The organism is Ornithinimicrobium cavernae, from assembly GCF_003121625.1.
GTDB lineage: Bacteria > Actinomycetota > Actinomycetes > Actinomycetales > Dermatophilaceae > Ornithinicoccus > Ornithinicoccus cavernae.
Window position 1 is genome coordinate 1 of the sequence record NZ_QDDJ01000021.1, and the last position, 56,608, is coordinate 56,608.

A 56,608-nucleotide genomic window follows, 5' to 3' on the forward strand; every position below is an offset into this window, starting at 1 on the left:
CTCGCCGCCGCCGATGACGACCCCTGGGACACCGAGCAACAGTTCACCAGCTGGGACCAGATCACCCTCACCCACACCCCCCAGAACGGGCGCCGCACCTACCACCCCGACCCCCACACCACCCGCGCCGAACACGACCGCCACCACGCGTCCAGCACGACCGACGACACCGACAGCACCGACAGCGTGTCCAGCGGCCCGGACAACCACGACAGCGACAGCAACGGCACCGGCGGCCCGACCGCCACACCCAACAGCGACCTCCCGACCACCCCCTGGACACAAGACCCCGACGCCCCACCACCGTTCTAAGGAAGTAGCCCTAAGCAGGGCGTTGCACACTCGTCCCGGGAGACGTTCAGTGCCTCCGTCGAGGAGAGCTCGGGGCAACGGGCGTCCTTCTTGCTAGACCCCCAGGTAGGCCTGGACCACACGGTCATCAGCCAGCAGTTCGGCGGCCGGCCCCTGATGAGCGATCTCGCCGCTAGACAGCACATAGCCATGATCTGCCGCCTGGAGGGCGCGGCGAGCATTCTGCTCGATGAGGACAACTGTGGTCCCGGAGGCGCGGATCTCCTGGATGACCCGGAAGACCTCGTCGACGATCTTCGGCGCGAGACCCATCGATGGCTCATCGAGCAGGATCAGTCGGGGGCGCGCGACCAGTGCCCGGCCGATAGCCAGCATCTGCTGCTCTCCCCCAGACAGCGCTCCCGCGGGCAGGTCCCGGCGTTCCGCGAGGACCGGGAACCGGTCATACACCTCCGCGATCGCCGCCGTGTCGCCCGAGTGCCAGGTGCCGAGCTGCAGGTTCTCGTGGATCGTCAGTGTTCCCAGCACCTGTCGTCCCTCGGGGACCTGGACCAATCCTTGGCCGACCAGCTTGTGAGCAGGCACGCGGGTGATGTCGCGGCCCTCGAAGAGGATCGTGCCGGACCTGGGCCGCACAATGCCGGAGACCGCGTTGATGATGGAGGACTTCCCCGCGCCGTTCGCTCCGACCAGAGTGATGAGCGCCCCGGCACCCGCCTCGAACGAGACGCCACGGACGGCTTCGACGCGCCCATACGTCACCACAAGGTCCCGGACCACGAGGATCGCCTCAGACCCGTCAGCCGCAGAGCGGCTGTCATCAGTCGGAGTGGCTGCAGACGGGTGGGACGTGGACTTGGTCCCGGCAGCGTCCCGCTCAGGCATGGGCGACTCGGTCCCGGCAGCGCCCCGCTCAGGCATCGGCGACTCGGTCTCGGCGGGCTCGCTCACGATGCGTCCTCCGGCTCGGCGCTGCCGAGGTAGGCCTCGACGACAGCGGGGTTGTTGGCGATCTCATCAGGCGTACCGGTCGCAATGACCTCGCCGAAGTTGAGCACGACAATGCGGCTACAGGTCTTCATCACCATGCCGACGTTGTGCTCGATGAGAAGGATGGTGAGGCCGTCCTGGGCGAGCGACCCGATCAGCGCGGAGAGAGCGTCCGCCTCCACGTGGTTCATACCCGCGGCGGGCTCGTCCAGGATCAGCAGTGACGGGTCGGACGCGAGGGCGCGTGCGATCTCCAGCCGTCGCTGGTCGCCGTAGGAGAGAGCAGACGCAGCAGTGCTCTCCTTCCCGGCCAGCCCCACGCGCTCAAGACAGCGAGCGGCGTGCAGCACCAGTCGACGCTCGTCGCGGCGGGCCGACGGCAGCCACAGCAATCGCCGCAGGAAGGTTGGCTTGCCGACAAGGTGGCCACCGACCATGACGTTCTCCAGGGCGGAGAGGCGGGCGAAGAGCTTGGAGTGCTGGAACGTCCGGCTCACACCCGCGGCCGCGACCTTGTGGACCGCTGCCTTTCCCGGTCGCAGGCCGAGCACCTCGGCGGTCCCGGAGGTGGGCTTGCTCAGGCCACTGATCATGTTGACCAGCGTGGTCTTGCCGGCACCGTTGGGCCCGATCAGACCGATCACCTCACCGCCGGTGATGTGGAGGTCGATGTCCTTGTTGGCATGGACACCGCCGTAGTCCTTGCCGAGGCCGACCAGGTCGACCACCGTCTCGCCCTGCGCGGGATGGATCCGTTGCGCGAGTCCACCGAGCGCCCCCTCGGGATCCGCGTCGATCGCAGTGCCGGACACCAGTCGCAGCGTCCGTCGCGGCAAGAGGCTCGCCAGGCCACCGGGCAGGAACAGGATGACGAGCAGCATCAGCAGGCCCGCAAGGAAGGGGCGGATCCATCCGGCCTCGATGCCGATGGCCCGTTGGACCTCGGGGATCATCTCGAGGAAGACGCTGCCCAACAACGGGCCGAAGAAAGTCGTCGAACCTCCGACCACGGCCGTGACCAGGCCGTCGATCGCCTTGGTGAAACCGAAGTCCTCTGGTGCGAGCAGGCGGACGTAGTAGGCCCACAGGACACCGTAGAGGCCAGCGATCGCGCCGGCGGAGACGAAGGCCGACAGCCGGTGCCCACCGACGTCGATCCCCATGGCTCGGGCGGCGAGCTCGTCCTCGCGGATCGCCTCCAGGGCCCGACCGTAGCGGGAAGGTGCCTGACGCCAGAACCAGTAGGCCACCAGTGCGAGGATCACCCACGCCATCCACGGCTCGACCACCTTGGGCACCGACATGCCCTGGGCGCCGCCGGTCCACCCCATGTTGATGATCAGGATGCGGACCGCCTCGGCGAATGCGAGCGTCGCTATCGCCAGGAAGACGCCGCGCAGGCGCATCGTCGGCAGACCGAGGATCACCGCCGTCAGCGCGCCTACGCTCATCCCGATGACGATCGCGATCAGCAGGGCCGGCAGGTCACCGACGTCCTTGGGTGAGGGTGCCAGCGTTGCCGCGGTGAAGGCCGCCAGGGAGGCGAAGCCCGCCTGACCGAGGCTCAGCTGTCCGGCCACCAGGACGGCGTAGAAGGAGTAGGCGAAGATCGCGCCGAGGGCGATGAAGACGAAGGTGGACTCAGTGAACACTCAGACCTCCCGCACCTTCCGTGCTCCGAAGAGTCCCTGCGGGCGGACCAGCAGGATCAGGAAGAGGAGACCGAAGGCCACCAGGTCACGCCAGCTCGACGAGAGGTACTGCACCGCGAACACCTCCGCCAGGCCCAGCAGCAGACCGCCGACCAGCGCGCCGGGGAGCGACCCCATGCCGCCGACGATGATGACCGCAAGTCCCTTCAGCTCGATCGCGCTGCCCATACCGAGCTGGGCACTGTTGACGTTCATCGCGAAGAGCGCACCGGCCACGGCACCGAGGGCAGAGGAGATCGCGAAGGTCGTCATGGTGACCCGGTCCACGTTGATGCCCAGGACCCGTGCCGCCGTCGGGTTCTCGGCGATGGCACGCATGCCACGGCCGAGCCTGGATCGGGCCACGAGCAGGGCCAGCGCGACCATCAGCACCACCGAGATCACAAGGATCGCCACCTGCAACAAGGTGACCTGCGCACCGAAGATAGTGAACGTGGTGCTCGGGAACGAGTCGGCCGGGAACCGACGTGTGTTGGGCCCGTAGCGCCACTGGAGCAGCGCGATGAACATGCCGGCCAGCGCGATCGAGGAGATCAACCCCGCGAAGTGGGCGTCGGGTCTGTTCTTCAGGGGCCGGAACGCGACCCGTTCGATGATGATGCCTAACAGTCCGCCGACCACGAAGACGATCGGCAGGGTGAGCCAGATCGACAGCCCCGCGACCTCGACCAGCTCGATCCCGACGAAGGCGGACACGGCGAACACCGCGGGGTGCGCCAGGTTCAGCCGGTCCAGCACGCCGAAGACCAGCGTGAAGCCGATCGCGAACAGCGCGTAGATGGACCCGATGAACAGTCCGTTGAGCAGTTGCTGCATGGGTGTCCGCCTCCGTCAGGGGTCAGGGGTAGGGAGCGGGTGGATCAGTTCAGGACGGTGAACTTGCCGTCCTTGACGACCTGGACGACAGCCGGGTGCTCGGCGTCGCGGTTCTCGTTGATGCTGATGGTGCCGAGCACGGACGGCACCTCCGAGATGTTGCCGAGACCGGCCTTGATCGCGTCACGCTCTGCGGAGCACTGCTCGCGCACCGCGTGGTCGATCAGCATCATGCCGGTGTAGGCCTGCGCGGCGAACTGGTCGGGCTGCGAGCCGAACTCGGTCTCGTAGGCCTCCAGGAAGGCGGCGTTCTCCGGGTTGTCGGAGGCGGAGTTCCAGGCTGCACCCACGACGACACCCTCGGAGGCCTCGCCGGCGTCGGTCATCAGCTGGGGGTTGTTGAACCCGTTGCCACCGATGATGGGCACCTCGATGCCGAGCTCGCGGGCCTGGGTGACCAGCGGGATGGCCGCCTCGATGAGGCCGGAGACGAAGATGGCGTCCGGCTCGGCGTTCTTGGCCTCGGTGAGCAGGGCACGGAAGTCCGTGTCCGCCTTGGAGAAGGTGAGCGTCTCCAGGACGGTGACGCCCTCCTCCTCGAGGGACGAGGCCATGACCTCGTAGCCGGACTCCGTGAACGCGTCGTCGTTGGAGTACATGACGATGACGTTCTCGAGACCATAGGTCTCGACGGACGTAGCCACGGTCTGCGGGATGACCTGACCCTCGGTGAGGGAGTCGCGGAAGATGTAGTCACCCTGCTCGGTGATGCCGGCCGCGGTGTTGGAGATGGCGAGCACAGGAACGCCCTCATCCTGGGCGATCGGCTGTGCCTGGAAGGCCGTGTTGGACAGAGTGGGGCCGATGATGACGCTGGTGCCATCGCCCGCGAAGGTCTCGAAGAGGGAGATTCCCTGCTTGGGGTCGGTCTGGTCGTCCTCGACGGTCAGGGCGTAGGTGACGCCCTCCTTCTCGTTGAGATGCTCCGCGGCAAGCTTGAGCCCGTTCTGCTGGGACTCCCCGTAGGAGGCAGCGGCACCGGTGAGCGAGAGGGCAGCGCCGACCGGCACCTCGGCCTCGATGACGCAGTCGTCTCCCGTGCCCTCGCCCACGAGGGCGGCATCGGAACCGCCACCATCATCGGAGCCACAGGCGGTCAGGGCCAGTGCGAGGGCCCCGGCCGCGGCGGTGAGTGTGAACAGATTGGTGCGCATTGGTACTTCCTCCAGGGGTTAGGCGTCGGTGGGTGGTCTGTCGTGGACGTGGTGAGACGTCAGAGGCACGGTCAGGCGTAGTGGGCGGGAGCAGGCGGGCCGGCGGGGTGGAGCACGGCACGGTCGGGCGTGAGCTGGTCCAGCGAGGTGACGCCGAGCAGGCGCATGGTCCGCTGGAACTGCGTCGTGAGTATGTCGAGGGCCCGGGCGACGCCTGCCTCACCGCCGGCCATCAGACCGTAGAGGTAGGCGCGGCCCACCATGACGGCGTCGGCACCGTTGGCGACGGCCGCGACGATGTCGCCGCCGTGCATCACCCCGGTGTCGAGCAGAACAGGGACGCGGCCACCCACGGCGGCTGCGATCCCTGGAAGCACCTCGAGCGGCGTCACCGAACGGTCCAGCTGACGGCCGCCGTGGTTGGACACGATCAGCCCGTCGACCCCCAGGTCCACGAACTCCTTGGCGTCCTCGACGTTCTGGATGCCCTTGAGCACGATGGCCCCGGGCCAGTTGTCCCTGAGCCACACCAGGTCGCGGGTGTTCAGGGTCGGGTCGAACATCCGGTTGATGAGCTGCTCGACCGTGCCACCCGTGCCCCGCAGGGAGGCGAACTCCAACGGCGCCGTGGTCAGCAGGTTCGCCCACCAGCGTGGGTGAAGAGCCATGTCCGTCAGCGTCCGTGGAGTGAGCTGCGGCGGGATCGTCATGCCATTGCGCACGTCGCGCAGCCGCTCGCCGCCCACGCAGGTGTCGACGGTCAGGACCAGGGTCGAGTAGCCCGCGTCCCGGGCCCGCCCCATGAGCGCCAGAGAGGCTTCCCGGTCCTGCCAGAGGTAGAGCTGGAACCAGCGCTGCACGTCGGGGACGTCTGTCGCCAGGTCCTCGACCGAGACCGTGCCCATCGTGGACAGCGTGTAAGGGATCCCAGCTGCGGCCGCCGCGCGCCCCACGGCTCGCTCCCCCTCGTGCTGCATCATCCGCGTGAAGCCGGTGGGCGCCAGGATGAGCGGGATCGGACTGGTCACGTCCAGGATGCTCACGGCGGTCTGGATCTGCGACACGTCGCGCAACACGCGCGGCCGGAACTCCACCCGCCCGAACGCCTCCCGGGCGCGGGTCAGGCTGACCTCGCTCTCCGCGGCACCATCGACATAGTCAAAGGCCGAGTTGGGCGTCCGGCGGCGGGCGAGGTGTCGGAGGTCCTCGATCGTGTTGGCTCGCTCCAGGGCGCGTCGGGTGCGCTGCAGGGTGGGTCGCTCCACCCTGACCAGTGGTCGGAGCTCCTCGATCCTGGGGAGTCGCCGCTGAACCCGTGCCATCTGGGCGTCCTGCACTTCCTTTTTGCCTGCATATCCATGCAGAAACGTGAATAGTTCCTCGGGGATCTTAGCCCTCGGCCTTACCAGAACCTTGCCAACCCGGCGCTCTGTGGCCGGATCGTGACCCGGGACTCAGAGCAGCACGGTCGCAAAGGTGCCGGTCTGGACGAACCCGACGTGGCGGTAGGTGGCGAGCGCGGGGGCGTTGTAGTCGTTGACATAGAGCGTCACGGTGGGCGCCACGTGCCGGAGCACATGGTCAACCACAGCGGCCATCGCCGGCACAGCGACACCGCGCCCCCGCCACCGGGGATGCACCCACACCCCCTGGATCTGGGCGACGTCCAGCGCGACACTGCCGATGTCCGCCTTGAAGATCACCTGGCCGTCCTCGATCCGGACCAGCGACCTGCCGTCCCGGACCAGTGCCCCGACGGACAGGCGGTAGGCCCGGTCCGAGCCGCGGTAGGGCGGGTAGCCGATCTCCTCGGTGAACATCGCAGCGGCCGCGGGGACCACCAGGTCGACCTCCTCGATGGTGGCGGGCCGCACCGCGTGATCCAGCGGGACGCCGACCAGAGCAGGAGGCGTGGTGGTCGTCAGGACGGGCTGGTTGTGGCGCACCTCTCGCGCGGGGCCCCACTGGGGGGCGAGCCTCTCCCAGAGCGGCAGCACCTGGTCGACCGGACCGAACAGCGAGGAGGCCCAGGCCCGTCGCTTGACGACCTTGGCCGCAAGGGGCTCGACCATGTCCTCGTCCACCTCGACGGGCACCACGTTCGCGGACGTCCAGCACAGCCCCGCCCGGCCGTCGCGCTCGTAGCCGAGCACTGAGTTGCGGCCACCGCCGAGGCCGCCCTCCAGGATCCGGGCGGCGACGAAGACGTTCGTCACGGGGTCACGACCGCAGATCTCCAGGGCACGGGTCGCGTCCGACAACCCCAGCCCACGCACCGGGGCCGGCATGCGCAGCATCCTCACAGGGTACCGACTCACGGACCGGAGAGCCGCAGGTGGAGTGTCGGTGGTAGCGCGCCGGGGACGGGACGACCACCGACGGAGCCGTCCGTGGTCACCACCGGAGGCAGGACGACCACCGGCGGAGCCGTCCGTGGTCACGCACCGGAGGCAGGGCGACCCGACAAGGAGCAGTTCGCGGTTGCGCAGTGGGGTCGGGGAGGGCGAGGATCGGTGCAGACGGTCACCGCAACGCAGGGAGAAGCCAGTGCAGCCACGCCCCTTGACCATGGAGAGCAGGCAGGCCGCTCTGGCCGCGCTCGCCGACAGCGGCCGGGACGGGGCCGAGATCGATGTCCTCGTCATCGGCGGCGGGGTGACCGGTGCCGGCACGGCACTGGACGCGGTGACCCGCGGGCTGTCGACGGTCGTCGTCGAGGCCCAGGACTGGGCCTCGGGCACGTCCTCCCGCTCGACGAAGCTGGTCCACGGCGGCCTGCGCTACCTGCAGATGCTCGACTTCAAGCTGGTGCACGAGGCGCTCACCGAGCGTGGTCTGCTGCTGAGCAGGATCGCACCGCACCTGGTCAAGCCGATGGCCTTCCTGATCCCGTTGGAGCACCGAATCTGGCAGCGCGCGTACTACGGCGCCGGAGTCACCCTCTACGACCTGCTGGCCAACCTCATGCCGGGCCGGCGCGCGCTGCCCATCCACCAGCACACCACCCGCAAGGGGATGCTGAAGCAGTTCCCGGACCTGAAGCACGACACGGCCATCGGCGCCGTGAAGTACTGGGACGCAACGGTCGACGACGCACGCCTCGTGGCCACCCTGATCCGCACGGCCACCACCTACGGCGCCCACGCTGCCAGCCGGACCCAGGTCACCAAGCTCACCAAGGACGAGGCAGGGCGGGTCAACGGTGCGGTCCTGCGGGACCTGGAGACGGGTGAGCAGATCACGGCACGGGCCCGCCACGTCATCAACGCCACAGGAGTCTGGACCGAGGACACCGAGACGCTGGCCGACACCAGCGGCGGCCTGCGGGTGCTGGCCTCCAAGGGCATCCACCTCGTGATCCCGCGCGAGCGCATCAAGGGCACCTCCGGCCTGTTCCTCCAGACCGAGAAGTCCGTGCTCTTCTTCATCCCCTGGTCGCGCTACTGGATCCTCGGCACCACCGACACGCCCTGGGAACTCGACCCGCAGCACCCAGTCCCCACCAGCACGGACATCGACTACGTCCTCGAGCACGCCAACGAGGTGCTCACCACCCAGCTCACGCGCGATGACGTCATCGGCTCCTACGCCGGGCTCCGCCCGCTCCTGCAACCGGGCACGAAGGAGGGCACCAACTCGGCCAAGGTGAGCCGCGAACACACCGTGGCCAGCCCCGCGCCCGGCCTGACCATCATCGCCGGCGGCAAGCTCACGACCTACCGGGTCATGGCCAAGGACGCCGTCGACTTCGCCCTCGGCGGGCACGCCATCCAGACCCCGAGCATCACCCACGAGATCCCGCTCGTCGGGGCCGAGGGAGAGAAGGCCGTGCGCCGGCAGGCTGCCCACTGGCGCCAGGAGTTCGGTTGGTCGGAGCAGATCGTCGACCACCTCCTGCACCGCTACGGGTCGCTACTGACCGAGCTGGTGGACCTGATCCGCCAGGACCCCTCCCTCGGTCGCCCCCTCGAAGGTGCCCCCGCCTACCTCCGGGCGGAGATCGCCTACGCGGCCAGCCACGAGGGTGCCCTCCACCTGGAGGACATCATGTACCTGCGCACCCGCCTCAACTACGAGTACGCCGACCGCGGTCTCGCCGCCGTCGAGGAGATCGCGACACTGGCCGGCAACGTCCTCGGCTGGGACGAGGCCCGGCGCGAGCGCGAGATCGCTTCCTACCGCGCCCAGGCCGCGGCCGAGGAGCAGGCGGCCCTCGAGCCCGACGACACCTCCGCCGAGCGAGTCAGGGAACGAGCGCCCGACCTGACCCCGATGCTCCCCCTGGGCACGGAAGGGACCTGATCACCACAGCGTGCGCCTACGGCACGACATGACCCGCTTCTGCCACGCTTGCCCTCGCACATCCACTCAATGACGAGAATGGAGAACCCGCATGGGAGACATCTTCCTCTACGAGATCATGGGCACCGCCATGCTGACCCTCTTGGGTTGCGGCGTGGTCGCCAACGTCATCCTCCCCAAGAACAAGGGCTTCAACGGCGGCTGGCTGCTCATCAACTTCGGCTGGGGCCTCGCGGTCTTCGCGGGTGTCTACGTCGCCGCCAAGACCGGCGCCCACCTCAACCCTGCCGTGACGCTGGGACTCGCGGCGAGCGGGGCCGACTTCTACGACCCCGGCAAGGCCATCCCGGTCAACTTCGGCAACACCATCGCCTACTTCGCCGCCGAGATGATCGGCGCGTTCCTTGGGGCTGTGCTCGCGTGGGCCGCCCACAAGCAGCACTTCGACGAGGACGCTGAGCCGGCCACCAAGCTGGCCGTCTTCTCCACCGGGCCGCAGATCCGCAACCCGCTGTGGAACACCGTGACCGAGGTGCTGGGCACCTTCGTCCTGATCTTCGTCATCCTCATGTTCGCCGGCAGCCCCTCGGGCCTGGGTCCGCTGGCGGTGGCACTCCTGGTGGTCTCCATCGGCGCCAGCCTCGGTGGCCCCACCGGCTACGCGATCAACCCGGCCCGTGACCTGGGGCCCCGCATCGCCCACGCCCTCCTGCCCATCCCGGGCAAGGGCAGCAGCGACTGGAGCTACTCCTGGGTGCCGGTCGTCGGTCCCCTCCTCGGAGGTGCGCTCGGCGGGCTGCTGTTCCTGGGGATCAGCTGATCCCGTCCCCGTGACGTGCCGGGTGCCCACCACCCGTGGTGAGCACCCGGCATACGCACTCCCCCTCCCATCCCGTACACAACGAAGTGAAGGAGCTCAGCAATGGCTGACTACGTACTCGCGATCGACCAGGGCACGACGAGCACCCGGGCGATCGTGTTCACCAAGTCCGGCGAGATCCACTCGGTCGGTCAGAAGGAGCACGAGCAGATCTTCCCGAAGGCGGGGTGGGTCGAGCACAACCCGGCGGAGATCTGGGACAACACCCGCGAGGTCATCGGTCAGGCCCTCGGCAAGGCCAACCTGGCCAACAGTGACCTGGCCGCGATCGGCATCACGAACCAGCGCGAGACCGCCGTCGTATGGGACAAGAACACCGGCGAGGCCGTCTACAACGCGATCGTCTGGCAGGACACACGCACCGACAAGATCGTCGCCGAGCTGGGCGGACAGGAGGGCGCGGACAAGTACAAGGCCGTCTGCGGCCTCCCGCTGGCGACGTACTTCTCCGGCCCGAAGGTCAAGTGGATCCTGGACAACGTCGAGGGTGCCCGCGAGAAGGCCGAGGCCGGTGACCTGATCTTCGGCAACACCGACTGCTGGACCCTGTGGAACCTCACCGGCGGGCCGAACGGCGGGGTGCACGTCACGGACGTGACCAACGCCTCGCGCACGATGCTCATGGACCTGAAGACCCTCAGCTGGGACGAGAGCATCGCCTCGGACATGGGCATCCCTATGTCGATGCTGCCCGAGATCCGGTCCTCCTCCGAGGTCTACGGCGAGAGCGACAAGCTCGGGGTGCCCATCGCCGGCATCCTCGGTGACCAGCAGGCCGCGACCTTCGGTCAGGCCTGCTTCGAGAAGGGCATGTCGAAGAACACCTACGGCACCGGCAACTTCATGCTGCTCAACACCGGCACCGAGATCGTCCCCTCGGAGAACGGTCTGCTCACCACGGTCTGCTACAAGATCGGTGACCAGGACCCGATCTATGCGCTGGAGGGCTCGATCGCCGTCACCGGCTCACTGGTGCAGTGGCTGCGGGACAACCTCGGGCTCATCAAGGAGGCGCCCGAGGTCGAGGACCTGGCCAAGGAGGTCGATGACAACGGTGGCTGCTACATCGTGCCCGCCTTCTCCGGTCTCTTCGCTCCCTACTGGAAGGACGATGCACGCGGCGCGATCGTCGGTCTGACCCGCTACGTCAACAAGCACCACATCGCGAGGGCCTCGCTGGAGGCCACGGCGTTCCAGACCCGTGAGGTCCTGGACGCGATGAACGCCGACTCCGGCGTCGACCTGTCCGAGCTGCGGGTGGACGGCGGCATGATCGCCAACGAGACCCTGATGCAGTTCCAGGCCGACATCCTCGGCGTGGACGTCGTGCGGCCCAAGGTCGCCGAGACCACGGCGCTCGGCGCGGCCTACGCAGCCGGCATCGCGGTCGGCTTCTGGAAGGGCGAGCAGGACGTCATCGACAACTGGGCCGAGGGCAACCGCTGGTCCCCGAAGATGCCCGACGCCGAGCGCGACCGGCTCTACCGTCAGTGGAAGAAGGCCGTCACCAAGACCTTCGACTGGATGGACGAGGACGCCGAGGCCGCCGAGGAGCACGCCGAGGAGGCCGGGACGGCCTGATCCCGCCAGGGAGGCCCACCACCGCGCCGAGCCCGGCCCGCACTGCGGGACCGGGCTCGGTCACGTCCGTCACCGTCTCAGGGCAGCTCGAGCCACTGCGGGTCCTCCGGGTCCGGATCGATGAGCACCGGCCGCTGGAGATCGGTGTTGTCCAGGATCCAGGTGGGCGGGTGCAGCCGCGCCTGCTGCAGGTAGAGCTTCTGACCGCCCACATAGCGGGCGTTCGCCTCGTGGGCCGGGTCGTCGGAGCCCGCCGGGCGGTTCGGGAACCGGGCGTTCCCGCGCGGCACCGAGACCCGCAGTGGCACCAGCACCATCAGCGTGGCATCCCACTCCCCCGCGAGCTCGGGGCGCCGCAGGAAGATCCCGTCCACCAGCAGCAGCGCATCGGCCGAGGCCTCCACGGGGTCGGGCGCCACCGCACGGTCGGTCGTGACGTCGTGCACGGCCGGGACATACTCCCGACCGGCCCGGAAGGGGCGCAGCACCTTGGCGCGGAAGGCCTCGTAGTCGTAGCTGTCCCGGTAGAAGGTCTCCGGGCCGCTGCCGCGCGCGTGCCGCCGGGCCCGCGGATGGTGGAAGCCGTCGATCGAGACGCTGCGCACCTCGCGTCCTGCCACGTGGGGCGCGAGCGCGACCAGCTCGGCGGCCAGCCGGCTCTTGCCTGCACCGTCCACCCCGTCGATCGCGATCACGGCCCGCTCGCCCGGCCGGACCGCGACCAGCATCGCGAGCAGGTCGACCAGGACGAGCTGCCGGACGGGCAGGAACCCGGGCCCGGTCACGTGCCGCACACCCACCCGGTCATGGCGTGGTCCGCACCAGACCGTATGCCGTGGGGCCGGTTCCGTCGGGACCGGAACCTCATCTGCAGGGTCGGGTGACCAGTCACCCGACGGTGACCCAGGGAGGGCCGACGGGCTCGCCGTCGACGGGCTCGCCCATCTCCTCGGCGATCCGCATCGCCTCCTCGATCAGCGTCTCGACGATCTGGCTCTCCGGCACTGTCTTGATGACCTCGCCCTTGACGAAGATCTGCCCCTTGCCGTTGCCCGAGGCGACCCCGAGGTCGGCCTCGCGCGCCTCACCGGGGCCGTTGACGACACAGCCCATGACGGCGACGCGCAGCGGCACCTCCAGGCCCTCCAGTCCGGCGGTGACCTCGTCGGCCAGGGTATAGACGTCGACCTGGGCGCGGCCGCACGAGGGACAGGAGACGATCTCCAGCTTGCGCGGCCGCAGGTTGAGGCTCTGCAGGATCTGGTTGCCGACCTTGACCTCCTCCACAGGGGGCGCGGAGAGGGACACCCGGATGGTGTCGCCGATGCCCTTGGAGAGCAGGGCGCCGAAAGCCGTGGCGGACTTGATGGTGCCCTGGAACGCGGGCCCGGCCTCCGTCACGCCCAGGTGCAGCGGCCAGTCCCCCCGCTCGGCGAGCAGCTCGTAGGCGCGCACCATCACCACCGGGTCGTTGTGCTTGACGGAGATCTTGAAGTCGTGGAAGTCGTGCTCCTCGAAGAGCGAGGCCTCCCAGACCGCGGACTCCACCAGGGCCTCCGCCGTGGCCTTGCCGTACTTCTGCAGGAGGCGCGGGTCCAGGGAACCGGCGTTGACGCCGATGCGGAGGGAGACCCCCGCATCCTTGGCCGCCCGCGCGATCTCCTTGACCTGGTCGTCGAACTTGCGGATGTTGCCCGGGTTGACCCGGACCGCGGCGCAGCCGGCGTCGATCGCGGCGAAGACGTAACGCGGCTGGAAGTGGATGTCGGCGATGACCGGGATCTGCGACTTGCGGGCGATGGCCGGCAGGGCATCGGCGTCGTCCTGGCTCGGGACGGCCACGCGGACGATGTCGCACCCGGTGGCGGTCAGCTCGGCGATCTGCTGCAGCGTGGCATTGATGTCGGTCGTCGGCGTGGTCGTCATCGACTGCACCGAGATCGGCGCGTCACCGCCGACCTCGACCTTGCCCACGCGGATCTTGCGGGTCGCGCGCCGCGGAGCGAGGACCGGTGGCGGAGCGGCGGGCATGCCGAGGGCGATGGGGGTGCCTGCAGTCATGGGTTCAGTATCTCCTTGCTCGGCCGGGAATCATCATCCGGCGAGCCGGACGGGGTTGACGAGGTCGGCATAGACCAGCAGCACGGTCATGCCGACCAGGACGAGGGCGACGGTGTAGGCGATCGGCAGGGCCTTGGCGATGTCGACCGGTGCCGGCTCGGGCAGGCCGCGCACGCGGGCCCACGCCTTCTTGACGCCCTCCCAGAGGGCGCCGGCGATGTGCCCGCCGTCCAGCGGCAGCAGCGGGACGAGGTTGAACACGAACAGCGCGATGTTGAGGGACGCGAGGAGGGAGAGCAGCATGACGGCCTTGCCCTCGACCGAGTCGGTGAGCGCTCCGAGCGAGCCGTCGGTGACCTCACCGGCGACGCGTCCCACCCCGACCACGGACATCGGGCTCTCGACGTCCCGCTCCTGGTTGCCGAAGGCGGCCTGGTAGACGCCGACCAGCTTCTCCGGAAGCTTCAGGAAGATCCTGGCCGTGTCCAGGACGGCACCACCGACGAAGGCGGGGGCCTCGGTGACCGGCCGCGCGGCATACTCGATCGAGCCACTGGCACCGAAGTAGCGGCGCGGCTCCATGACCGGCTCACCCGCCTCGTCCAGCTGCAGGGTGCCGTCGGCGTTGTAGACCGGTCGGTCCCGCTCGACCAGGGTGGCCGGGATCTGGATCGTCTCCCCCGCCCGCTCGACGACGAAGAGCGCCTGCTCGCCGGAATTCTGGATCTCATAGCTGGCCTCGGCCCAGGAGTCGACCGGCACCCCGTTGATGTGGGTGATGCGGTCACCGACCTCCAGGTCGGAGGCCAGCGCCGGCGAGGGAGGCTCACCGGTGCAGTCGGTCGCGGTCACGTCGGTGGGCGCACACTCACTGATCGAGGAGATCTTGGGCGTGCTGGCGGGCAGACCCAGGAAGACGAGGATGCCGGTGAGCACCACCGCGGCGATGACCAGGTTCATCAGTGGCCCGCCGAACATGATGATGACGCGCTTCCAGACCGGCAGCTTGTAGAAGACCCGGTCCTCGTCGCCGGGGCCGACCTCCTCCATGGACTCGGCGCGCGCCTGCTCGGCCATCTGGCTCCAGCGTCCCGTCGAGGAGGCGCGCAGCCGGCCTCCGTCCTGGGGGCGCGGCGGGAACATCCCGATCATGCGGACGTAGCCGCCCAGCGGGATCGCCTTGATGCCGTACTCGGTCTCCCCGCGCCGCCGCGCCCAGATCGTCGGGCCGAAGCCGACCATGTACTGGGTGACCTTGACCCCGAACTTCTTGGCAGGTACCAGGTGCCCGATCTCGTGCAGGGCGATGGAGAGCGCGATGCCGAGAGCCATCAGCAGCACCCCGAGCAGGTACGTCATGGCTGGCTCTCTCCCTGGGACGACAGTCCGATCATCTCGCGCGCACGGTCTCTGGCCCACCTGTCGGCGGCCAATACGTCCTCAACCGACAACACCGCTGGATCGTTCCCGTGCCCCGCCGATTCTACCGCCGGCCCGCCCCGCGAGCGCTCGCCCGAGACGCGAGCCCCGTCGTTGGCCGGGGGGCCGGCCCGGTGTGCCTCGACCACCCTGGCGACGGTGTCGACGATGTCGAGGAAGCCGATGGTGCCGTCGTGGAAGGCGTCGACGCAGATCTCGTTGGCGGCGTTGTACACGGCCGGGTGGGTGCCGCCGTCCTCGCCGACCAGCCGCGCCAACCGCACCGCGGGGAAGGCCTCGTCGTCCAGCGGGTGGAACTCCCAGGTGCTGGCGGTGCTCCAGTCGCTGGCCACGTCCACGTCGGGGAGCCGGTCCGGCCAGGACAGGCCCAGCGCGATCGGCACCAGCATCCGCGGCGGCCCGGCCTGGGCGATCGTCGATCCGTCGTGGAACTCGACCATGGAGTGGATCTGCTGCTGCGGGTGCACCACGACCTCGATGTCGGCGAACGGGATCCCGAACAGCAGGTGGGCCTCGATCACCTCCAGCCCCTTGTTGACCAGGGTCGCCGAGTTGGTGGTCACCACGCGCCCCATCGCGAAGTTGGGGTGCCGGAGCGCCTGCGCCGGCGTGACCTCGGCGAGGTCGGACCTGCTGCGGCCGCGGAAGGGGCCGCCGCTGGCGGTCAGCACCAGTCGCCGCACCTCGTCCGCGCGTCCTGCGCGAAGACACTGGGCGATCGCGCTGTGCTCGGAGTCGACCGGCACGATCTGACCGGGCGCGGCCGCCGCCGTGACCAGGGATCCGCCGACGATGAGGGACTCCTTGTTGGCCAGGGCCAGCGTGCTGCCGGCAGCCAGCGCGGCCAGGGTCGGGCGCAGACCGATGCTGCCGGTGATGCCGTTGAGCACGACGTCCGCACCGTTGCCGGCGACCACCACGGCCGCCTCCGGACCGGCCAGGACCTCTGGGCGGCGGTCTCCCGGGCCGCTGAGGTCCGCGATGGCGCGGGTCAGCTCGTCAGCCACCTCCTCGCGGGCCACCGCCACCTGCTCCACCCGGAGAGCCACCGCCTGACGGGCCAGCTGGACGACGTCGGAGCCGGCCGCGCTCAGGGCGCGCACGACGAACGCCCCCGGGTTGGCCAGGACGATCTGCTCCGCCTGGGTGCCGATCGAGCCCGTGGAGCCCAGCAGGGTGAGGGTGCGCGGTGGGGTCACCGTCCCATTGTGACCGGAGGAGGTATGCCGAGGCTCGTCACCCCGACGCGCGTGGCTGTCAGGCCTCGTCCCGGCCCAGATAGGCGAGGGCCGCCACGACCAGTGCCTCCGTGCCGGTCCGCAGCGTCGGTTGCAGGTCCGGGGCGAAGCCGGGGTTGTGATTGCCGACGATGGTGCTGCCCGGCAGGAATCCACCGTTGCCTCAGTAGGTGTACGGCACGCCGAAGGCGTCCGGGATGACGCTGAAGTCCTCCGAGGCGGTGGCCGGTGCCATGTGGTGGACACGGTCCTCCCCGAAGTGCTGACGGAACGCAGCCGTCACGATCGCCGTGGGCTCTGCGTCGTTGTCGGTCAGCGGGAAGGTGTCGTAGGAGGCGAACTCGGGATCCTGCGGTGACCCGGCAGCCTCGCACTCGGAGCGCACGATGCGTTCGATGGCCGCGATGACCCGCTCTCGCACGTCCGGGTCATAGGTCCGCACGTTGACGAGGAGCTCCGCGCGGTCCGGGATGATGTTGGCCGTGGAGCCCGACTGCAGGCTGCCGACGGTCACGACGCCGAACTCGTCCGGGGCCAGCACCCGGGAGACGATCGTCTGCAACCGGACGACGATGCTGGCGGCGAGCACCACCGGGTCCACCCCGAGGTGGGGCATCGATCCGTGGGAACCCTTGCCGTGCACCGTGATCCGCAGCGAGTCCGCGGCCGAGAGCACCGGCCCTGCGGTGGTCGCGACGTGCCCGGCTTCCGGAGAGCCGAGGACGTGCTGGGCCAGGCACACCGTCGGCCGCGGGATCTTGCCCACCAGACCGTCGCCGACCATGGCCCGTGCGCCGGCGGCGGTCTCCTCCCCCGGCTGGAACAGCGTGATATACGTGCCCGCCCAGGCGTCCCTGCCCTGGCTCAGGAGTTCGGCGGCGCCGAGTCCACAGACGATGTGGGTGTCGTGCCCACAGGCGTGCATGACGCCCACGGTGGCTGAGGCGTAGTCCAGCCCGGTCGCCTCGGTGACGGGCAGGGCGTCGATGTCGGCCCGGACGAGGACCGTGGGCCCCTCCCCGTTGAACAGCACGCCCACGACGCCGCCGCCGATCTCCTGGGTCGCGTAACCGAAGGACTCCAGGCGCTGGCGGATCACTCCGCGGGTCCGGACCTCCTGCATGGACAGCTCGGGATGCTGGTGGAGGTCCTTGTAGAGCTTCTCCTGCCAGAGAGTGGTGGCCTCGAGACCGGCCAGGACATCCATGGCGACCGACATGTTGCTCCTCCGATGCGGGTGCGGACTCCCGAGCAGTGGACGGCCCGGCACCCTGCGAGACGGTGCGATCCGTAGCGCGCGGCGGGGCCACCTCGGGGCATTCTAGGGACGACAGGGTGGTCCGTCGATCGGGTCCGGACCCGCGCCCGCCCCGTCGATCGTGTCAGGACCCGCGCCCGCCCCGTCGATCGTGTTAGGGCCGCCCGCGCCCCATTCGCCGTGGCCCGCTGTAGAGGCCGCGCAGACGGAACCGCATGGCGGGCTCCTCCAGCTCCTCGATCGCGTGAGCGACCCAGCCGGCCGTCCTGGCGCACGCGAACACGGCCGCCCCGGCGTGCCGGGGTAGGCCGAACCGGCGGACGACGAGGGCGACAGCCAGGTCGATGTTCAGCACCCACCCACGCCGGTCCAGGAGCTCCTGCTCGAACAGCCTGACCACAGCCCACTCCTCCTCCGGGCAGTCGGGCCTCAGCAGGTCCAGGAGCAGCTGGGCGCGCGGGTCCTGCTCGGTGTAGACGAGATGACCGAAGCCGGGCGGCGGCCGCTCTCCGGCGAGGGCCTCGTCGAGGAGCTCCTGCGGTCCGCGGAGCGCACGGGACAGCCAGTCGACCGCCTGCAGCGAGGCAGCGACATGGTGCGGGCTGTCCGATGCGGCGAGTCCGGCAAGCAGGGCGCTGTAGGCATCCGCGCCGGAGGACACAGCGACCCGCACCGCCGTGGTCGATACGGCGAGGTCGTGGTCGGCCAGGAGCACCAGCACCGCGTCGAGGAGGTCCGCCGGGAGGGGATGGAGCGCGGTGGCGAGGGTGGCTGCCAGGGTCGGCGTGCCCTCCGGCGACAGCCGTGCGGCCGGGAGCGTGAGCGCCATGAGCAGGGCTGCGCGACGGCCCGCGCGGGCGATGGCCGACGGGCTGCGGTCCTGCCTGCCCACGTCCGTGGTCGCGGCCAGCAGGACCGCGTGCTTGAACCGGTCCAGCGGGGGCGTGCGGGCGGGAAGCGCAGCCATCAGCTGCGTGAGCTCGGCCCGTTCCTGCGCGGTGGGCGCGCCATCCGCCTCCGGAGAGCCGGTGAGCAGGGCCCGGACCTCCTCGAACGAGTGCGTTCCCACCAGTCGGGTGATGTCGTGCCCGCGATAGGCCAGAGCACCGGGTGTGACCTCGGTGATCGTCGTGCGCAGGTCGTCCCGCGGTGCGGTCGTCCGGCCGCGGCGGCCTGAACGGCCACCGTCCACGAGTGCGCGGACGTCGCCGAGCCGGAACAGGCTCCCGGTCCCGGGCTCCCTGCGGATCGGTGTCAGCACACCGCGGCTGACGTAGGCGTAGACCGTCTGCACCTTGACGCCGAGGTAGTCGGCGACCTGTCCCGTGGTGAGTTCGCCTGTGGTCTCGTCGGTGGGCCCGCTCGCGGCGACCTCCCGTGACGACTGCTCCGCACTCCTCACGCCCGCCACCATATTGATCCGATCAACGTTGACATGTAGATCAATGCTAGGACACGATCGCGCCATGACGACCCCGACCCACCAGACCATCGAGCCCCTGACCGTGCCACCCGGACTGAAAGGCGTGGTGGTGGCCGACACCGCGACGGGCGACGTGCGCGGCCGGGAGGGCTTCTACCACTTCCGCGAGTACTCCGCCGTCGAGCTCGCCCGCAGCCGCAGCTTCGAGGACGTGTGCCACCTGATGCTGGAGGGCTCCCTGCCGGCCCCGCAGCAGTCCGCGGCACTGCAGGGCCGGCTCGCGGAGGCGGCCGTCCTGCCGGACCGACTCCTCGCCGTGCTGCCCGACATCGCGGTCTCGGGCCCGGACCGCGCCTCGCTCGCCCGACTGCGCACCGCGGTGTCGCACCTGGGGGCGCTGGAGGGCTTCGTCCCCACCTACGGCGCCTCCCCCGAGCAGGTGTACGCGGACGTGCTGCGGGTGGTCGGCGCTGTCCCGGTGATCCAGGCGGCGCTGCACAGGCTGCGCGCCGGGCAAGACCCGCTGCGCGCGCGCCCGGAGCTGGGCGCCGCCGGCAACTGGTTGTGGATGGTGACTGGTCGCGAACCGGCACCGGAGCACCGGGACGCCCTCACGGCATACCTCACCTCGACGATCGACCACGGGTTCAGTGCCTCGACGTTCGCCGCGCGCGTGGTGACCTCGGCCGGCTCGGACGTGGCCGCCGCCGTCGCCGCCGCAATCGGCACCTTCGCCGGGCCCCTCCACGGGGGTGCGCCCGACCGCGCCCTGGACTCCCTGGACGAGATCGGCAACGCGGAACGCGCCCGCGACTGGGTGCGGGAGAAGGTCGCCGGCGGCGAGCGGATCATGGGCTTCGGCCACGCCGTCTACCGCACGATGGATCCCCGCGCGGCGATGCTCCGCGACATCGCGCTGCAGCTCGGCGGCCCCCTCGTGGACCTCGCGGTCCGGGTGGAGCAGGAGGTCATCGAGGCGCTCGCCGAGCTGAAGCCGGGACGTGAGCTGCACACGAACGTCGAGTACTACGCCGGTGTCGTCATGGAACTGTGCGCCATCCCCCGGGAGATGTTCACCCCGACGTTCGCCAGCGCGCGCGTCGTCGGCTGGGGAGCACACATCCTGGAGCAGGCCGAGGGCAGCAAGATCTTCCGCCCCTCCGCACGCTATGTCGGTCCGCCGGCGCCCGCACCACTGCCCTGAGGACCACCACGGTCGGACGGGCCGCCAGCCGCCGGAGCACCAGCGCCCCGCGGAGTTCCAGCGTCCGGTGTTCCTGCGCCCGGTGTTCCAGCGCCCGGTGTTCCAGCGCCCGGTGTTCCAGCGCCCGGTGTGCCAGCGTCCGGTGTTCCAGCGTCGCCCTCGGGAGCCCTGCCCGTGAGCTCGTGCCGCTCTGTGGAGAGTGCCTCCGCCAGCAGGTCCGTGATCACCCGGTCCGGGTCGACCGGGTGATAGGAGCGGGAGTCCCAGGAGCGGAAGGTGCCGCCGGGTCCTAGGGCGAGCATCTGCTGGGTCGGCTCTGCGGGTGCCGCGCCGCCGCCCACGACCCTCAGGAGCGCCACCTCGACCAGCACCGTGGGGTGCCCCAGGGCAGCCAGGAGGTCCGCCACCGCTGCCTCACCGGCAGGGTGGCGGCCCGGGTTGCTGCCGACGGGTTCACCGAGGAAGCGTGTCTCCCCCTCGCCCGGGACGGCTCCGGGCGGACGGATGAAGTCGGCGACCGCCTCCGGGTAGCGGTCCGGGAACACGGTGAGGAGGCTGTGCATCCCGTCCGCAGTGACGTCCTCGATCACGGCGACGTCAGCGTGCAGGTGCAGGTAGCGCACGGCGACCGTGGGTTCCGGTTGGTCGTGCGGCACAGGGTCGTCCCGGCGGGGGCCGAGCACCCGCTGGAGCCCCAGCACGACGGGCGCGAGCTCGCGCAGGCTCAGGGTGAGCCCGAGCGGCTCGGTCGCCTCCCAGGACACCCCGACGTCCCGTGAGGCCGTCGCACTGGAGTCTGGATCGTCCGACGCCCCCGCGTCCCTGGAGGTCGTCATCCCGGGACCTGTCACCCGGGCGTCGGTCTCGTCGCCCCGCCGTGGCACGACCAGCCCGCGGGCCATCAGGGTCCGCAGGGCGACCGCACGAACCAGCTCCTCGGCTCCTGGGTCCCCCGGCACGCTCAGTCGCGGCGGCACCACCCCGAGGTCGCCGTCCGTGAGCACGAGCAGCTCCTCCTCCGTCAGGGTCAGCACGGGGCGCAGTGGGGGCTGGTCCCCGGTCGACATCAGAACAGCCTTCGGAGGGAGGGCAGGAGGATGCCGGACCCGATCACGCCCAGAGCCGGAGGCGGCACGGCGGGCAGGCGCGCACCCGTGCCGATGGGCACATCGGGCACGGCGATGGGTCCGCCGATCGCCGGGAGGTAGCGCGCGAGCTCGTCCAGGTCCGGCAGGTCGGAGAGCAGCTCCTTGGCGCGCGGGACCATCGGGCCCAGGGAACCGAGCGGTCCGAGCGGAAGGGCGGGGCTCGGCTGCAGCACCTTGCGGGCGGTCCGGATGATGTCGTGACGCCGCGCCAAGACGCGCTGGGCGATCTGGGCCAGCAGCAGCCGGTGGTCGTAGATGGCAAAGCCGCCCTTGGCCAGGTAGTAGGCACCGACCGTCACCGCACCCAGACCGGCGACGACCGGGTGCGGGACCACCATCGCCACGCTCCCGGGGATCGCCAGCGCCGCCGTCACCCGCAGGGTGACACCTCGCCACCCCTCGTAGCCGCCGCCGTCGCGCAGGTCCGACCACGCGGCCGGGATGACGGTGAGCGGAATGACGACCCGGAACGCGAGCCGGCTCAGGACGAAGATGATCGGCGGTTTGCGGACCACCCTGAGGAGCCGGAGCAGCCTGGCCTCGAGCGCCAGACGGGCGACCGGGCTGAGCTCTCTGGCCAGCCCTGCCGTCGCCAGCAGGACCCGGGTGCCGACGACGAGCAGACTGCCGCCGCGCCAGACCGGTGCGATCTCCTGGCCGGCCCGGACCAGGTCGCCCAGCTCCCCCAGACCGATACCGAGCCAGGAGCTACGCAGCACCTCCTCGGCTGCACGGCGCCCCTGCTCGAGCCGCTCCTCGACCCAGGCGATCTCGTCCTCCGCCCGTCGGATCACCCGGTCCGAGCACATGATCCGCTCCCGGATCGCAGCGATCTCCAGGGGGTCGGTCACTGTGCCGAGCAGGGTGATCTGTCTGATCCGCTCCGCGGTGGCCTCGTCACGTGCCCGTTGCGCGGAGCGCACCGCCGCCACCGCGTGCTCTGCCTGGTCGGCCAGGACCGCGAGGGAACCGGCGGCGTCGTGCGCCGGGGCACAGCGACCCAGCACGACCGCCCTCACGCGCTCCGTGGCCACCTGATGCCCCAGTGCGGCGACCCCCTGCCAGCCACCAGAGGCCGTCGCACCGGACCGACCGAGGCGCGCCGCCACCTCCTCGAGCTCCGCAGCCGCCCCATGCAGCGTCCGGGCCGCCAGGCGCAGGTCCTCCGGGCGCGTGGCCAGCGCGGTCACGGACGCACCACCGGAGCGAGCACCCGCCTGTTCTGCAGCTCCACCAGGTCGTAGGCAAGGCCCGCCCGGGCAGTGGCGACGGACAGGGCGACTCCCGCCTCGGCATACTCCTGCAGCGCATCTGACCAGTGGCGCGCGGCTTCCTGGGCACCTGCCGCGAAACCGGCGGAGCCACCGGCGGCGCCAGCCAGCAGCAGCGCCCCACCGACCCGGTCTGCCGCGCCCCGCAACTCCTCAGCAGTGCTGCGCAGCGTCGCTGCTGCGGCCTCCACCAACGCCGGGTCGACCTCGAACGTGCTCATCGCCCCTCCCCTGCAGGTCCCTCACCGCGAACCCCCGCGGCGACGTCCACGCTAGGCGAATTACCCGGGTCGCGTTTCGGTTGTCCACAGCCCCCGGCCCAGGTGGGAGGGAGGGCTCAGGTGTCGGCCGACTCGTCGTCCGGTCCCTCGGCGGGGTCGCGCCGGTTGACGCCTCGGGCGGCGGGGCTCCTCTCCTGCAGCATGTCGGGGTCGGCGTCCGGGTCCTCATCAGGGTCGTAGGGTGCTGCGTCCGTGGCGTCGCTCTGCTCCCGATCCGCTGCAGACCCGCCGACCTCACCGGGACGCTCGGGCCGTCCCGACGGGCCGGGGTCCTGGCGCGGGTCGTAGGGCTGGCCCGACGCCACGTCCTGCTCCGTCGACGGCACGTCCTGGGTCTCGTCGGCGCCGACCTGCTGTTCCTGGGAGTCGTCCCTACCGGTGTCCTGCTGGCCGGACTCCTCGGTGGGCCCTTGAGTGGTGTCGCTCATGCCTCCCACGGTGGCACCTGTCAGCAGTCTGCGCGCGGCGACGCGGAGTGCGCGCTGCCCGTTGCCCGTGAGCCCCGCCCTGCGCGATCCCGCCGTTAGGGTCGGTGCATGGTTGACCGCGAGGACCACGAGGTCCGCTACCACCGCGCCCTCCGTCCCCCGGTGCCGGGCCTGATCCACGAGATCAGCGACCTGGAGACGCTCACGGCGCTCCTCGGGGCGGGATCCTCCCTCGCGGGATCGCGGCTGCAGGGTCTGGACCTGACCGGGCTGGAGTCGGAGTTGCTGGCGCGGGACGACCTGAGTGGGGTCGTGGTCCTGGGTGGGGTGCTCACCACAGCACTCGAACGGCACCTGCGCACCCACGGCGCGATCATCTTCCCCACCGATCCCGCGGCGCCGGTCCGCCCCTACCGCGGCAGGTTGTACACCGCGGCCGAGCTCTACGACGGGCTCGCCGAGCACGGCTACGAGGCCACCACGGACGCGCGGGCCTATGCCTGGCTGCAGGACGCCACCATCCGTCACGACGCCTACGTCACGGTGCTGCGGGCCATCCACGACGACGCCATGGCCGACGCCCTGGTCGATGTGGTCGCCGGGCGCAGGGTCGTCGGGGTGATGGGCGGGCACGCGCTGGCTCGCGGCACGGCGGAGTTCGCGGCGGCGGCGCACCTGGGGTTCACCCTGGCCGAGGCCGGGTATGTCGTGGCGACGGGCGGTGGACCGGGCGCCATGGAGGCGGCGAACCTGGGCGCCTGGTGCCGGACCGCGGGGCAGCTCCCGACTGCCCTGGAGCGGCTGGCGACCGTGCCGCACTTCGACACCGGGATCGGGGCGTGGGCGCAGGCGGCGATCGACCTCGTGCACGAGACCGACGGCGGCGGCCGTGTCCCGGGGCAGCTGCGCAGCCTCGGCATCCCGACGTGGCACTACGGTCACGAGCCACCCAACGCCTTCGGGGACCTGATCGCCAAGTTCTTCAGCAACGCCCTGCGCGAGGACCTGCTCCTGCACCACAGCACGGCGGGGCTCATCGTCCTGCCCGGGGCCGCCGGCACGGTCCAGGAGGTGTTCCAGATGGCCACGCGCCTCTACTACGAGGTGGACGGTCGGGTGCCTCCCATCGTCCTGGTCGACCGGGTGCACTGGACGGAGCACCTGCCGGTGTTTCCCCTCCTGCAGGCCCTGGGACGGGACCGGCCGATGGGTGACGCGGTCCGCCTCGTCGACAGCGTCGACGAGGCGGCGGACCTGCTCGTGGGCTGAGGCCCGGAGTCGTCGGGGTGTCCCGTCCTGCAAGGACGCGTGAGGTCAGACCGTGGCGGCGAGCTGTCCGCAGGCCCCGTCGATCTCCGAGCCGCGCGTGTCCCGCACGGTCGTGGGGATGCCGTGCGCCCGCAGCCGCTCCACGAACTGCTGCTCGACACCGGGCCGGGACGCGGTCCACTTCGACCCCGGCGTCGGGTTGAGCGGGATGGGGTTGACGTGCACCCATCCGCGCCCGCGGGCGTTGAGCTTCTCGCCCAGCAGGTCGGCCCGCCAGGCGTGGTCGTTGATGTCCCTGATCAGGGCGTACTCGATGCTGACCCGCCGGCCCGTGGTCTCGTAGTAGCGGTGTGCCGCGTCGAGCGCCTCATCCACCTTCCACCGCGTGTTGATCGGCACCAGCTCGTCGCGCAGCTCGTCATCCGGGGCGTGCAGCGACAACGCCAGCGTCACCGGGATGTCCTCCCGCGACAGCTTGTCGATGGCGGGAACCAGCCCGACCGTCGACATCGTGATCCCCCTGGCGGACATCCCCAGACCGTGCGGAGAGGGGTCCACGAGCCGGCGGATCGCATCGACCGAACGTCGGTAGTTGGCCAGGGCCTCACCCATCCCCATGAACACCACGTTGCTGACCCGCAGCGCCTCCTCTGTCGACCCCGCCCCGTCACTGCCGCCAGCCAGGTCGCCGTGCCGCAGGAAGCGCGCCGCCGCGACCACCTGCTCGACGATCTCGGCCGTCGACAGGTTCCGGGTCAGCCCCGCCTGCCCGGTGGCACAGAACGGGCAGTTCATGCCACACCCGGCCTGGCTGGAGATGCACATCGTGACCCGCCCCGGATAGCGCATGAGCACGGACTCGACCATGGCGCCGTCGTGCAGACGGTGCACCTGCTTCACCGTCGCACCGTCGTCGGTCGACAGGTTCCGGACCGGTGTGAACAGCGTGGGCAGCAGTGTGCCGACCAGGTCGTCGCGGACCGCCTTCGGCAGGTCGGTCATCTGCTCGGGGTCGGTGACCAGGCGCTCGAAGTAGTGCCGCGAGACCTGGTCGGCGCGGAACGGCTTGTGCCCGAGCTCGGCGAGCCAGGCGCGCCGGCCGTCCATGTCGAGGTCGGACAGGTGCTGCGGCGCCTTGCCCCGGCGGGGTGCGCTGAACGTCAGCGTGCCGGGTGCGGGACGGGTGCTGGGGACGGGCAGGTCAGTGGTCATCCCCACCAGTGTCTCAGGAGCGCGGCCGGAAACCCATCCGTGCGCCCGGCAGTCAGACGGGCACGAGGATCCCGAGCAGGATCCAGACCAGCGGCGCGGTCAGCAGGAGCGAGTCGAGGCGGTCCATCAGCCCACCGTGCCCGGGCAGCAGGCTGCCCATGTCCTTGATCCCCAGGTCGCGCTTGAGTGTGGACTCGGCGAGGTCGCCGACGGTGGCGAACAGCGCAACGGGCAGTCCCAGCAGGGCCCCGGCCCACCACTCGCCCCCCAGCAGCAACGGGACACCGAGCCCACCGGCGATCGCGCTCGTGGCCAGGGAGCCGGCGAAACCCTCCCAGGACTTCTTCGGGCTGATCGAGGGTGCCATCGGGTGCTTACCGATGAGCACACCCACGGCATACCCCCCGATGTCACTCATGGTGGTCAGCAGGGCGTAGACGATGATCCGTTGACCACCGTCCGGTGCGTCGATCATCAGCGAGGTGAAGCTGGCCAGCAGCGCGACATAGGTGACGATGAAGACACCGCCGGCGACGTCGCGGGCCGCGCGGACCGGCCCCTCGATAGCCCGCCAGACCAGGATCCCCAGACAGACCAGGCCGTACCCGACGGTGAGGGCGTCACTGCCGCCGACGTACGCGAGGGGCACGAGCGCGGCGCCCAGCAGGACGGGCACGAGGGGGGCGTGGATGCGCCCGGCATGCAGCGCGCTGACCATCTCGAACGACCCGATCGCGACCACCACCGTCACGAGAGCGACGAAGGAGGGTGCCCAGAGCAGCGCGGTGGCGATGATGAGTGCGCCGAGGACGACGCCCACACCGATCGCCGCGGGAAGGTCCCGCCCCGCCCGGGAGGGCTTCTTGTCCGTCGCGGTCTCGGCCTTCCGCAGCTGCGCCCGGTAGGCGCGACGCGACGAGGCGTCCATCGTGCTTCCTCTGACCGGGAGGCCTCAGACCTCCATCAGCTCGGCTTCCTTGAGCTTGAGCACCTCGTCGATCTGGTCGACGTACTTCTTGGTGATGGCCTCGATCTCCTTCTCGGAGCGGGTCCCCTCGTCCTCGCCGATCTCCCCGTCCTTGACGGCCCTGGAGATGGCGTCCATCGTGGCGCGACGCACGTTGCGGACCGACACCTTGGCGTCCTCACCCTTGGTGCGGGCCAGCTTGATGTACTCCTTGCGGCGGTCCTCGGTCAGCTGCGGCATGACGATGCGGATCGCGTGGCCGTCGTTGCTCGGGTTGAGCTGCAGCTCGCCCTCGCGCAGGACCTTCTCGATGCCGGTCATGACGCCCTTGTCGAACGGGGTGATGAGCACGGTGCGGGCGTCCTGGATCTGGAACGACGCCAGCTGCTGCAGGGGGGTGGGTGCCCCGTAGTAGTCGACCATCAGCTTGTTGAACATGCTCGGGTGCGCACGCCCGGTCCGGATGGTGGCCATGTCGTCGCGGGCCACCTCGACGGCCTTGCCCATCTTGTCCTCGGCCTCCATGACGGCCATCTCGATCGCTTCGGACATCAGCTCGTGCTCCTTGTGTCGGTGCGCCCGGTGGTGGCGCGGGGTCGTTGGTGTGGTCTGCGGCGTGCGGCGGGCGGGCCGTCAGTCGGCCGTGACCAGTGTTCCGATCTTCTCACCACGCAGCGCCCGGGTGATGCTGTCCTCCCCGCCCATCCCGAAGACCAGCATGTCGAGGCCGTTGTCCATGCACAGGCTGAACGCGGCGGCGTCGACGACCTTGAGGTTGCTGGCCAGCGCGTCGGCGTAGGTCAACCGGTCCAGTTTGACCGCGTCGGGGTCGGTGCGCGGGTCAGCGGTGTAGACCCCGTCCACGCCGTGCTTGCTCATCAGCACGACATCACAGTGGATCTCCAGGGCGCGCTGGGCGGAGACGGTGTCGGTGGAGAAGTAGGGCATACCCGCACCCGCGCCGAAGATGACCACGCGGCCCTTCTCCATGTGGCGGATCGCGCGGCGGGGGATGTAGGGCTCGGCGACCTGGCCCATCGTGATCGCCGTCTGCACACGGGTGGGCACCCCCTCCTTCTCCAGGTAGTCCTGGAGGGCCAGGCAGTTCATCACGGTGCCCAGCATGCCCATGTAGTCCGCACGGGCCCGGTCCATGCCCCGCTGCTGCAGCTGGGCGCCGCGGAAGAAGTTGCCGCCACCCATCACGACCGCGATCTGCACGCCCTCGCGCGCGGCCCGGGCGATCTGCCGGGCGATGCCCTTGACGACGTCGGGGTCCAGGCCGACGCTGCCCCCTCCGAAGGCCTCACCGGAGAGCTTCAGGAGCACCCGGCGGCCGGGCTCGGCCCCCTCCGGCGCGTTGTCAACCAAGGGGTCGGGGGCCGTCGACGGGAACACTTCGTGGGTGGTGGTCAGGCTGTCGGACACGAAGCCTCCTGGGAGTCCTGCGGCGGTCAGGGGTCGCTCGATCCTGCCACACCGGAGTGGCTGGGACACACTCCGGCCGGTGGGAGGACCGCTCGGGGCACCGGTCCCCCGGTGCCGACAACATCATCGCACCATCACCCTTTCCAGACACCGGTATGCCGAGAGGCCGGGCCCCACAAGGGAACCCGGCCTCACGGCATACGGACGGAAGGGTCTCGCTCAGACGCCGACCTTGAAGCGGGCGAAGGAGACGACCTGCGCACCGCCCTCGGTGGCGACCTGTGCCACGGACTTCTTGGGGTCCTTGGCGAACGGCTGGTCCAGCAGCACGTTCTCCTTGAAGTAGCCGTTGACCCGACCCTCGACGATCTTGGGCAGGGCCTGCTCCGGCTTGCCCTCCTCGCGGGCGGTCTCCTCGGCGATCCGGCGCTCGTTGGCGACGGTCTCCGCGTCGACGTCCTCACGGGTCAGCACCGTGGGGCTGAACGCCGCGACGTGCATCGCGATGTCACGCGCCACCTGGGCGTCGCCACCGGCAGTCGCCACCAGGACACCGATCTGCGCGGGCAGGTCGGGGCTGGTCTTGTGCAGGTAGGACACGACCTGCTCGCCCTCGATGCGAGCCACACGGCGGATCTCGATCTTCTCGCCGATCGTCGCGTTGGCCTCGTCCAGGACGGCCTGGACGGTCTGGCCGTCCAGGTCGCTGGCCAGGAGGGACTCGGGGTCGCTGGCACCGATGGCGACGGCCTGGGCCAGCACCTTGTCGGCCAGCTCGCCGAACTTCTCGCCCTTAGCGACGAAGTCCGTCTCGCAGTTGATCTCGACCAGCGTGCCGACGTTGCCGTCGACGTGCGCGGCGACCAGCCCGTTGGAGGCGGAGCGACCCTCACGCTTGGTCACTCCCTTGAGCCCCTTGACCCGCAGGATCTCGGTCGCCTTGGTGGTGTCGCCCTCGGCCTCGTCCAGGGCCTTCTTGACGTCCATCATGCCGGCGCCCGTCGCCTCGCGCAGGGCCTTGATGTCAGCGGCGGTGTAGTTCGCCATGGATCGGGTTCGCTCCTTCGTCAGGGAACTTCGGTGGGTGGTGGGTGTGCCGGGTGCTCAGGACTGCTCGGCCGGGGCGGTCTCGCCCTCGGCCGGGGTGGCCTCGGCAGCCGGAGCAGCCTCGGTCTCAGCAGCCGGGGCCGCCTCGGTGGTCTCAGCAGCCTCGGTGGTCTCAGCAGCCTCGGGGGTCTCGGCAGCCGGAGCCGCCGGGGCCTGTGCGGTGGCGGTCTCGGTGCCCTCGGAGCCGGCCAGCAGCTCGCGCTCCCACTCAGCCATCGGCTCCGTCTCGGCGGCGCCCTCCTCGGAGGTGCCACCACCGGCGCGGGACATGAGGCCGTCGGCCACGGCGTCGGCCATGACGCGGGTCAGCAGCGCGACCGAGCGGATCGCGTCGTCGTTGCCCGGCACCTTGTAGTCGACCTCGTCCGGGTCGCAGTTGGTGTCCAGGATCGCGATGACCGGGACGCCGAGCTTGCGCGCCTCGGTGACGGCCAGGTGCTCCTTCTTGGTGTCGACGACCCACACGGCGGACGGGACCTTGCCCATGTCACGGATGCCGCCCAGTGCGCGCTCGAGCTTCTCGTGCTCGCGCCGCATCATGAGGAGCTCCTTCTTGGTGTGCCCGGAACCGGCCACGTTGTCGAAGTCGATCTCCTCGAGCTCCTTGAGGCGGCTCAGCCGCTTGGAGACCGTCTGGAAGTTGGTGAGCATGCCGCCCAGCCAGCGGTGGTTCACGTAGGGCATGCCCACGCGGGTGGCCTGCTCGGCGATGGCCTCCTGGGCCTGCTTCTTGGTGCCGACGAACAGGATGGTGCCGCCGTGGGCGACGGTCTGCTTGACGAAGTCGTAGGCCTCGTTGAGGTAGGTCAGCGACTGCTGCAGGTCGATGATGTAGATGCCGTTGCGCTCGGTCATGATGAAGCGCTTCATCTTGGGGTTCCAGCGACGGGTCTGGTGCCCGAAGTGGACGCCGCTCTCGAGGAGCTGGCGCATGGTGACGACGGCCATGCCGAGGTCTCGCTTTCTTCTAGGGTGCAGTTGTCTCCTGGCACGGGCGACGACCTCCACCCGACCCCTACGGAGGGGACGGGACCGCGGAGGTGCGTCCCGGCATACCTGGCCCGCGACCGGAGGTCGGGGTGGTGCCGGTGGGCTCGTGCGCGAATTCATCTGGTGCGCCCGCAAGCAGGCACACCACACGTGCTCAGCATTCTACGGCTACGGTCGGGTCATGCGAAATCCTCTCGTGACCCGGATGGCCGGCTTCGGCTCCACGATCTTTGCGGAGATGACCCAGAAGGCGCTGCAGTTCGATGCAGTCAACCTCGGTCAGGGCTTCCCCGACACCGACGGGCCGCAGGAACTGCTCGATATCGCCCGGGAGTCGATCGCCTCCGGCCTCAACCAGTACTCCCCCGCCATCGGCATGCCGGTGCTGCGGCAGGCGGTCGCCGACCACCAGCGCCGCTTCTACGGCCTGGACGTCGACCCGGACACCGAGGTGCTGGTCACGGTGGGCGCCACGGAGGCGATCGCCGCCTCGATCCTGGGACTGGTCGAGCCCGGCGAGGAGGTGGTGACCTTTGAGCCGTTCTATGACTCGTATGCCGCGTCGATCGCCCTCGCCGGGGCGGTGCGCCGCACGGTCCCGCTGCACTTCCCGGACCTCGCCGTCGACGAGGCGGCCCTGCGGGCGGCGTTCGGGCCGCGCACCCGCGCGGTGCTGCTGAACACACCACACAACCCGACGGGCAAGGTGTTCACCCGCGCCGAGCTGGAGCTGGTCGCCGAGCTCGCGCGCGAGCACGACGCGGTGGTGATCGCCGACGAGGTGTATGAGCACCTCACGTTCGACGGCTCGACGCACGTCCCGATCGCGACGCTTCCCGGCATGGCCGAGCGCACCCTGACCATCAGCTCCGGGGGCAAGACGTTCTCGCTCACCGGGTGGAAGGTCGGTTGGGTGCACGGACCGGCCGAGCTCCTGGCTGCGGTCCGCGCCGTCAAGCAGTTCCTGACCTTCGTCGGCTCCGGGCCGTTCCAGCCGGCGATCGCCCACGGTCTCGCCCTGCCGGAGGAGTTCTTCCAGGGCTTCGCCGCCGAGCTCCAGGGCAAGCGCGATGTGCTGGTCGAGGCCCTGACCGGGGCCGGCCTTCCGGTCATGCCGTGTCAGGGCACCTACTTCGTCATCGCGGACGCTGCACCTCTCGGCGTCACCGACGCGGTCGAGTTCTGCCGCAACATGCCAGAGCAGGTCGGCGTCGTGGGCGTCCCGGTCTCCGCCTTCTGTGACGACCCGGAACCGGTTCGGACACTGGTCCGGTTCGCGTTCTGCAAGCGCGAGGAGGTGCTGCGCGAAGGCGCCCGTCGCCTGCGCAGCCTGGCACCTTAGGGCCGGCCTCCGTCGGGGGCGCGGCTCAGGCGCGCGGGTGCGCCTGCCGGTAGGCCGCCCGCAGCCGGTCCACCGAAACGTGCGTGTAGATCTGGGTGGTCGCCAGGCTGGCGTGACCGAGCATCTCCTGGACGGTCCTGAGGTCAGCTCCCCCCTCCAGCAGGTGGGTCGCCGCGCTGTGCCGCAGACCGTGGGGCCCGAGGTCGGCGGCCTCGGGGAGGTGGGCCAGCAGGTCGTGGACGACGGTGCGGACCTGCCGCTGGTCCACGCGCCGGCCCCGGCGCCCCAGGAACAGCGCGGGACCGGACTCAACCGTCACCAACCTCGGCCGACCGTGCGCGAGCCAGGCGTGCAACGCCTCGGCAGCCGGTGCACCGAACGGGACAGTGCGCTCCTTGGCCCCCTTGCCCAGGACCCTGGCCACGTGGCCGGGCAGGTCCAGGTCGTCCACGTCGAGCCCGGTGAGCTCGCCCACGCGCATCCCGCTGGCGTAGAGGAGCTCGAGGACCGCGCGGTTGCGCAGGTGCACGGGGTCGTCATCGTCCGCCGCGACGGCGGCCAGCTCCATGAGGTCCGCAGCCTCCCCCTTCTTCAGCACACCGGGCAGATGGCGTCCTTTGCGTGGGGCGCCCAGGCGCAGCGAGGGGTCGGAGGGGATGTGCCCGGTCTGCGTGGCCCAGCGCAGGAAGGTCCTCACCGCGGCCGACCGTCGGGCGATCGTGGAGGAGGCGGCCCCCTCCTCGGACAGTGAGCCCAGCCAGGTCCGCAGGTCCGCCAGCGTGATGTCGGCAAGATCAACGACGCCGGCGTCACGGAGGGACCGCGACATGGCGGTGATGTCACCGAGATACGCCCGCACCGTGTGCTCGGAGCGGTTCCGCTCCGCCCCGAGGTGGCGGCGGAACGCGGCGAGCACGTCCTCGGGCACGAGGGGCTCGCCGTCACCTGCTGCCTTCCGGGTGCTTTGTCCGGCGTCCTGGTCCACCCGTCCACGGTGCCACGGCGCGCACGCAGACAGTCGCAGGACGCGCAGACCCGAGCGGTGAGGTGGGTGGCCGGTGCCTGCGCGACGGGCAGCGCCGGCCCCCGGACCGCAACCCAGTCGCACCGACCGGGTCACGTGCACCCGCCAGCGGACCACGTCAGTGCTCGTGCGGGAGAAGGGTGAGCTCCCACGGCTGGAGGAACAGGAGCGGGTCGAGGTACTCGTCGCCACGGACGGCCCCGAGATGCAGGCAGGTCCGGAGCAGGCAGTGGCTGCCGATGGCCCCCAGGTGCCCGATGCGATCGCCCGCCGCCACCTGCTCGCCCCGGCTGATCCGGTCCGTGACCGGCTGGTAGGTGCTGCGCACCCCGTCCGCGTGGGTGACCGAGACGATGCCCACGCCGGCGATGCTGCCGCTGTAGGTCACTGTGCCGTCGGCAACCGCCAGCACCGGAGAGGTGGTCATGCCAGCCAGGTCGATGCCACGGTGCCCTGGGAGCCAGCGCTCCTCCGGCGGGTCGAAGCGCTTGACGACCTCAGGCTGGCCGGGCAGGGGCCACTGCCACACTCCCCGCGGGGTCAGCCCATCGGTCTGTGCCATCCGAGCGGTCAGGGCCGAGGCCGTCCGGGTCACGCCGGCGAAGAAGGCGGTCAGGACGGCGCCGTCCCCGTCGCGCTCGGTCGCCGGGCCCGTGAGGCCCCGGTCCGCGGGCGGCGCCAGGGTCAGCAGAACGACCAGGAGACAGGCCGGGACCCGGTCCACCGTGCGCGCGGGACGCCTGGGTAGGTGGCCCGACCGCCAGGTCAGGCGGCCCCTCACGCTCGCCCGATCTCGCAGCCGTCGGGTCACGCCCTTCCCCAGCCGACGGGTCACGACCTTCCCCAGCCGTCGGGTCACGCCCTTCCCCAGCCGGCGCGTCATGCCCTCCCCCAACCGTCGAGCCGCAGCTCAGCCAGCCCACGGCTCTGGAGGTCACCCAGCGCGCCGAGCACCTCGTTGGCGGACAGCCCGGCCTGCACCGTGATCTCCTCCACCGTCCTGGAGCGGAACGGCGCGAGGGTGGACCAGACCAGGTGCGGGAGCTGGTCCAGCTGGTCCTCGGGTCGCTCCGGCCCGCGCTTCTGCGGCGCCATGTCGTCGGAGCCGATCGCCCCCAGCAGGTCCACCACCTCGGCCGCGTCGGTGACCAGCGTCGCGCACTCCTCGCGGACCGCCTGGTGGCACCCGGCCGAGACCATCGAGGTCACGGGTCCGGGCACCGCGGCCACGGGGCGCCCGAGATGGACCGCCGCCCGCAGCGTGCTCAGCGCGCCGGAACGCAGCCCTGCCTCCACGACCACCGTGCCGGTGGCCAGGGCGGCGATGAGTCGGTTGCGCGCCAGGAACCGGGGACGTGTCGGGGAGCTGCCCGGTGGCACCTCGCTGAGCACCACGCCGGTGCGCGCGATCTGACCGATCAGGTCGGTATGTGCCGTGGGGTAGGGCCGATCCACCCCACCGGCCAGGACCGCCACCGTGGGGGCCTCGACCGCGAGCGCCCCGCGGTGGGCTGCTGCGTCGATGCCGAACGCGGCACCGGACACCACCGTGAAGCCCCGGGCGCCGGTCCCCGAGCCGATCTCGGCCGCGACATGGTTGCCGTAGGCCGTGCTGGCGCGGGCGCCCACGACGGCCACGCTCCGCGGCGGAACCTGGGTCAGGTCGACAGGGCCTCGGACCCAGAGGCACCACGGCGGGTCCTCGAGGTCGTCGAGGGCCTCCGGCCACTCGGGGTCGCCCGGAACCAGTAGTCGGGCACCGATCCGTCCGCAGATCTCCCGGTCCCGCTCCAGATCCAGGCGGTCGAGCCGTGCGGCGAACCGGTCGACCGGCTTGCCCGATGGTGACGTGCCCCCGCGGGCTGCGATCTCGAAGGCGTCCACATAGCCGAACCGTCTGATCAGGCCCAGGGCGACCGAGTCGGTGGGTTCCGCGATCCGGGCCCACGCCACGCGGGCGGTGGCCTCGTCCGTGACGCCGTGACTCATGCCGCCAGCTCCGAGCTCGTGCGGAGCGCCAGGGCCTGGCCCAGGTGCTCAGGTCCAGGACGCTCGGCACCAGCCAGGTCGGCGATGGTCCAGGCGACCCGCAGGCAACGGTCGTAGCCGCGCAGGGTCAGCTCGCCGCGGTCCATCGCCCGCTCCAGCGACGCGGTCACCTGGCCGGGCAACCGCCAGGTGTCGCTGCGCAGGAGACTCCCGGGCACCTCGGCATTGACGGCCCACGGAGTCTGTGCCCACCGCTCCGTCTGGCGCTCCCGGGCGCTGCGCACCCTCCGCGCCACCTCCAGTGTCGGCTCACCCGGCGGGCCGGCCAGCGCCGTGCGGGTGACCGGGAGGAGGCTCACGCGCACGTCGATCCGGTCCAGCAACGGGCCGCTCAGCTTGCCGAAGTAGGTCCGTCTCGCCAACGGAGTGCACTCGCACCGCTCACCCTTGCCGACGCCGAGACCGCAGGGGCAGGGGTTGGCGGCGGCGACCAGCTGGAAGCGGGCGGGGAGCCTGGTCTGCCGGTCGGCGCGCGCGATCACGACCTCCCCGCTCTCCAGAGGTTGCCGCAGTCCGTCCAGCACGTCCCGTCGGAACTCGGGGGTCTCGTCCAGAAAGAGGACGCCGCGGTGGGCGCGCGACACCGCCCCGGGACGCACGCGTGAGCTCCCACCACCGATCACGGCCGCCATCGAGGCGCCGTGGTGCGGAGCCACAAAGGGGGCGCGGGCCACCAGCGACCGGGTGCTGTCCAGGACGCCGAGCACCGAGTGCACCGCCGTGACTTCCAGTGCCTCGGAGCGCGCGAGCGCGGGCAGCAGGCCGGGCAACCGCTCGGCCAGCATCGTCTTGCCGGCACCCGGCGCGCCCACCATGAGCATGTGGTGCCGCCCCGCCGCCGCGACCTCCAGTGCGGCACGGGCCTCCGGCTGGCCCACCACGTCGCGCAGGTCGGGCAACCGCTCAGCGAGCTCGCTCGGCGGCGTCGCGACCGCAGCGGCCGGGACGGTGCCGGCCTGCACGGCCAGGTGCAGGTCGATCAGCTCCCGGAGGGAGCCGACCCCGTGGACGCGGACGTCGGGCACGAGCGCCGCCTCCGCGGCATTGGCGAGGGGCACCACGACCGTGCGGATCCCGGCTGCGGCAGCCGCCACGACCATGGGGAGGACCCCGGTGACCGGCCGCACCGCGCCGTCCAGTCCCAGCTCACCGATGTGCACCACGGACTCCGCCACCCTCGGCGGGAGCACCTCGATGGCCACCAGCTGGGCGACCGCGATGCTGACGTCGAAGCCACTGCCGGTCTTGGGCAGCCACGCCGGCGTGAGGTTGATGGTCCACCGCCGCTGCGGGATGGTCAGGCCGCAGTCCTCGACCGCGGCCCGGATGCGGTTGGGTGCCCGCGAGCAGGCGGCATCAGGCAGCCCGCTCATGATCATGGCCGGGAGCCCCTGCGCCATGTGCGCCTCCACCTCGACGAGATGGCCCTCGACACCGCTCAGCGCCACGGCGTGGGTGCGCCCCAGCCCCATCAGGCCACCCCCACGAGGTGCTCGACCTCGGCCGGCCCGTGCGAGGGGCTCAACACACCGATCACGTCGATGCGGACCTCGTCCGCGTGGTGCGCGTGCTCGCGCAGCCAGCTGACGGCCAGCCTGCGCAGGCGGGAGGCCTTGGCCTGGGTCACCGCCTCGACCGGGCTGCCGAACGCGGTCGAGCGTCGGGTCTTGACCTCACAGAAGACCAGGCACCGCCCGTCCCGGGCCACGATGTCCAGCTCTCCCTGGTCGCAGCGCCAGTTGCGGTCCACGACCTCGTAACCCAGCCCGGCGAGATACTCGCAGGCCAGCTGCTCGCCATACTCCCCGATCGCACTCGCGACCCGGTGGGACATCCCCATCCCGACCACCTCCGCGTCCACCGTCGCCGAGAGCAGGGGGCAGCGGAAGGCGACTCCCAGCGGCTGTGGACGAGGCACCCTCCCGACCGTCCCCTGGGGAGGAAGCGGGCCAGCCCCTGGGAGGGCAGCCGACCGTGTCCCCAGGCGGTCGCCAGGTTCGGCAGGCATGATGGTCCGCACCTGCCCCCTCGTGATGAGGACCACGCCTCATGTCCGACGTCGTCCCCGGACGTCCCGTGTCACCGCTCCCTGCCCTGAGGACCACGGCCCGCACGCGGGCTCCGCGCCGCACCGCCGCGGAGTGGTTCCTGCGGGGGCGCGACGCCGCCCACGCGGCGCTGCCGGCCAGGCTCGGCCACTGGCTGCCGCCGACGGCCATCGGCTACGGAGCCCTGAGCGCCTTCACCTATGCCGTGGACCTGGCGCTGCTCTCGCTGTTGTTCGACGTGATAGCCGTCCCCTACCCCGTGGCAGTGACGACCGGCTACGCGGTCGCGTTCACCCTGTCCTTCGTGCTCAACCGCTGGCTGAACTTCCGGTCCCACGGCTCGGTCTCACGACAGTCCGGCCGGTTCGTCGTCAGCACGGTCGCCAACTACCTGCTGTTCATCCTGGCGCTGGCCACCACGCTGGAGTGGCTGGGCGTCAACTATCTCCTCGCCCGCCTGCTCGCCGGTGCGTGCGAGGCCGCCTTCATGTACACGATGATGCGGTTCTACATCTTCCGGCGCACCGGTGAGCGGCTCAGCCGCGGTCGAGCTTGGTGAGATCCAGGTCGCTCTTGGCGAGCTCCTCGACGTTGACGTCCTTGAAGGTGATGACCCGCACCTTCTTGACGAAGCGGGCCGGCCGGTAGACGTCCCAGACCCAGGCGTCGGTCATCGTCACCTCGAACCAGGTCTCCCCGCCACCGGTGCGCACCTGCACGTCCACCTCGTTGGCGAGGTAGAACCGCCGCTCGGTCTCCACGACATGGCTGAACAGGCTCACCACGTCGCGGTACTCGCGGTAGAGCTGCAGCTCCATGTCGGTCTCGTACTTCTCGAGATCCTCGGCGCTCATGCGTGGTTCATCTCCCTCGCCTCGGGCGGGACGGCCTCGCCGACCCGGTCGGTGTTGCCGGTGATGTTCCAGCTCCGGCGGTGGTGGGCGCACGGTCCCAGCGTGCGCAGGGCCTCCTGGTGCTCGGGGGCGGCATAGCCCTTGTTCAGCTCCCACGAGTATGCCGGGTGCTCGGGGGCGATCCGCACCATGTGGGCGTCGCGGGTCACCTTGGCCAGGACGCTGGCCGCCGCGACCGAGGAGCAGGTCAGGTCCGCCTTGATCAGGGTCCGGACCGGCACCTGGGGCGTCGCGGTCGGGTCGGCGAGGGCGAGCAGACCCTCCCGCGCCGGGTCGGTGAGCCAGTCGTGGTTGCCGTCGAGCACGATGAGGTCGGGCGCCAGCTCCAGCTGGGCGAGCGCACGCTGCCCGGCGAGCCTGAGGGCGGCCATGATGCCGATGGCGTCGATCTCACCGGGCCAGGCGTGCCCCACACCCCAGCCGAGGGCCCAGCGCTGGATCCGCGGCACGAGGCGCTCCCGCGCCTGCTGGGAGAGCAGCTTGGAGTCCTTGACGCCCTGCGGGGCGCTGCGGCAGGACGCGTCGATCGCGACGACACCGACCGACACCGGACCGGCCAGGGCCCCGCGGCCCACCTCGTCCATGCCCACCAGCACCGCGTGGCCCTCACGCATCAGCGCCCGCTCCAGACGGAGGCTCGGACGGGTGCTCCGCGGCGGGGTCCGCCGCCGGGTGGCGCCACGTGCCGTCTGGGTCACTGGTCCTCCGGGACAGTGTCCGGGACCGACCCGAAGACGTCCTGCGGGTTGCCGAACCAGTCGAGGCGGTCCAGCGGCCAGACCAGCACGAACGCCTGCCCCACGACCGCGTCGGCCGGCACGGAGCCGGCCGTGCCGCTCCCGTCGTCGTGCGCGCGCGAGTCACGGGAGTAGGAGCGGTGGTCGCCCATCATCCAGTAGTGGTCCTCCGGCACGGTCACGTCGAAGTTCTCCGTGCTCGGCTCGTCGCCGTCGAACAGGTAGGACTCCTCCAGCGGCTCGCCGTTGACCGTGATGCGCTGCTGGTCGTCGCAGCACACGACGTGGTCGCCCCCGACGCCGATCACGCGCTTGATGAGGTGGTGACTCTCCCCCTCGGGCGCGATCCCGACGAACTTGGCCAGGTCGGTCAGCGGCTCCAGGATCGGGCCGCGGTCGGTCTCCTCGGTCGGGGGCAGCCAGCCGCCGGGATCCTCGAAGACGATGATGTCACCGCGCTCGACAGACATCGGACCTGCCTGGATCTTGCTGACCAGGACCCGGTCCCCGTAGACGAGCGTGGTCTCCATCGAGCCGGACGGGATCCAGAACGCCTGCACGATGAACGTCTTGATCAGGAACGAGATCACCAGCGCGGTCACGCCGATGATCAGGACCTCCCGCGCGAAGTGCACGACCGGGTGACGCCTGCGGCGCTCGGCCCCGGGGTTGCCCCTGGCAGCCGACCGCTCCCGTCCGGCGGCGTCCGGCTGGAACACCGTGGCTCCGGCTGCCTGGGGCACGGTGCCGTCAGGGTCGCCCGCGGGCTCCGCCACGCTCTCCCCCTCGGGTAGCGGGTTCTTCGTCACGGGTGGTGTCCTGTCTGCCGTTGTTGAGATCGAGTATGCGCCCTCCGTCGAACCCTAGTACGCGCGGCTGGGCGGACCGGCCCGCACACGCGGACCCTGGAGCGGTCGGGACGGCGACGCGTCCGTGGGAGACGAGAGCCGCCCCGGGCCGGTGGGCTCGGGGCGGCTCTGGAGTATGCCGTGACTCGCCTCAGGCGGTCGGGGTGTTGTCCCGCTTCTCGCGGATCCGGGCGGCCTTGCCGCGCAGGTCGCGCAGGTAGTAGAGCTTGGCGCGACGCACGTCACCCTTGCTGACGACCTCGATCTTCTCGACGTTCGGGGAGTGCAGCGGGAAGGTGCGCTCGACGCCGACGCCGAAGCTGATCTTGCGGACGGTGTAGGTCTCGCCGATGCCACCGCCGTGGCGACGGATGACGACGCCCTGGAAGATCTGGACACGGGAGCGGGTGCCCTCGATGACCTTCACGTGGACCTTGATGTTGTCGCCGGCGCGGAACGCGGGCATGTCGTCGCGGAGGCTGGCTGCGTCGACGTCGTCGAGCTTGTGCATGATGGGTCGCTTTCTCGTCGGTGCCACAGGTCACCCACGGCGGTGTGCCGTCGCGGTGGACGGTCGTGGTCAAGGGGTGTGCCAGCCCGTCCTGGTCGCACTCTTCCCCCTGTGGCAGGGGCGCGATGTCGTCGTCCGGGCGGACGCAAGGGTCAAGTCTGCCACACCAGGGGGACCCGGAGCCAATCAGAGGCGCACCGGCCCGCGGACCCGACCCTTCGGCATAATCGATCAGTCCGAGAGCAGGTCCGGGCGCCGCGCAGCGGTGCGCTGGAGACGCTGCTCGTGCCGCCAGGCGGCGATGGCGCCGTGGTTGCCGGAGAGCAGGATCTCGGGCACCTCACGCCCGCGCCAGACGGCGGGCTTGGTGTAGACGGGGTACTCGAGGAGGCCGTCCTCGTGGGACTCCTCGACCAGCGACTGCTCGTTGCCGATGACGCCGGGGATGAGCCTGGCGATCGCCTCGACCATGGCCAGCACGGCGACCTCGCCCCCGTTGAGGACGTAGTCGCCCAGGGAGAGCACGGAGACGGGCATCCGCTCGGCCGCCTCCTCGTAGACCCGCTCGTCGATGCCCTCGTAGCGGCCGCAGGCGAACGCCAGCCAGGGCTCCTGCGCCAGGTCGCGGGCGGTCTGCTGGGTGAACGGCGTGCCGCCGGGGCCCGGGACGATCAGGTGCGGCACGGTGTCGCCGGCGGTGAGCTGGTCGAGGGCCTCGCCCCACGGCTCGGGCTTCATCACCATGCCCGCGCCGCCGCCGTAGGGCGTGTCGTCCACGGTGCGGTGACGGTCGTGGGTGTGCTCGCGCAGGTCGTGGACGTGCAGGTCGAGCAGGCCGTTGCGGCGGGCGGTGCCGATCAGCGACAGGTCCAGGGGCTGGAGGTAGTCGGGAAAGATCGTGATGACGTCCAGGCGCACGTCAGTCCCCCAGCTCCAGCAGGCCCTCCGGCGGGTCGACGACCACGCGTCCGGCCTCCTCGTCGACCTCCGGGACGAGCTCCTCGACGAACGGGATGAGCAGCTCCCTCCCGTCGGGGCGGCGCACCTCGAGCAGGTCCTGCACGTCACGGGTATGCAGCGCGCTCACCTCTCCCAGCACGGTCCCGTCCGGCAGGGTCACGGTGAGACCGAGCAGGTCCTCCTCGTACCAGCCGTCGTCGTCCTCGACGTCCGCCTCGGCATCCTCCGGGAGGAGCAGTCGGGTGTTGCGGAGCGCCTCGGCGGCAGTCCGGTCCGGGACGCCCTCGAACCCGAGCAGATAGGTCTGCTGGTGCAGCCGCACCGACCGCAGGGTCAGCGGCCCGCGGTCCGGCTCCGTGACGAACTCGGTGCCGACCGTGAACCGCTCCTCCGGTGCGTCGGTGTGGGTCTGGACGGTGACCTCACCGCGCAGGCCGTGGGCCTTGCCGATGCGGGCGACGACGAACACGGGCGCTCCTCTGGGACGGGACGTGGTGGGCTGCCCCCGCCGGTCCTCGGCCGGGAACAGACTGGAGGGGTATGACGACAGGTGGCTGCCGGCATACCCCTCCAGGGTGGTGCGTGGGTCGGGCTCAGCGAGCCCGGTCGGTGTCGACGATGTCGACGCGGACCTTGTCGCCACCGGCGAGGGCACCCATGACGGTGCGCAGCGCGCTGGCGGTGCGGCCGCGACGGCCGATCACCCGGCCGAGGTCCTCGGGGTGGACCCGCACCTCCAGGACGTCGCCGTGGCGGACGTTCTTGGTGCGGACGCTCACGTCGCCGTCGTGGTCGACGATCCCCTTGACGAGGTGTTCCAGGGCCTCCTCGAGCATGATCAGCCCTCGGTCTTGTCGGTGCCGATCTCGGCACCGGTGTCCGCGGACTGGGCGGCGGCGCCACCGGCCGGCTCGAAGCCGGCGGCCTCGGCGGCCTCAGCGGTGCGGAACCACACCTCGGCGGTCGTCTGGTCGTACCAGCGCGAGCCCTCGACGTGGAACTTCATCGAGTCCTTGTTGCCCTTGACGGTGAAGCCCACGGGGGCGGAGCCGTCCTCGGTCACGGGAGCGGAGTCGGGGCCGTAGCCACCGTCGACCGCGGCGGCGTCCACGGCCGCGGCGACCTCGGTCGCCGGCTCGGCGCCCTCGGCCTCGGCGGCGTTGCCGGCTGCCGGGGCCTCCGCGTCAGCGGTCGCCTCGGCCGGGGACTCGGCGGCCACCTCGGCGGCGGCAGCCTCGTCGGCCTTCTCCTCAGCCTTCTTGTCGGCCTTGGCGGTGTCGGCCTTCTTGTCGGCCTTGGCCTCGTCCTTCTTGGCCTTCGAGGTCGGAGTGTCCGAGACCTCCTTGCCGTCGGCCGCGGCCAGGGCTGCCTCGTAGAGCGACTTCTTGTCGGGGCGCGGCTCGGCGGTCTTGAGAGTGCCCTCGGCACCCTCCTCGCCCTTGAACTTCTGCCAGTCGCCGGTCACCTTGAGCAGCGCGGCGACCTGCTCGGTCGGCTGCGCGCCGACGGAGAGCCAGTACTGCGCGCGCTCGGAGTCGATCTCGATGAGCGAGGGCTCCTGGGTGGGCACGTAGCGACCGATCTCCTCGATCGCACGGCCATCGCGCTTGGTGCGGCCGTCGGCGACGACGACGCGGTAGAACGGTGCACGGATCTTGCCCATGCGCTTCAGACGGATCTTGACAGCCACGAGTTCGGGTGTCTCCTCATTCTTGGTCAGGGTGAGCAGCCGCTTGCCCACGTGGGGAAACACGCGCGGGGCGGTCGCTCGGGAACACGCTGGGGTCGGAGAGAGGGGCCGACCCGCAGACGGGTACCGGCCTATTGTGCCAGATCCCACGACCGCCCACGAACCACGCCGGGCTCAGTGGTGGTGGCGGCCCCGGGACTCGTGGGCGTGCCCGCGCAGGATCACGCGGTGCGGGTCGGCCATCGTCCGCAGGTCCTCGCGGGGATCGTCGCGATAGACCACCAGGTCAGCCGACTCCCCCTCGACGATGCCGGGGCGCCCCAGCCACTCGCGGGCCGCCCACGTGGCAGCGCCGATGGCCTCGAGGTTGCTCATGCCGACCTTCGTCAGCGCCTCCACCTCGCGGGCCACCAGCCCGTGCGGCAGCTGACCGCCGGCGTCGGTGCCGACGTAGACGGGAACGCCGGCCTCCCGGGCCCTGGCGACCGTCTCGTAGCGCCGCTCGTACAGGTCCATCATGTGGTCGGCGTAGGTCGGGAACTTCCCGCGCCCCGCGTCGGCGAACTTCGGGAAGTTGTCGATGTTGATGAGGGTCGGCACGATCGCGATCTGCTGCTCCGCGAAGAGGTCGATGGTGTCGTCCAGCAGCCCGGTCGCGTGCTCGATGCAGTCCGTGCCGGCCGCGGCGAAGTCGCGCAGCGACTGCTCGCCGAAGCAGTGGGCCGTCACGCGTGCCCCCTCCTCGTGTGCGGCGGCGATCGCGGCGGTCAGGACCTCCACCGGCCAGCAGACCTCCAGGTCACCGGTGTCGCGGTCGATCCAGTCACCGACCAGCTTGACCCAGCCGTCCCCGCGCCGGGCCTCTTGGCGGACGTACGCCACCAGGTCCTCCGGCTCGATCTCGTGCGCGAAGTTCCGTGTGTAGCGCCTGGGCCGCGCCAGGTGCCGACCGGCCCGGATCAGGCGTGGCAGGTCCTCCCGGTCGTGCATCCACGAGGTGTCCACGGGGCTGCCGGCGTCCCGCAGCAGCAGCGCCCCGGCATCCCGGTCGGCGAGAGCGTGCTCCTCGGCCCGTTCGGGCGGGACCCCTCCGGTGGCCTCCAGACCCACGTGGCAGTGCGCGTCGACCAGGCCGGGCAGCACCCACCCCTCGATGGTCTCTACGTCCCCGGACGGGCCGGAAGGGGCGGTCAGGCTGATCCGCCCGTCCACGACCCACACCTCGTCCAGGGTCTCCTCCGGGCCCACCAGGACCTGTCCACGGACATGCAGCACCGGTCCAGCCATCGGCTCCAGCCTCCTCGCAGCGTCGTCCAGGGCAGGCTATCGGCCGGTCGTTCGCCGAGTGCGGGGGCTCCTAGACTCTGGCCCATGTCGCTGCCGGGCACCCAGCCGATCCCCGGCGTGGACCTGGAGACGACCCTGCGTGCCGCGGCCGCGGGCACCTTTCCCGCGGCAGACGGCGGCGTCTCCCGGGCAGCCCCCTGGCGGGTCGGCGTCGAGGCGGTCATCGCGCTCACCGGACACGCTGTCCTGGTCGTCGGTGAGGACGTGCCCGACGAACGGCTCCACGCGCTGGGGGTCGACGGCTTCGGCGGCGCACACGCGCCCCGGACCGCCCTCGACCTGGCGGGCCGCGGCGAGATCGGCATCCTCGACGCCCTGCTGGTCGCGCACGGCACCGGCGGCGCCAGCGCGGTGGTGGAACGGGTGGACCTGGCCCGATCACCCCGCGCCCGCCACGCTGACCAGTGGCGGACCGAGGTCCGCGTCTATGGCCTGCCCGACCCGGCCCGCACGGCCCTGGCCACTCTCGGCCGCGGCATCGGAGGCCTGCTCGAGGTGGGCGTCGAGGCCACCGACGGGTCTGCCGACACACTGCTGGAGGGCGTGCTGGCTCTCGTTCCGGCCGGCGAGGTGCTGCTCGCCTCGGTCTCGCCGGGCAACGCGCGTTCGCTCCGGTTCTTCCTGCGCCACGGCTTCCGGCCGATCGGCAGCGTCCAGCAGTGGCACCCCGACCGCAGGGACGGCGCCCTGATCCGTTGACCGGGCGCAGGCACTGTCCTGACCACAGAGCCGGACCGGCCCGGCTACCGTGAGCCCATGCGAGTCGATGCCGTCGTCATCGGGGCCGGGCACAACGGTCTCACTGCCGCCGCCTACCTGGCCAGGGCAGGGCGCTCGGTGCTCATCCTGGAGCGGGACGGACACGTCGGCGGGGCGGCGCGCTCCGACCGGGTGTTCCCGGCCTACGACGCCCGGCTGTCGGCATACTCCTATCTGGTCAGTCTGCTGCCCGACCAGATCATCGAGGAGCTGGCACTGGACCTGCAGCTGATCCGCCGCCGGATCAGCTCCTACACGCCGGTCGGCGACGCCGGCATCCTGGTGGACAACGGCGACGCGGCGCGGACCGCGCACGACCTCGGCCCGGACGCGCAGGCGTGGGACGACTTCTACGGGATGACCGGGGAGCTCGCCCAGAGGCTGTTCCCCACCATGACCGAGCCGCTGCGCTCCCGCGACGACGTGCGGTCCCTCGTCGGTGAGGAGGCGTGGCGCGACGTCGTCGAGCGGCCGCTCGGCGAGGCCATCGAGCGCAGGTTCACCTCGGACGTCGTCCGCGGGATCGTGCTCACCGACGGGCTCATCGGCACCTTCGGCCGACCCGGCGACGCGGATCGCCTGGTCAACCGGTGCTTCCTCTACCACGTGATCGGTCGCGGCACCGGCGACTGGGACGTGCCGGTCGGCGGCATGGGCGCGGTCACCGACGGGTTGCTCCGCACAGCCGAGCAGTATGGCGCTCAGCTGCGGACCTCCTCCACCGTCACCTCGGTCTCCACGGACGGGAAGGAGGCCGTGGTCCGGACCGGGGACGGGCTGGAGGTGCGCGCGGGGCAGGTCTTCGCCAACTGCGCCCCGAACGTCCTGGACCGTCTGCTCGGGGACGCACCGTCGCGGCCGGAGCCGGAGGGTGCGCAGCTCAAGATCAACATGCTGCTGTCCCGGCTGCCCGCGCTCAAGGACCCCTCGGTGACGCCCGAGCAGGCCTTCGCCGGGACCCTGCACATCAACGAGGGCTACGACCAGGTCGCCACCGCCTACGCCCAGGCCGCGGCGGGACAGGTCCCGGACGTTCCGCCGTGCGAGGTCTACTGCCACAGCCTGTCCGACAGCTCGATCCTGGGGGCGGACCTGGTCGCGGCCGGTGCACAGACCCTGACACTGTTCGGCCTGCACATGCCGGCCCGGCTGTTCCGCGAGGACCCCGAGGGCGCCCGTGAGCGGGCGCTCGAGCTGACCCTGGCCTCCATCAACTCCGTGCTGGCCGAGCCGATCGAGGACTGTCTGCTGGCACCCGACACCATCGACGTGCGCAGCCCGCTGGACATCGAGGCCTCGGTCGGGATGCCGGGAGGGCACATCTTCCACGGGGACCTGCAGTGGCCGTTTGCCGAGGCCGACGCGGACGTGGGTCGGTGGGGCACGGAGACCCGGCACGCCAACGTGTTCCTGTGCGGCGCGGGCGCCCGACGCGGGGGTGGCGTCAGCGGGATCCCGGGACGCGCGGCCGTTGCCGCCGCCCTGGGGGAGGAGACCCTCGGCTGAGTCCTCCGACCACGTTGTGGACAGGCACCGAGGTTGTCTCGGATCCGTGCCAACCTGGACCGCATGCACGGGAGGGGGCACGATGGGACTCATGCCGACGCTGCCGCGGAGCGGGCCACTGACCCTCGAGGACTTCGAGGCAATCCGTGAGGTCGACGACGGGCACCGCTACGAGCTCATCGACGGGGTCCTGGTCGTGACCCCCTCGCCGGTGCCCCGCCACCAGAAGGTCGCCTTCCGCATCGCTCAGGCACTCGACCGTTCGTGCCCGCCCGACCATGACGTCTACATGGCGCCCCTGGATATCAGGCTCGGGGAGGACACCGTTCTGCAACCAGATGCCTTGGTCGTGCCCAGGTCCGCCGTCGGTGAGCAGCACATCGAGGGCAGTCCGGTTCTCGCAGTCGAGGTGCTCTCCCCCAGCACCCGCACCTTTGACCTCGGCGCCAAACTGCTCCGCCACGAGCGCGCCGCCACGCCGGCCTACTGGGTCATCGACCCGGATGCCCCGTCACTCCAGGCCTGGGAGCTCCGGGACGGCCACTATGTGGAGGTTGCTCACGTGACCGGCGATGAGCCGGCCGAACTCTCGCTGCCGTGGCCGGTCCAGATCGTGCCCGGCGACCTGGTGAAGGACCGCTGAGTCCATGGCAGCTCTGACCGGCGACCCGTGACCCTGCCACTCCGTGGCCGATCCACGACCGACCGAGACCGGCCGCGCAAGGCGCCTGCGCTCCAGCCCTACTTGTCCTTGAGGAACTTGTCGAACCCGGCGGGCAGCTTGAGGTTGGACAGGTCCTGCTCCTGACCCTCCCCGGGAGCGCCCGGCATCCCGAAGGCGCTGCCCAGGGCGTTGCCCCGAGACTCCTCGGCCTTCTGCGCCGCCAGCCGCTCCTGCTCCGCGCGCTTGGCGGGGTTGCCGCTCTTGCCCTTCTTGCGCTGCGGCGGCCTGCCCTTCCCCTTGCCGGCGCCCCCGCCCAGCCCGGGCATCCCCGGCATCCCGGGCATGCCGCCGCCCTTGCGCATCTGGCGCATCATCTTCTGCGCCTGACCGAACCGCTCCAGCAGCTGGTTCACCTCGGAGGGCGAGACACCGGAGCCCTTGGCGATCCGCGCCCGGCGGGACCCGTTGATCTGCTTGGGGTGGGCACGCTCGAACGGGGTCATCGAGCGGACCATGGCCTCGACCCGGTCGAACTCCTTGTCGTCCAGGGCGTCGAGCTGGGCACGCATCTGCTGCATCCCGGGCATCATCCCGAGCATCTGCTTCAGCGAGCCCATCTTCTTGATGGCCTGCATCTGCTCGAGGAAGTCGGTGAAGGTGAAGTCCTCCTCCGCCAGGAACTTGCGCGCCATCTCCCGCGACTGGGCCGCGTCGAAGGCCTTCTCGGCCTGCTCGATCAGGGTCAGCACGTCACCCATGTCCAGGATGCGGCTGGCCATCCGGTCGGGGTGGAAGATCTCGAAGTCCTTGACCTGCTCACCGGTGGAGGCGAACAGGATCGGCTCGCCGGTGACCGTGGCGACCGAGAGGGCCGCACCACCGCGGGCGTCGCCGTCCAGCTTGGTCAGCACCGAGCCGGTGATCCCCACACCGTCGGCGAACGCCTTGGCGGTCTCGACGGCGGCCTGACCGATCATCGCGTCGATGACGAACAGCACCTCGTCGGCGTTGGTCTCCATCCGGATGTCGTGTGCCTGCCGCATCAGGTCGACGTCGACCGCGAGCCGTCCCGCGGTGTCGATGATGACCACGTCGTGGCCCTTGTCCCGGGCATGGGCGACACCGTCCACGGCCACGTCGATCGGGTCGCCGAAGGAGCGGGTGCCCTCACCGGACTCCAGGGCGGCGTCGTGGCCGAACACGTTGCCGCGCTCGGGGGCGAAGACCGGCACACCGGCACGCTCGCCGACGACCTGGAGCTGGGTCACCGCGTTGGGGCGCTGCAGGTCGGCGGCGACCAGGACCGGGGCGTGGCCCTGCTCCTTGAGCCAGTAGCCGAGCTTGCCGGCCAGCGTGGTCTTGCCCGAGCCCTGCAGCCCCGCGAGCATGATCACGGTCGGCGGGTTCTTGGCGAGGTTCAGTCGGCGGGTCTGGCCACCGAGGATGCCGACGAGCTCCTCGTTGACGATCTTGACGACCTGCTGGCCGGGGTTGAGCGCCTTGGACACCTCGGCCCCGAGCGCCCGCTCGCGGACCGCGCCGGTGAACTGCTTGACGACCGGCAGCGCGACATCGGCGTCGAGCAGCGCCATCCGGATGTCCCGGACGGTCTTGTTGACGTCGGTCTCGGACAGGGTCCCCTTGCGCTTGAGGTTGCGGAAGGTGTCTGTCAGGCGGTCGGAAAGGCTGTTGAACACCCCCACAGGTTAACCGGTAGGCAGCGGTCCACCGGCCTCGGCGACCGGCGCACCGTCGGGACCCCACGGCATACTGGCTGTATGCCGTTGCGTCGCCGTCTCGCCGCCGCGCTCCGTTCGCGGGTGGCCGGCCCCGACGCCGACCGGCGTGCCGCCGCGATCTGGCTGGCGCCGGGTGAGCGCCGGTTCGCACCGAGCGACCCGATCTGCCGGGTGCACAACCATGCGGCGATGTATGCCGGGGGGATCCGGGCCCTGCTGCTGCAGTCGCTGCACCCCCTCGCCATGGCGGGCGTCGGTGAGCACTCCGGCTACCGCGGCGACCCGTGGGGGCGGTTGCAGCGGACCAGCGAGTTCATCGCGATGACGACGTTCGGGCCGGTCGAGGGCGCCCAACGCGTCATCGACCGGATCAACAGGGTGCACGGCACCGTGCGCGGCACCGCGCCCGACGGACGGCCCTACGACGCGCGGGACCCACACCTGCTGTCCTGGGTCCATATCGCGGAGATCGACTCGTTCCTGACGGCCTACCAGCGCTACTCGCGCACGCCGCTGACCCCGACCGAGGCCGACACCTACGTCGCGCAGAACGCCTGGTCGGCTGGTGAGCTGGGGGTCCCGGACCCACCACTCACCGTGACCGACCTGCTGGGCCAGCTGACGGCATACCGGCCGGAGCTGGAGGTCACTGAGGGCGCCCGGGACGCTGCCGCCTTCCTGCTGCGTGAGCCGCCGCTGCCGCTCGCGGCGCGCCCCGGCTACTGGATGCTGGCCGCGGGGGCGGTGGCGATGCTGCCGGACTATGCGCGGGACCTGCTCGGTCTGCGGGTGGGCGGCCGGCTCGACCCGGTTGCTGAGCGTCTCGTGCTCGGGCCGGCGGGGCGGCTCGGGACCGCCGCGGTCGGTTGGGCGCTGTCCGAGCCCTCGGACCCACGCAACTCCCCGGAGAGCTCTGCCGTCAGCCGATGATCGCGTCGACGAAGGCCTCGGGGTCGAACGGCGCCAGGTCGTCCGGGCCCTCGCCGAGCCCGACCAGCTTGACCGGGACGCCCAGGCGACGCTGCACGTTGACCACGATCCCGCCCTTGGCGGTGCCGTCCAGCTTGGTCAGGACGATGCCGGTGACATTGACGGCCTCTCCGAACACCTCCGCCTGGCGCATGCCGTTCTGACCGGTGGTCGCGTCGAGCACGAGCAGCACCTCGTCGATCGGGCTCTGCTTCTCCACGACGCGCTTGACCTTGGCCAGCTCGTCCATCAGACCTGCCTTGTTGTGCAGGCGTCCGGCGGTGTCGATGATGACCGTGTCGGCCTCGTACTCGGCGGCCGACCTCACCGCGTCGAAGGCGACCGATGCGGGGTCCGCCCCCTCGCGCGCGGACCGGACGGTGGGGACGCCCACCCGCTCACCCCACGTCTGCAGCTGGTCGGCGGCGGCCGCGCGGAAGGTGTCCGCTGCCCCCAGGACGACGTCCTTGTCCTCGGCGACCAGCACCCGCGCCAGCTTGCCGACGGTGGTGGTCTTGCCGGTGCCGTTGACGCCGACGACCAGGATGACGGAGGGCCGGTCACCCACGCGGCTGGCGGCGACCCGGCGGTCCATGCTGGGGTCGACGAGCGCGAGCAGCTCCTCGCGCAGCCACCCCCTGACGGTCTCGACGTCGGTGGCCCCGTCGACCTGCACGCGGGTGCGCAGCTTGCCGACCAGCTCGTCCGTGGCCTCCACACCGAGGTCGGCCTGCAGGAGGGTGTCCTCCACGTCCTCCCAGGACTGCTCGTCCAGGCCACCGCTCGACAGGAGCGACAGCAGCACGTTGCCGATGGCGTTGTTGGAGCGGGCCAGGCGTGCACGCAGCCGCGCCATCCGGCCACGGGCGGAGGCCGGCTTCTCGATCGTCGGAGCGGTGGGCTCCGGCTCGACCTCGACGGCGACCCCGCCGCCGGTGTCCTCAACGCCCTCACCAGGTGGTGGCTCCGCCCCCTCGCGAGCGCCCTCGCGCTCTTCCTCGACCGCCGTCGGCGGAGTGGTGGGCGGCCGCTCGATGGTCTTGGTGCGTTCCCCGGTCCCCCGGCCCCGCCCTCGGACGAGACCGACGATGAGGGCCAGTCCGGCCAGGGCCACGACGGTGGCGACGGTCAGGTACTCCCACAAGCTGTCCACGCCCGACATTGTCACAGACCATGAGCGTGCCGGGTCCACCTGCCTCTGGTGGCGGTCGCCCGGTGATCCGGCTACCCGACGATGGCGACCCTGCGCTCTGCACTTGACGTCGCATGCCGTCACTTCTGCAGAGCCGAGAGCCAGCGGCGACCCTGCGCTCTGCAGTTGACGTCGCATGGCGTCACTTCTGCAGAGCCGAGAGCCAGCGGCGACCCTGCGCTCTGCAGTTGACGTCGCATGGCGTCACTTCTGCAGAGCCGAGAGCCAGCGGCAACCCTGCGCTCTGCAGTTGACGTCGCATGGCGTCACTTCTGCAGAGCCGAGAGCCAGCGGCGACCCTGCGCTCTGCACTTGACGTCGCATGGCGTCACTTGTGCAGAGCCGAGAGGACGGTTCACAGCTTCTGCAGAACCAGGACGTGCGGGATGGCGTCGCCGCGGCCCCGAGCATCCGTCAGGTGCCGTCCCCGACCGCGGACGTCAAGCCTGGGCGTTGCGCGGTGAGGGAAGGCGCTACTTGCGGACGTTCTGCAGGGTCCGGCGCGCGGCCTTCTCGCCGCGGTCCCTCAGCGCCTCCTGACGGCGACGCGCGCCCGCCAGGAGCTCCTCACCCTCGGGCGTCAGGACATCGCGCCCGTCGCGCCGTGCCTCGACGGCGACGAATCCGACGACCAGTCCCCCGAGGGCCACGCACACGAGCATGGCCAGCACCAACGCGATCATGGTCACAATCGTGCAACGATTTGCGGCCTCACACAAATCACCATGCCGGGTCGCGGTCGCCTTTTTCCACAGAGGGGCGCAGGCGAGGACCAGATCGCACCCCGTCAGCGACGATCAGGTCGCACCGTCAGGCGACGTCTCTCAGGCGAACTGCTGCACGTTACTCAGGCGGGCTGCTGCACGTTACTCACGCGGGCTGCTGCACGTCACTCAGGCGGGCTGCTGCACGTCGCGGAGCCGCTGCGAGACCACCGTCGTCACGCCGTCGCCCTTCATCGACACGCCGTACAGCGCGTCAGCGACCTCCATGGTGCGCTTCTGGTGGGTGATGACGATCAGCTGGCTGGAGTCGCGCAGCTCCTCGAACAGCGTGATGAGCCGCCCCAGGTTGGTGTCGTCCAGCGCCGCCTCGACCTCGTCCATGATGTAGAACGGGCTCGGGCGCGCCTTGAAGATCGAGACCAGCAGCGCGACCGCGGTCAGCGACCGCTCCCCACCGGACAGCAGCGACAGCCGCTTGATCTTCTTGCCGGGTGGCCGCGCCTCGACCTCGATGCCCGTGGTGAGCATGTCGTCCGGGTCGGTCAGCGTCAGCCGGCCCTCGCCGCCGGGGAACAGCCTCGAGAACACTCCCGCGAACTGCTCAGCGGTGTCCTCGAACGCCTCGGCGAAGACCCGCTCGACGCGCTCGTCGACCTCCTTGACGATGCCCAGCAGGTCCTCCTTGGAGCGGCGCAGGTCCTCGACCTGCTCGGTGAGGAACTTGTGCCGCTCCTCCAGCGCCGCGAACTCCTCCAGCGCCAGCGGGTTGACCTTGCCCAGCGCCGAGAGCCTGCGCTCGGCCTTGCGCAGCCGCTTGTCCTGCTCGTCACGCACGAACGCCGCCGGCTCGGGCAGGTCGTCCGGGTCGTCATCGGGTCCGGGGATGAACGGCACCAGCTGGTGTGGCCCGAACTCCTCGACGAGCGCCTCAGGGTCGATGCCGAGCTCCTCGACCGCACGGGTCTGCAGTGCCTCGATGCGCAGCCGCTGCTCCGCCCGGGCCACCTCGTCGCGGTGCACCGAGTCGGTCAGGTCGCGCAGCTCGTCGCTCAGGGTGACGACCCTGCCGCGGGCCTCGGCCAGGCGGGTGTCCCGTTCGGCGGCCTGGGCGCGGGCCCGGTCCCGGACGGCCGCGGCCGCCTCCACCAGGGCACGCACCTCCTCCAGCAGGTATGCGGACCCGTCGGCGACGGCGGTCGCGACCCGGGCGGCGTGGGCCCGGCGCTCGCGACGGGCGGCGGCCCGCTCGCGTGCAGCGATCTCCGAGCGCGCGGCGGCCTCCAGGGACTCGGCGCGGCCCTGCAGGGCACGGGCGCGTTCCTCCTGCGTGCGCAGCTGCAGACGGACCTCGGTCTCCTTGGTGCGGGCCGCCGCGGCCGCGGCGGCGAGCCGGTCGCGCTCCTGCGTGCTCGGCTCCTCCTCACCGGGCTCGGCCTCGGCATCGGCCAGGCGCTGGGTGAGAGCCTCCAGGTCCGCGCGACCGGTCTCGAGTGCCTGCTCGGCGGTCGCGATGGAGGCGGTGGTGCGCTCGTGCTCGGACCGTGCTGCCCGCACGGCCGAGCCCAGCTGCCCGAGCTTCTCGGCGACGGCGGCCATCCTGGCGTCGGACTCGTGGAGCTGGTCCATCGCCTGCTGCGCCGCAGCGGTGTGCCTCTCCAGCTCCTGGCGGGCACCCGCCAGCGCGAAGGTCGCCTGCTCGCCCCGGGCGCTCGCTGCGGCGAGTGACTCCTGGGCCTCGTCGAGCGCGCTCTGGATCTCCAGGAGGCTCGGCGCGGCCGAGCTGCCCCCGCGGACCCAGCCCGCGGCATACACATCACCGTCCCGGGTCACGGCTGTCACCTGGTGGGCCGCCACCAGCTCGGCCGCGGCCGCGTCGTCCTCGACGACCGCCACGCGGTGCAGCAGCGCCTCGACCGCCGGCGCCGCGGGGTCACCGACCGTCACGACGTCGCGCGCCCAGACGGCGCCGTCGCCCAGGGTGGGCCAGTCGGCGGTGTCGGTGGCGGGGGCGGTCTGCGGCACGAGCAGGGCGGCCCGACCCTCGTCGTCGGCGCGCAGCGTCGCGACCGCGTTGCGGGCGTGGTCGAGGGACTCCATGACCAGGCCGTCGCCCGCCCAACCGAGCGCCGCGGCGATCGCCGCCTCGTAGCCGCCTGTGACGGTCACCAGGTTGGTCACGGTGCCCACGACGCCGCGGCCCTCCGGCGCTGCCAACAGGGCGGCCGCGCCGTCCTTGCGACGCAGGCTCAGCCCGAGGGCCTCGCACCGCGCCGTCAGGCTGGACTTCTCGGACTCGGAGGCTCGCAGCTCGTCGGTGAGCCGCTCGACCTCGGCGGCGGCGGCGACCCGGGCGGCCTCGGCCGTCTCGTACTCCTGGTCCAGGCCCTCCTCGCCCTCCTCGACGTCCAGGACGCGGCCCTCGAGGGCGGCGAACTCCTGCTCCGCGGCAGCGGCACGCGCAACGATGGAGTCGAGGGCGGCGCGGAGCCGCCCGATCTCGGCCTCCCCCGCCTCCTGGCGGCTGCGGGCCGCGGCGACCTTGCCGGACAGCCTGGCCAGTCCCTCCCGCCGGTCGGCGGCCGCGCGGGCGAGCCTGGTCAGCCGTTGCTGCTCCTCGTGGTGGGCGGCCTCGGCGTCGCGGCGGGCCTGCTCGGCGGCCTGCAGGGCCGCGCCGATAGCGGCGACCTGCTGCTCGAGCTGCTCCTCCTGCTCACGCAGCGCGGCGGCCTGGGAGCGCAGCTTCTCCGGGTCACGCCCCTCGCCGGAGCCCCCGGAGGCCTCCTCCTCGCTCTCGCTGGCCAGGAGGCGCACGCGCTCGCGTGCCAGGTCGGTGGTCGCCGAGGTGCGCTCGACGAGCGACGACAGCGAGTACCACTGGTCCTGCGCCGCAGTGAGGGCGGGCGCCGCCTCGGCGGCCTCGGCCTCGAGCTCCGCGACCGTCGACTGCGCCGCCGTCAGGGACTCCTGCACGGCGCTGCGCCGGTTGATGATCGCCGTCTCGTCGGCCAGCTCCTGCTCCAGCGTGCTGGTGAGCTGCACGAGGTCGTCGGCCAGGATGCGCAGACGGGCGTCGCGGACCTCGGCCTGGATGCTGGCGGCGCGACGGGCGGTCTCGGCCTGACGCCCGAGGGGACCGAGCTGGCGCCGGATCTCGGAGGTCAGGTCACCGAGCCGGGTGAGGTTGCCCTCCATCGTCTCCAGCTTGCGCAGCGCCTTCTCCTTGCGCTTGCGGTGCTTGAGGACCCCGGCCGCCTCCTCGATGAAGCCGCGGCGCTCCTCCGGCGTGGCGCGCAGCACCGCGTCGAGCTGGCCCTGGCCGACGATGACGTGCATCTCGCGACCGATGCCGGAGTCGGAGAGCAGCTCCTGGATGTCCAGGAGCCGGCAGGAGGTGCCGTTGATGGCATAGTCCGAGCCGCCGTTGCGGAACATGGTCCGCGAGATCGTGACCTCGGTGTAGTCGATCGGCAGCGCGCCGTCGGTGTTGTCGATCGTCATCGTGACCTCGGCGCGGCCCAACGGGGCCCGGCCGGAGGTGCCGGCGAAGATGACGTCCTCCATCTTGCCGCCGCGCAGGCTCTTGGCGCCCTGCTCGCCCATCACCCAGGCCAGGGCGTCGACGACGTTCGACTTGCCGGACCCGTTGGGACCGACGATGCACGTGATGCCCGGCTCCAGGCGCAGCTTGGTGGCCGAGGCGAACGACTTGAACCCCTTGAGGGTCAGGCTCTTGACATACACGTGGAAAGGCAGCTCCTGTGCGGCGGACTTCCGGTCACTGTACCGGCGGCCACCCCGGATCCCCCGCACATCAGGCCGTCTGCGCGAATCCCCGCTGGGCGCAGACCGCGCACTCAGCGTTCGCGGAAGCCGCTGAGGCCCTCGGACGGCTGGTGCCACTGGACCGTGACGCCCGAGACGTGGCCCGGGCGGCTCCGGGTCGAGACGTCCTCGCCGAGCAGGTCGATGAGCGTGCGGACCGCGTCCTCAGATCCCTGGGCGTTCACCTCGACCCGCCCGTCGGGCAGGTTGCGGGCGTGCCCGACGAGGCCGAGCTCGAGCGCACGCGCACGCGTCCACCACCGGAAGCCCACTCCCTGGACGCGTCCCCTGACAAACACCAGTGCCCTCACCACGGGACCAGTCTAGGAAGGCTGCTTCGCTGGACGAGCGGTGCCTCAACGGGCGCGGGGGCCTCGCGGTCGTGGCTGGCAACGGGGGCAGTAGTGCGAGGACCGGTTCATGAACGCCTCGCGCCGGATCGGGGTGCCGCACCGGTCGCACGGTTCGCCCTCGCGCCCGTAGGCGTGGAGCGAGCGGTCGAAGTAGCCGCTGGCCCCGTTGACGTTGACGTAGAGCGCATCGAAGCTGGTGCCACCCTGTCCCAGCGCCTCCGTCATCACGTCCGTGGCGTGACCGAGCACGCGCGCGAGCGCCGGCCCGGTCAGGGCGGACGTCTCGCGCAGCGGGTTGACCCGTGCCCGCCACAGGGCCTCGTCGGCATAGATGTTGCCGACGCCGCTGACCAGTCCCTGGTCCAGCAGGGCCCGCTTGATCGCCGTATGCCGTCGCCTGAGTGCGCGGACGACTGCCTGTTGGTCGTAGGCCGGCTCGAGGGGGTCGGGGCCGATGTGCCCGACGGGGACCGGCACGCCGTGCGCGTGGGAGCTGCCCGGGTGGCGGTCCGGGACGAGCTCGGTCAGGGCCAGGCCACCGAAGGTGCGCTGGTCCACGAAGCGCAGCTGCGGTCCGTCGTCAACGAAGTCGAAGGTCGCGTGCAGATGCTTCTCGCGAGGGGCGTCCGGCGGCTCGACAAGCAGCTGACCGCTCATCCCGAGGTGGAGCACCAGGGCGTGTGGGTCGTCGCCGGGGGCCTGCACCACCAGCCAGAGGTACTTCCCGCGACGGTCTGCCGCGAGCACGTCGACGCCGCTGAGGCGGGTCGCCAGGTCCAGCGGTCCTGCCTCGTGGCGGCGCGCGACGCGGGTGCCGGTGATGGTCGCCTCCGCGATGCGGCGCCCCACCACGTGGTCGGCGAGTCCGCGGCGCACG

General features: G+C 71.1%; 52 protein-coding genes and 3 pseudogenes (1 of these 55 cut by a window edge). 12 read left to right on the forward strand and 43 right to left on the reverse strand.

What is annotated here, in order from left to right; genetic code table 11:
* On the forward strand, positions 1-312 hold a 312-nt coding region (locus DA085_RS21205), incomplete at its 5' end, for a hypothetical protein (protein ID WP_202619338.1).
* Positions 313-405: 93 nt separating this feature from the next.
* Here the strand turns inward: DA085_RS21205 and DA085_RS19735 are convergent.
* The 6 genes from DA085_RS19735 to DA085_RS19760 all read right to left on the reverse strand — a co-directional run bounded on the left by DA085_RS19735 (position 406) and on the right by DA085_RS19760 (position 7,341).
* Positions 406-1,263: an ABC transporter ATP-binding protein gene (locus DA085_RS19735; RefSeq protein WP_237565627.1), complete on the reverse strand. Its 858-nt coding sequence runs from the start codon at positions 1,261-1,263 to the stop codon at positions 406-408.
* Positions 1,260-2,954 (reverse strand): branched-chain amino acid ABC transporter ATP-binding protein/permease, encoded by a 1,695-nt coding sequence (locus DA085_RS19740; protein ID WP_109474716.1) that lies wholly within the window; start codon positions 2,952-2,954, stop codon positions 1,260-1,262. The genes DA085_RS19735 and DA085_RS19740 overlap by 4 nt, the downstream gene beginning before the upstream one ends.
* On the reverse strand, positions 2,955-3,830 hold the full coding sequence (locus DA085_RS19745; RefSeq protein ID WP_109474717.1) for a branched-chain amino acid ABC transporter permease: 876 nt from the start codon (positions 3,828-3,830) through the stop codon (positions 2,955-2,957).
* 44 nt (positions 3,831-3,874) lie between these two features.
* Positions 3,875-5,044, reverse strand: a complete 1,170-nt coding sequence (locus DA085_RS19750) for an ABC transporter substrate-binding protein (RefSeq protein WP_109474718.1) — start codon at positions 5,042-5,044, stop codon at positions 3,875-3,877.
* A 71-nt stretch (positions 5,045-5,115) separates the two neighbouring features.
* The gene (locus tag DA085_RS19755; protein ID WP_109474719.1) at positions 5,116-6,366 is read right to left on the reverse strand and encodes an alpha-hydroxy acid oxidase; all 1,251 of its coding nucleotides are present in this window, start codon (positions 6,364-6,366) and stop codon (positions 5,116-5,118) included.
* A 132-nt stretch (positions 6,367-6,498) separates the two neighbouring features.
* The gene (locus DA085_RS19760; RefSeq protein ID WP_109474720.1) at positions 6,499-7,341 is read right to left on the reverse strand and encodes a GNAT family N-acetyltransferase; all 843 of its coding nucleotides are present in this window, start codon (positions 7,339-7,341) and stop codon (positions 6,499-6,501) included.
* Between the two features lie 250 nt (positions 7,342-7,591).
* Between DA085_RS19760 and DA085_RS19765 the strand changes: the two genes are divergently transcribed.
* From DA085_RS19765 to glpK, 3 genes are all read left to right on the forward strand, one after another.
* Positions 7,592-9,346 carry a glycerol-3-phosphate dehydrogenase/oxidase gene (locus DA085_RS19765; protein WP_419866526.1) on the forward strand — a complete coding sequence of 585 codons (1,755 nt, stop codon included), beginning with the start codon at positions 7,592-7,594 and terminating at the stop codon, positions 9,344-9,346.
* 91 nt (positions 9,347-9,437) lie between these two features.
* The gene (locus tag DA085_RS19770; RefSeq protein ID WP_109474722.1) at positions 9,438-10,166 is read left to right on the forward strand and encodes an MIP/aquaporin family protein; all 729 of its coding nucleotides are present in this window, start codon (positions 9,438-9,440) and stop codon (positions 10,164-10,166) included.
* Between the two features lie 102 nt (positions 10,167-10,268).
* A complete protein-coding gene (gene glpK / locus DA085_RS19775) occupies positions 10,269-11,807 on the forward strand; it encodes a glycerol kinase GlpK (protein ID WP_109474723.1) in 1,539 nt (512 codons plus the stop codon).
* Positions 11,808-11,884: 77 nt separating this feature from the next.
* Here the strand turns inward: glpK and DA085_RS19780 are convergent, their stop codons facing one another.
* The 6 genes from DA085_RS19780 to DA085_RS19805 form a co-directional block, all read right to left on the reverse strand.
* The gene (locus DA085_RS19780) at positions 11,885-12,592 is read right to left on the reverse strand and encodes a nucleoside/nucleotide kinase family protein (protein ID WP_237565628.1); all 708 of its coding nucleotides are present in this window, start codon (positions 12,590-12,592) and stop codon (positions 11,885-11,887) included.
* A gap of 103 nt (positions 12,593-12,695) precedes the next feature.
* The gene (gene ispG / locus DA085_RS19785; protein WP_109474724.1) at positions 12,696-13,868 is read right to left on the reverse strand and encodes a flavodoxin-dependent (E)-4-hydroxy-3-methylbut-2-enyl-diphosphate synthase; all 1,173 of its coding nucleotides are present in this window, start codon (positions 13,866-13,868) and stop codon (positions 12,696-12,698) included.
* Between the two features lie 33 nt (positions 13,869-13,901).
* Entirely contained in the window at positions 13,902-15,227 is a 1,326-nt protein-coding gene (locus DA085_RS19790) for a M50 family metallopeptidase (RefSeq protein WP_109474725.1), read from the reverse strand.
* The gene (gene dxr / locus DA085_RS19795; RefSeq protein WP_109474726.1) at positions 15,224-16,507 is read right to left on the reverse strand and encodes a 1-deoxy-D-xylulose-5-phosphate reductoisomerase; all 1,284 of its coding nucleotides are present in this window, start codon (positions 16,505-16,507) and stop codon (positions 15,224-15,226) included. Before dxr ends, DA085_RS19790 begins: the two co-directional genes overlap by 4 nt.
* Positions 16,508-16,709: 202 nt before the next feature.
* The gene (locus DA085_RS19800) at positions 16,710-17,765 is read right to left on the reverse strand and encodes an amidohydrolase (RefSeq protein ID WP_337189796.1); all 1,056 of its coding nucleotides are present in this window, start codon (positions 17,763-17,765) and stop codon (positions 16,710-16,712) included.
* Between the two features lie 193 nt (positions 17,766-17,958).
* Positions 17,959-19,206, reverse strand: coding sequence for a citrate synthase (locus tag DA085_RS19805; RefSeq protein WP_161958588.1), 1,248 nt, complete (start codon positions 19,204-19,206; stop codon positions 17,959-17,961).
* A 64-nt stretch (positions 19,207-19,270) separates the two neighbouring features.
* On the opposite strand from DA085_RS19805, the gene DA085_RS19810 reads away from it, so the two are divergent.
* Entirely contained in the window at positions 19,271-20,431 is a 1,161-nt protein-coding gene (locus DA085_RS19810; RefSeq protein ID WP_109474728.1) for a citrate/2-methylcitrate synthase, read from the forward strand.
* Positions 20,432-20,527: 96 nt separating this feature from the next.
* Here the strand turns inward: DA085_RS19810 and DA085_RS22065 are convergent.
* The 4 genes and pseudogenes from DA085_RS22065 to DA085_RS19835 all read right to left on the reverse strand — a co-directional run.
* Positions 20,528-20,698, reverse strand: a pseudogene (locus DA085_RS22065) (hypothetical protein); the annotation flags it as partial.
* A 799-nt stretch (positions 20,699-21,497) separates the two neighbouring features.
* The gene (locus DA085_RS19825; RefSeq protein WP_109474730.1) at positions 21,498-22,769 is read right to left on the reverse strand and encodes a hypothetical protein; all 1,272 of its coding nucleotides are present in this window, start codon (positions 22,767-22,769) and stop codon (positions 21,498-21,500) included.
* Positions 22,766-23,071 (reverse strand): hypothetical protein, encoded by a 306-nt coding sequence (locus DA085_RS19830; RefSeq protein ID WP_109474731.1) that lies wholly within the window; start codon positions 23,069-23,071, stop codon positions 22,766-22,768. Before DA085_RS19830 ends, DA085_RS19825 begins: the two co-directional genes overlap by 4 nt.
* A gap of 116 nt (positions 23,072-23,187) precedes the next feature.
* Entirely contained in the window at positions 23,188-23,559 is a 372-nt protein-coding gene (locus tag DA085_RS19835) for a hypothetical protein (RefSeq protein ID WP_109474732.1), read from the reverse strand.
* A gap of 108 nt (positions 23,560-23,667) precedes the next feature.
* Between DA085_RS19835 and DA085_RS19840 the strand changes: the two genes are divergently transcribed.
* Complete coding sequence (locus DA085_RS19840) at positions 23,668-24,828, forward strand: LOG family protein (RefSeq protein WP_109474733.1); 1,161 nt, start codon at positions 23,668-23,670, stop codon at positions 24,826-24,828.
* A gap of 45 nt (positions 24,829-24,873) precedes the next feature.
* Here DA085_RS19840 and rlmN read toward each other — a convergent pair whose 3' ends face one another.
* The 6 genes from rlmN to rpsB all read right to left on the reverse strand — a co-directional run bounded on the left by rlmN (position 24,874) and on the right by rpsB (position 30,490).
* Positions 24,874-26,040 (reverse strand): dual-specificity RNA methyltransferase RlmN, encoded by a 1,167-nt coding sequence (gene rlmN, locus DA085_RS19845; RefSeq protein ID WP_109474734.1) that lies wholly within the window; start codon positions 26,038-26,040, stop codon positions 24,874-24,876.
* 52 nt (positions 26,041-26,092) lie between these two features.
* Positions 26,093-26,968: a phosphatidate cytidylyltransferase gene (locus DA085_RS19850; RefSeq protein ID WP_109474735.1), complete on the reverse strand. Its 876-nt coding sequence runs from the start codon at positions 26,966-26,968 to the stop codon at positions 26,093-26,095.
* A gap of 24 nt (positions 26,969-26,992) precedes the next feature.
* Positions 26,993-27,559 (reverse strand): ribosome recycling factor, encoded by a 567-nt coding sequence (frr, locus tag DA085_RS19855; protein ID WP_109474736.1) that lies wholly within the window; start codon positions 27,557-27,559, stop codon positions 26,993-26,995.
* A gap of 81 nt (positions 27,560-27,640) precedes the next feature.
* Positions 27,641-28,378 (reverse strand): UMP kinase, encoded by a 738-nt coding sequence (pyrH, locus tag DA085_RS19860; protein ID WP_109474793.1) that lies wholly within the window; start codon positions 28,376-28,378, stop codon positions 27,641-27,643.
* Positions 28,379-28,654: 276 nt separating this feature from the next.
* The gene (gene tsf / locus DA085_RS19865; RefSeq protein ID WP_109474737.1) at positions 28,655-29,482 is read right to left on the reverse strand and encodes a translation elongation factor Ts; all 828 of its coding nucleotides are present in this window, start codon (positions 29,480-29,482) and stop codon (positions 28,655-28,657) included.
* 57 nt (positions 29,483-29,539) lie between these two features.
* The gene (gene rpsB / locus DA085_RS19870; protein WP_109474738.1) at positions 29,540-30,490 is read right to left on the reverse strand and encodes a 30S ribosomal protein S2; all 951 of its coding nucleotides are present in this window, start codon (positions 30,488-30,490) and stop codon (positions 29,540-29,542) included.
* 223 nt (positions 30,491-30,713) lie between these two features.
* On the opposite strand from rpsB, the gene DA085_RS19875 reads away from it, so the two are divergent.
* Complete coding sequence (locus DA085_RS19875; protein ID WP_109474739.1) at positions 30,714-31,874, forward strand: pyridoxal phosphate-dependent aminotransferase; 1,161 nt, start codon at positions 30,714-30,716, stop codon at positions 31,872-31,874.
* A 25-nt stretch (positions 31,875-31,899) separates the two neighbouring features.
* Here the strand turns inward: DA085_RS19875 and DA085_RS19880 are convergent, their stop codons facing one another.
* The 5 genes from DA085_RS19880 to DA085_RS19900 form a co-directional block, all read right to left on the reverse strand.
* Positions 31,900-32,859, reverse strand: a complete 960-nt coding sequence (locus DA085_RS19880; RefSeq protein ID WP_154402267.1) for a tyrosine recombinase XerC — start codon at positions 32,857-32,859, stop codon at positions 31,900-31,902.
* A 157-nt stretch (positions 32,860-33,016) separates the two neighbouring features.
* Positions 33,017-33,781, reverse strand: a complete 765-nt coding sequence (locus DA085_RS21750) for a murein hydrolase activator EnvC family protein (RefSeq protein WP_109474740.1) — start codon at positions 33,779-33,781, stop codon at positions 33,017-33,019.
* Positions 33,778-34,887, reverse strand: coding sequence for a DNA-processing protein DprA (dprA, locus tag DA085_RS19890; RefSeq protein ID WP_109474741.1), 1,110 nt, complete (start codon positions 34,885-34,887; stop codon positions 33,778-33,780). Before dprA ends, DA085_RS21750 begins: the two co-directional genes overlap by 4 nt.
* A complete protein-coding gene (locus DA085_RS19895; RefSeq protein WP_109474742.1) occupies positions 34,884-36,419 on the reverse strand; it encodes a YifB family Mg chelatase-like AAA ATPase in 1,536 nt (511 codons plus the stop codon). The genes dprA and DA085_RS19895 overlap by 4 nt, the downstream gene beginning before the upstream one ends.
* Positions 36,419-36,865 (reverse strand): YraN family protein, encoded by a 447-nt coding sequence (locus DA085_RS19900; RefSeq protein ID WP_337189797.1) that lies wholly within the window; start codon positions 36,863-36,865, stop codon positions 36,419-36,421. Before DA085_RS19900 ends, DA085_RS19895 begins: the two co-directional genes overlap by 1 nt.
* Positions 36,866-36,996: 131 nt before the next feature.
* Here DA085_RS19900 and DA085_RS19905 point away from each other — a divergent pair, with 131 nt between their 5' ends.
* Positions 36,997-37,554: a GtrA family protein gene (locus tag DA085_RS19905; RefSeq protein WP_237565630.1), complete on the forward strand. Its 558-nt coding sequence runs from the start codon at positions 36,997-36,999 to the stop codon at positions 37,552-37,554.
* Here the strand turns inward: DA085_RS19905 and DA085_RS19910 are convergent.
* The 10 genes and pseudogenes from DA085_RS19910 to DA085_RS19950 form a co-directional block, all read right to left on the reverse strand.
* On the reverse strand, positions 37,532-37,849 hold the full coding sequence (locus DA085_RS19910) for a DUF2469 domain-containing protein (protein ID WP_109474743.1): 318 nt from the start codon (positions 37,847-37,849) through the stop codon (positions 37,532-37,534). The two genes, DA085_RS19905 and DA085_RS19910, sit on opposite strands and share 23 nt — an antisense overlap.
* Positions 37,846-38,523 (reverse strand): ribonuclease HII, encoded by a 678-nt coding sequence (locus DA085_RS19915; RefSeq protein WP_109474797.1) that lies wholly within the window; start codon positions 38,521-38,523, stop codon positions 37,846-37,848. Before DA085_RS19915 ends, DA085_RS19910 begins: the two co-directional genes overlap by 4 nt.
* An 80-nt stretch (positions 38,524-38,603) precedes the next feature.
* Positions 38,604-39,455 (reverse strand): signal peptidase I, encoded by an 852-nt coding sequence (gene lepB / locus DA085_RS19920; RefSeq protein ID WP_237565631.1) that lies wholly within the window; start codon positions 39,453-39,455, stop codon positions 38,604-38,606.
* Positions 39,456-39,645: 190 nt separating this feature from the next.
* Positions 39,646-40,005, reverse strand: coding sequence for a 50S ribosomal protein L19 (gene rplS / locus DA085_RS19925; protein ID WP_109474744.1), 360 nt, complete (start codon positions 40,003-40,005; stop codon positions 39,646-39,648).
* Between the two features lie 240 nt (positions 40,006-40,245).
* Positions 40,246-40,923, reverse strand: a pseudogene (gene trmD, locus DA085_RS19930) (tRNA (guanosine(37)-N1)-methyltransferase TrmD); the annotation flags it as partial.
* A gap of 1 nt (position 40,924) precedes the next feature.
* Positions 40,925-41,434, reverse strand: coding sequence for a ribosome maturation factor RimM (rimM, locus tag DA085_RS19935; RefSeq protein ID WP_109474746.1), 510 nt, complete (start codon positions 41,432-41,434; stop codon positions 40,925-40,927).
* A gap of 124 nt (positions 41,435-41,558) precedes the next feature.
* Positions 41,559-41,801 carry an RNA-binding protein gene (locus tag DA085_RS19940; protein WP_109474747.1) on the reverse strand — a complete coding sequence of 81 codons (243 nt, stop codon included), beginning with the start codon at positions 41,799-41,801 and terminating at the stop codon, positions 41,559-41,561.
* A gap of 2 nt (positions 41,802-41,803) precedes the next feature.
* Positions 41,804-42,076: a sunset domain-containing protein gene (locus tag DA085_RS22085; protein ID WP_474100158.1), complete on the reverse strand. Its 273-nt coding sequence runs from the start codon at positions 42,074-42,076 to the stop codon at positions 41,804-41,806.
* Positions 42,077-42,142: 66 nt separating this feature from the next.
* Positions 42,143-42,655 (reverse strand): annotated as a pseudogene (gene rpsP / locus DA085_RS21900) (30S ribosomal protein S16); the annotation flags it as partial.
* Positions 42,656-42,829: 174 nt separating this feature from the next.
* A complete protein-coding gene (locus DA085_RS19950; RefSeq protein ID WP_109474748.1) occupies positions 42,830-43,942 on the reverse strand; it encodes an amidohydrolase family protein in 1,113 nt (370 codons plus the stop codon).
* A gap of 84 nt (positions 43,943-44,026) precedes the next feature.
* Between DA085_RS19950 and DA085_RS19955 the strand changes: the two genes are divergently transcribed.
* The 3 genes from DA085_RS19955 to DA085_RS19965 all read left to right on the forward strand — a co-directional run bounded on the left by DA085_RS19955 (position 44,027) and on the right by DA085_RS19965 (position 46,910).
* Positions 44,027-44,701: a GNAT family N-acetyltransferase gene (locus DA085_RS19955; protein ID WP_109474749.1), complete on the forward strand. Its 675-nt coding sequence runs from the start codon at positions 44,027-44,029 to the stop codon at positions 44,699-44,701.
* A gap of 57 nt (positions 44,702-44,758) precedes the next feature.
* Complete coding sequence (locus DA085_RS19960; protein ID WP_109474750.1) at positions 44,759-46,267, forward strand: phytoene desaturase family protein; 1,509 nt, start codon at positions 44,759-44,761, stop codon at positions 46,265-46,267.
* A gap of 91 nt (positions 46,268-46,358) precedes the next feature.
* Positions 46,359-46,910 (forward strand): Uma2 family endonuclease, encoded by a 552-nt coding sequence (locus DA085_RS19965; protein ID WP_237565632.1) that lies wholly within the window; start codon positions 46,359-46,361, stop codon positions 46,908-46,910.
* Between the two features lie 98 nt (positions 46,911-47,008).
* Here the strand turns inward: DA085_RS19965 and ffh are convergent, their stop codons facing one another.
* The gene (gene ffh / locus DA085_RS19970; protein WP_109474799.1) at positions 47,009-48,628 is read right to left on the reverse strand and encodes a signal recognition particle protein; all 1,620 of its coding nucleotides are present in this window, start codon (positions 48,626-48,628) and stop codon (positions 47,009-47,011) included.
* Positions 48,629-48,709: 81 nt separating this feature from the next.
* Between ffh and DA085_RS19975 the strand changes: the two genes are divergently transcribed.
* Entirely contained in the window at positions 48,710-49,600 is an 891-nt protein-coding gene (locus tag DA085_RS19975) for an oxygenase MpaB family protein (RefSeq protein ID WP_109474752.1), read from the forward strand.
* Here the strand turns inward: DA085_RS19975 and ftsY are convergent.
* From ftsY to mutM, 5 genes are all read right to left on the reverse strand, one after another.
* The gene (gene ftsY, locus DA085_RS19980; RefSeq protein WP_109474753.1) at positions 49,590-50,801 is read right to left on the reverse strand and encodes a signal recognition particle-docking protein FtsY; all 1,212 of its coding nucleotides are present in this window, start codon (positions 50,799-50,801) and stop codon (positions 49,590-49,592) included. The two genes, DA085_RS19975 and ftsY, sit on opposite strands and share 11 nt — an antisense overlap.
* A gap of 503 nt (positions 50,802-51,304) precedes the next feature.
* Positions 51,305-51,514, reverse strand: a complete 210-nt coding sequence (locus DA085_RS19985) for a hypothetical protein (protein ID WP_154402268.1) — start codon at positions 51,512-51,514, stop codon at positions 51,305-51,307.
* 210 nt (positions 51,515-51,724) lie between these two features.
* Entirely contained in the window at positions 51,725-55,297 is a 3,573-nt protein-coding gene (gene smc, locus DA085_RS19990) for a chromosome segregation protein SMC (RefSeq protein ID WP_109474755.1), read from the reverse strand.
* Between the two features lie 113 nt (positions 55,298-55,410).
* Positions 55,411-55,692, reverse strand: coding sequence for an acylphosphatase (locus DA085_RS19995; protein ID WP_109474756.1), 282 nt, complete (start codon positions 55,690-55,692; stop codon positions 55,411-55,413).
* A 42-nt stretch (positions 55,693-55,734) separates the two neighbouring features.
* A protein-coding gene (mutM, locus tag DA085_RS20000; RefSeq protein ID WP_109474757.1) for a bifunctional DNA-formamidopyrimidine glycosylase/DNA-(apurinic or apyrimidinic site) lyase crosses the window boundary here: on the reverse strand, positions 55,735-56,608 show its 3' portion. Its footprint extends 26 nt past the window's final position; 874 of the gene's 900 nt are visible here — the last part of the coding sequence; its start codon lies off the right edge, out of view — the gene reads right to left on this strand; its stop codon occupies positions 55,735-55,737.

Excerpts from the sequence above, each read along its gene's own strand:
- DA085_RS19745 (WP_109474717.1), bottom strand. The coding sequence starts at position 3,830 with ATGCAGCAACTGCTCAACGGACTGTTCATCGGGTCCATCTACGCGCTG.
- DA085_RS19750 (WP_109474718.1), bottom strand. The coding sequence starts at position 5,044 with ATGCGCACCAATCTGTTCACACTCACCGCCGCGGCCGGGGCCCTCGCA.
- DA085_RS19755 (WP_109474719.1), bottom strand. The coding sequence starts at position 6,366 with ATGGCACGGGTTCAGCGGCGACTCCCCAGGATCGAGGAGCTCCGACCA.
- DA085_RS19760 (WP_109474720.1), bottom strand. The coding sequence starts at position 7,341 with ATGCTGCGCATGCCGGCCCCGGTGCGTGGGCTGGGGTTGTCGGACGCG.
- DA085_RS19770 (WP_109474722.1), top strand. The coding sequence starts at position 9,438 with ATGGGAGACATCTTCCTCTACGAGATCATGGGCACCGCCATGCTGACC.
- glpK (WP_109474723.1), top strand. The coding sequence starts at position 10,269 with ATGGCTGACTACGTACTCGCGATCGACCAGGGCACGACGAGCACCCGG.
- ispG (WP_109474724.1), bottom strand. The coding sequence starts at position 13,868 with ATGACTGCAGGCACCCCCATCGCCCTCGGCATGCCCGCCGCTCCGCCA.
- DA085_RS19790 (WP_109474725.1), bottom strand. The coding sequence starts at position 15,227 with ATGACGTACCTGCTCGGGGTGCTGCTGATGGCTCTCGGCATCGCGCTC.
- DA085_RS19800 (WP_337189796.1), bottom strand. The coding sequence starts at position 17,765 with ATGTCGGTCGCCATGGATGTCCTGGCCGGTCTCGAGGCCACCACTCTC.
- DA085_RS19810 (WP_109474728.1), top strand. The coding sequence starts at position 19,271 with ATGACGACCCCGACCCACCAGACCATCGAGCCCCTGACCGTGCCACCC.
- DA085_RS19830 (WP_109474731.1), bottom strand. The coding sequence starts at position 23,071 with ATGAGCACGTTCGAGGTCGACCCGGCGTTGGTGGAGGCCGCAGCAGCG.
- DA085_RS19835 (WP_109474732.1), bottom strand. The coding sequence starts at position 23,559 with ATGAGCGACACCACTCAAGGGCCCACCGAGGAGTCCGGCCAGCAGGAC.
- DA085_RS19840 (WP_109474733.1), top strand. The coding sequence starts at position 23,668 with ATGGTTGACCGCGAGGACCACGAGGTCCGCTACCACCGCGCCCTCCGT.
- rlmN (WP_109474734.1), bottom strand. The coding sequence starts at position 26,040 with ATGACCACTGACCTGCCCGTCCCCAGCACCCGTCCCGCACCCGGCACG.
- DA085_RS19850 (WP_109474735.1), bottom strand. The coding sequence starts at position 26,968 with ATGGACGCCTCGTCGCGTCGCGCCTACCGGGCGCAGCTGCGGAAGGCC.
- frr (WP_109474736.1), bottom strand. The coding sequence starts at position 27,559 with ATGTCCGAAGCGATCGAGATGGCCGTCATGGAGGCCGAGGACAAGATG.
- tsf (WP_109474737.1), bottom strand. The coding sequence starts at position 29,482 with ATGGCGAACTACACCGCCGCTGACATCAAGGCCCTGCGCGAGGCGACG.
- rpsB (WP_109474738.1), bottom strand. The coding sequence starts at position 30,490 with ATGGCCGTCGTCACCATGCGCCAGCTCCTCGAGAGCGGCGTCCACTTC.
- DA085_RS19875 (WP_109474739.1), top strand. The coding sequence starts at position 30,714 with ATGCGAAATCCTCTCGTGACCCGGATGGCCGGCTTCGGCTCCACGATC.
- DA085_RS21750 (WP_109474740.1), bottom strand. The coding sequence starts at position 33,781 with ATGACGCGCCGGCTGGGGAAGGGCGTGACCCGACGGCTGGGGAAGGTC.
- dprA (WP_109474741.1), bottom strand. The coding sequence starts at position 34,887 with ATGAGTCACGGCGTCACGGACGAGGCCACCGCCCGCGTGGCGTGGGCC.
- DA085_RS19895 (WP_109474742.1), bottom strand. The coding sequence starts at position 36,419 with ATGGGGCTGGGGCGCACCCACGCCGTGGCGCTGAGCGGTGTCGAGGGC.
- DA085_RS19905 (WP_237565630.1), top strand. The coding sequence starts at position 36,997 with ATGTCCGACGTCGTCCCCGGACGTCCCGTGTCACCGCTCCCTGCCCTG.
- DA085_RS19910 (WP_109474743.1), bottom strand. The coding sequence starts at position 37,849 with ATGAGCGCCGAGGATCTCGAGAAGTACGAGACCGACATGGAGCTGCAG.
- DA085_RS19915 (WP_109474797.1), bottom strand. The coding sequence starts at position 38,523 with ATGCGTGAGGGCCACGCGGTGCTGGTGGGCATGGACGAGGTGGGCCGC.
- rplS (WP_109474744.1), bottom strand. The coding sequence starts at position 40,005 with ATGCACAAGCTCGACGACGTCGACGCAGCCAGCCTCCGCGACGACATG.
- DA085_RS19940 (WP_109474747.1), bottom strand. The coding sequence starts at position 41,801 with ATGCTCGAGGAGGCCCTGGAACACCTCGTCAAGGGGATCGTCGACCAC.
- DA085_RS19950 (WP_109474748.1), bottom strand. The coding sequence starts at position 43,942 with ATGGCTGGACCGGTGCTGCATGTCCGTGGACAGGTCCTGGTGGGCCCG.
- DA085_RS19955 (WP_109474749.1), top strand. The coding sequence starts at position 44,027 with ATGTCGCTGCCGGGCACCCAGCCGATCCCCGGCGTGGACCTGGAGACG.
- DA085_RS19960 (WP_109474750.1), top strand. The coding sequence starts at position 44,759 with ATGCGAGTCGATGCCGTCGTCATCGGGGCCGGGCACAACGGTCTCACT.
- DA085_RS19965 (WP_237565632.1), top strand. The coding sequence starts at position 46,359 with ATGCCGACGCTGCCGCGGAGCGGGCCACTGACCCTCGAGGACTTCGAG.
- DA085_RS19975 (WP_109474752.1), top strand. The coding sequence starts at position 48,710 with ATGCCGTTGCGTCGCCGTCTCGCCGCCGCGCTCCGTTCGCGGGTGGCC.
- ftsY (WP_109474753.1), bottom strand. The coding sequence starts at position 50,801 with ATGTCGGGCGTGGACAGCTTGTGGGAGTACCTGACCGTCGCCACCGTC.
- DA085_RS19985 (WP_154402268.1), bottom strand. The coding sequence starts at position 51,514 with ATGATCGCGTTGGTGCTGGCCATGCTCGTGTGCGTGGCCCTCGGGGGA.